Source organism: Streptomyces sp. BBFR51 (assembly GCF_044591655.1).
Taxonomy (GTDB): Bacteria; Actinomycetota; Actinomycetes; order Streptomycetales; family Streptomycetaceae; genus Streptomyces.
Map to the genome: position 1 here is coordinate 8,974,005 of NZ_CP172448.1, position 55,943 is coordinate 9,029,947.

Annotated in this window: 50 protein-coding genes and 2 pseudogenes (2 of these 52 cut by a window edge); 27 read left to right on the plus strand and 25 right to left on the minus strand. The window is 71.3% G+C overall.

Annotation, left to right across the window (positions count from 1 at the left end; all coding sequences use genetic code 11):
* The 3 genes from ACGH7X_RS40450 to ACGH7X_RS40460 form a co-directional block, all read right to left on the minus strand.
* A protein-coding gene (locus ACGH7X_RS40450; protein ID WP_399897794.1) for a hypothetical protein crosses the window boundary here: on the minus strand, positions 1-43 show its start. The gene continues 107 nt to the left of window position 1, outside the view; the window shows 43 of its 150 coding nt (coding positions 1-43); the start codon lies at positions 41-43; the stop codon falls past the left edge of the window.
* Positions 44-159: 116 nt separating this feature from the next.
* The gene (locus ACGH7X_RS40455) at positions 160-753 is read right to left on the minus strand and encodes a flavin reductase family protein (RefSeq protein ID WP_399895975.1); all 594 of its coding nucleotides are present in this window, start codon (positions 751-753) and stop codon (positions 160-162) included.
* A gap of 56 nt (positions 754-809) precedes the next feature.
* Positions 810-2,003, minus strand: a complete 1,194-nt coding sequence (locus ACGH7X_RS40460; protein ID WP_399895978.1) for an acyl-CoA dehydrogenase family protein — start codon at positions 2,001-2,003, stop codon at positions 810-812.
* Between the two features lie 181 nt (positions 2,004-2,184).
* Between ACGH7X_RS40460 and ACGH7X_RS40465 the strand changes: the two genes are divergently transcribed.
* Positions 2,185-2,763 (plus strand): TetR/AcrR family transcriptional regulator, encoded by a 579-nt coding sequence (locus ACGH7X_RS40465; protein ID WP_399895981.1) that lies wholly within the window; start codon positions 2,185-2,187, stop codon positions 2,761-2,763.
* A gap of 47 nt (positions 2,764-2,810) precedes the next feature.
* On the opposite strand, the gene ACGH7X_RS40470 is transcribed toward ACGH7X_RS40465, so the two are convergent.
* A complete protein-coding gene (locus tag ACGH7X_RS40470; RefSeq protein WP_399895984.1) occupies positions 2,811-3,362 on the minus strand; it encodes a GNAT family N-acetyltransferase in 552 nt (183 codons plus the stop codon).
* A gap of 166 nt (positions 3,363-3,528) precedes the next feature.
* A complete protein-coding gene (locus ACGH7X_RS40475; RefSeq protein WP_399895987.1) occupies positions 3,529-4,428 on the minus strand; it encodes a helix-turn-helix transcriptional regulator in 900 nt (299 codons plus the stop codon).
* A 179-nt stretch (positions 4,429-4,607) separates the two neighbouring features.
* Between ACGH7X_RS40475 and ACGH7X_RS40480 the strand changes: the two genes are divergently transcribed.
* Positions 4,608-5,633, plus strand: coding sequence for an alpha/beta hydrolase (locus ACGH7X_RS40480; RefSeq protein WP_399895990.1), 1,026 nt, complete (start codon positions 4,608-4,610; stop codon positions 5,631-5,633).
* An 11-nt stretch (positions 5,634-5,644) separates the two neighbouring features.
* On the opposite strand, the gene ACGH7X_RS40485 is transcribed toward ACGH7X_RS40480, so the two are convergent.
* Positions 5,645-6,322, minus strand: a complete 678-nt coding sequence (locus ACGH7X_RS40485) for an alpha/beta fold hydrolase (protein ID WP_399895993.1) — start codon at positions 6,320-6,322, stop codon at positions 5,645-5,647.
* A gap of 235 nt (positions 6,323-6,557) precedes the next feature.
* On the opposite strand from ACGH7X_RS40485, the pseudogene ACGH7X_RS40490 reads away from it, so the two are divergent.
* Positions 6,558-6,887 (plus strand): annotated as a pseudogene (locus ACGH7X_RS40490) (SGNH/GDSL hydrolase family protein); the annotation flags it as partial.
* On the opposite strand, the gene ACGH7X_RS40495 reads toward ACGH7X_RS40490, so the two are convergent.
* Positions 6,878-7,642 carry an alpha/beta fold hydrolase gene (locus ACGH7X_RS40495; protein ID WP_399895996.1) on the minus strand — a complete coding sequence of 255 codons (765 nt, stop codon included), beginning with the start codon at positions 7,640-7,642 and terminating at the stop codon, positions 6,878-6,880. The pseudogene ACGH7X_RS40490 and the gene ACGH7X_RS40495 overlap by 10 nt on opposite strands.
* Before the next feature lie 281 nt (positions 7,643-7,923).
* Here ACGH7X_RS40495 and ACGH7X_RS40500 point away from each other — a divergent pair, with 281 nt between their 5' ends.
* The 5 genes from ACGH7X_RS40500 (at position 7,924) to ACGH7X_RS40520 (ending at position 11,962) form a co-directional block, all read left to right on the plus strand.
* Positions 7,924-8,349: an organic hydroperoxide resistance protein gene (locus ACGH7X_RS40500; protein ID WP_399895999.1), complete on the plus strand. Its 426-nt coding sequence runs from the start codon at positions 7,924-7,926 to the stop codon at positions 8,347-8,349.
* A gap of 30 nt (positions 8,350-8,379) precedes the next feature.
* Positions 8,380-8,892, plus strand: coding sequence for a peptide-methionine (S)-S-oxide reductase MsrA (gene msrA, locus ACGH7X_RS40505; protein WP_399896002.1), 513 nt, complete (start codon positions 8,380-8,382; stop codon positions 8,890-8,892).
* A 271-nt stretch (positions 8,893-9,163) separates the two neighbouring features.
* Positions 9,164-10,135 (plus strand): NAD(P)-dependent oxidoreductase, encoded by a 972-nt coding sequence (locus tag ACGH7X_RS40510; protein WP_399896004.1) that lies wholly within the window; start codon positions 9,164-9,166, stop codon positions 10,133-10,135.
* Positions 10,119-11,111 (plus strand): hypothetical protein, encoded by a 993-nt coding sequence (locus tag ACGH7X_RS40515; RefSeq protein ID WP_399896007.1) that lies wholly within the window; start codon positions 10,119-10,121, stop codon positions 11,109-11,111. The genes ACGH7X_RS40510 and ACGH7X_RS40515 overlap by 17 nt, the downstream gene beginning before the upstream one ends.
* Positions 11,112-11,116: 5 nt before the next feature.
* Positions 11,117-11,962 (plus strand): prephenate dehydratase, encoded by an 846-nt coding sequence (locus ACGH7X_RS40520; protein WP_399896010.1) that lies wholly within the window; start codon positions 11,117-11,119, stop codon positions 11,960-11,962.
* A gap of 435 nt (positions 11,963-12,397) precedes the next feature.
* On the opposite strand, the gene ACGH7X_RS40525 is transcribed toward ACGH7X_RS40520, so the two are convergent.
* A complete protein-coding gene (locus ACGH7X_RS40525; RefSeq protein ID WP_399895999.1) occupies positions 12,398-12,823 on the minus strand; it encodes an organic hydroperoxide resistance protein in 426 nt (141 codons plus the stop codon).
* A 264-nt stretch (positions 12,824-13,087) separates the two neighbouring features.
* Here ACGH7X_RS40525 and ACGH7X_RS40530 point away from each other — a divergent pair, with 264 nt between their 5' ends.
* Together ACGH7X_RS40530 and ACGH7X_RS40535 are read left to right on the plus strand one after the other, a co-directional pair.
* On the plus strand, positions 13,088-13,717 hold the full coding sequence (locus ACGH7X_RS40530) for an HAD family hydrolase (protein WP_399896012.1): 630 nt from the start codon (positions 13,088-13,090) through the stop codon (positions 13,715-13,717).
* A gap of 380 nt (positions 13,718-14,097) precedes the next feature.
* Complete coding sequence (locus ACGH7X_RS40535) at positions 14,098-15,027, plus strand: TIGR03619 family F420-dependent LLM class oxidoreductase (RefSeq protein WP_399896015.1); 930 nt, start codon at positions 14,098-14,100, stop codon at positions 15,025-15,027.
* A gap of 768 nt (positions 15,028-15,795) precedes the next feature.
* On the opposite strand, the gene ACGH7X_RS40540 is transcribed toward ACGH7X_RS40535, so the two are convergent.
* The 8 genes from ACGH7X_RS40540 to ACGH7X_RS40575 all read right to left on the minus strand — a co-directional run bounded on the left by ACGH7X_RS40540 (position 15,796) and on the right by ACGH7X_RS40575 (position 24,530).
* A complete protein-coding gene (locus tag ACGH7X_RS40540; RefSeq protein WP_399896018.1) occupies positions 15,796-16,215 on the minus strand; it encodes a hypothetical protein in 420 nt (139 codons plus the stop codon).
* Between the two features lie 365 nt (positions 16,216-16,580).
* On the minus strand, positions 16,581-18,104 hold the full coding sequence (locus ACGH7X_RS40545; RefSeq protein ID WP_399896021.1) for a GMC family oxidoreductase: 1,524 nt from the start codon (positions 18,102-18,104) through the stop codon (positions 16,581-16,583).
* 56 nt (positions 18,105-18,160) lie between these two features.
* On the minus strand, positions 18,161-18,766 hold the full coding sequence (locus tag ACGH7X_RS40550; protein WP_399896024.1) for a TetR/AcrR family transcriptional regulator: 606 nt from the start codon (positions 18,764-18,766) through the stop codon (positions 18,161-18,163).
* A gap of 114 nt (positions 18,767-18,880) precedes the next feature.
* Positions 18,881-19,660 carry an SDR family NAD(P)-dependent oxidoreductase gene (locus ACGH7X_RS40555; RefSeq protein WP_399896027.1) on the minus strand — a complete coding sequence of 260 codons (780 nt, stop codon included), beginning with the start codon at positions 19,658-19,660 and terminating at the stop codon, positions 18,881-18,883.
* Positions 19,661-20,021: 361 nt separating this feature from the next.
* Entirely contained in the window at positions 20,022-21,389 is a 1,368-nt protein-coding gene (locus ACGH7X_RS40560; protein ID WP_399896030.1) for an ABC transporter permease, read from the minus strand.
* Positions 21,386-22,126 carry an ABC transporter ATP-binding protein gene (locus tag ACGH7X_RS40565; RefSeq protein WP_399896033.1) on the minus strand — a complete coding sequence of 247 codons (741 nt, stop codon included), beginning with the start codon at positions 22,124-22,126 and terminating at the stop codon, positions 21,386-21,388. The genes ACGH7X_RS40560 and ACGH7X_RS40565 overlap by 4 nt, the downstream gene beginning before the upstream one ends.
* Positions 22,123-23,601 carry a peptidoglycan-binding protein gene (locus ACGH7X_RS40570; RefSeq protein ID WP_399896036.1) on the minus strand — a complete coding sequence of 493 codons (1,479 nt, stop codon included), beginning with the start codon at positions 23,599-23,601 and terminating at the stop codon, positions 22,123-22,125. Before ACGH7X_RS40570 ends, ACGH7X_RS40565 begins: the two co-directional genes overlap by 4 nt.
* Positions 23,598-24,530 carry a hypothetical protein gene (locus ACGH7X_RS40575; protein WP_399896039.1) on the minus strand — a complete coding sequence of 311 codons (933 nt, stop codon included), beginning with the start codon at positions 24,528-24,530 and terminating at the stop codon, positions 23,598-23,600. Before ACGH7X_RS40575 ends, ACGH7X_RS40570 begins: the two co-directional genes overlap by 4 nt.
* A gap of 221 nt (positions 24,531-24,751) precedes the next feature.
* On the opposite strand from ACGH7X_RS40575, the gene ACGH7X_RS40580 reads away from it, so the two are divergent.
* Together ACGH7X_RS40580 and ACGH7X_RS40585 are read left to right on the plus strand one after the other, a co-directional pair.
* Entirely contained in the window at positions 24,752-25,294 is a 543-nt protein-coding gene (locus ACGH7X_RS40580) for a SigE family RNA polymerase sigma factor (RefSeq protein WP_399896042.1), read from the plus strand.
* On the plus strand, positions 25,278-26,012 hold the full coding sequence (locus ACGH7X_RS40585) for a hypothetical protein (protein WP_399896044.1): 735 nt from the start codon (positions 25,278-25,280) through the stop codon (positions 26,010-26,012). The genes ACGH7X_RS40580 and ACGH7X_RS40585 overlap by 17 nt, the downstream gene beginning before the upstream one ends.
* Before the next feature lie 136 nt (positions 26,013-26,148).
* Here the strand turns inward: ACGH7X_RS40585 and ACGH7X_RS40590 are convergent, their stop codons facing one another.
* The 3 genes from ACGH7X_RS40590 to abc-f form a co-directional block, all read right to left on the minus strand.
* A complete protein-coding gene (locus ACGH7X_RS40590; RefSeq protein WP_399896047.1) occupies positions 26,149-26,712 on the minus strand; it encodes a CGNR zinc finger domain-containing protein in 564 nt (187 codons plus the stop codon).
* Between the two features lie 114 nt (positions 26,713-26,826).
* Complete coding sequence (locus ACGH7X_RS40595; RefSeq protein WP_399896050.1) at positions 26,827-28,521, minus strand: ABC-F family ATP-binding cassette domain-containing protein; 1,695 nt, start codon at positions 28,519-28,521, stop codon at positions 26,827-26,829.
* A gap of 78 nt (positions 28,522-28,599) precedes the next feature.
* Positions 28,600-30,234, minus strand: coding sequence for a ribosomal protection-like ABC-F family protein (abc-f, locus tag ACGH7X_RS40600; RefSeq protein WP_399896052.1), 1,635 nt, complete (start codon positions 30,232-30,234; stop codon positions 28,600-28,602).
* 482 nt (positions 30,235-30,716) lie between these two features.
* On the opposite strand from abc-f, the gene ACGH7X_RS40605 reads away from it, so the two are divergent.
* The 5 genes from ACGH7X_RS40605 to poxB all read left to right on the plus strand — a co-directional run bounded on the left by ACGH7X_RS40605 (position 30,717) and on the right by poxB (position 37,082).
* A complete protein-coding gene (locus ACGH7X_RS40605; RefSeq protein WP_399897698.1) occupies positions 30,717-31,439 on the plus strand; it encodes a molybdopterin-dependent oxidoreductase in 723 nt (240 codons plus the stop codon).
* Positions 31,387-32,079 (plus strand): cytochrome b/b6 domain-containing protein, encoded by a 693-nt coding sequence (locus ACGH7X_RS40610; protein ID WP_399897701.1) that lies wholly within the window; start codon positions 31,387-31,389, stop codon positions 32,077-32,079. The genes ACGH7X_RS40605 and ACGH7X_RS40610 overlap by 53 nt, the downstream gene beginning before the upstream one ends.
* Positions 32,080-32,846: 767 nt before the next feature.
* On the plus strand, positions 32,847-34,430 hold the full coding sequence (locus ACGH7X_RS40615; protein WP_399896055.1) for a tannase/feruloyl esterase family alpha/beta hydrolase: 1,584 nt from the start codon (positions 32,847-32,849) through the stop codon (positions 34,428-34,430).
* A 41-nt stretch (positions 34,431-34,471) separates the two neighbouring features.
* Complete coding sequence (locus ACGH7X_RS40620) at positions 34,472-35,062, plus strand: DUF308 domain-containing protein (protein ID WP_399896058.1); 591 nt, start codon at positions 34,472-34,474, stop codon at positions 35,060-35,062.
* Between the two features lie 286 nt (positions 35,063-35,348).
* Positions 35,349-37,082: a ubiquinone-dependent pyruvate dehydrogenase gene (poxB, locus tag ACGH7X_RS40625; RefSeq protein WP_399896061.1), complete on the plus strand. Its 1,734-nt coding sequence runs from the start codon at positions 35,349-35,351 to the stop codon at positions 37,080-37,082.
* 60 nt (positions 37,083-37,142) lie between these two features.
* Here poxB and ACGH7X_RS40630 read toward each other — a convergent pair whose 3' ends face one another.
* Entirely contained in the window at positions 37,143-37,979 is an 837-nt protein-coding gene (locus tag ACGH7X_RS40630; protein WP_399896064.1) for a maleylpyruvate isomerase family mycothiol-dependent enzyme, read from the minus strand.
* A gap of 483 nt (positions 37,980-38,462) precedes the next feature.
* Here ACGH7X_RS40630 and ACGH7X_RS40635 point away from each other — a divergent pair, with 483 nt between their 5' ends.
* From ACGH7X_RS40635 to ACGH7X_RS40650, 4 genes and pseudogenes are all read left to right on the plus strand, one after another.
* Positions 38,463-41,204 (plus strand): AAA family ATPase, encoded by a 2,742-nt coding sequence (locus tag ACGH7X_RS40635; RefSeq protein WP_399897704.1) that lies wholly within the window; start codon positions 38,463-38,465, stop codon positions 41,202-41,204.
* Between the two features lie 87 nt (positions 41,205-41,291).
* A pseudogene (locus tag ACGH7X_RS40640) lies at positions 41,292-41,457 on the plus strand (FAD-dependent monooxygenase); the annotation flags it as partial.
* A 48-nt stretch (positions 41,458-41,505) separates the two neighbouring features.
* On the plus strand, positions 41,506-42,189 hold the full coding sequence (locus tag ACGH7X_RS40645; protein WP_399896067.1) for an FAD-dependent monooxygenase: 684 nt from the start codon (positions 41,506-41,508) through the stop codon (positions 42,187-42,189).
* Positions 42,190-42,223: 34 nt separating this feature from the next.
* On the plus strand, positions 42,224-42,976 hold the full coding sequence (locus tag ACGH7X_RS40650; protein WP_399896070.1) for a TetR/AcrR family transcriptional regulator: 753 nt from the start codon (positions 42,224-42,226) through the stop codon (positions 42,974-42,976).
* A gap of 32 nt (positions 42,977-43,008) precedes the next feature.
* On the opposite strand, the gene ACGH7X_RS40655 is transcribed toward ACGH7X_RS40650, so the two are convergent.
* A complete protein-coding gene (locus ACGH7X_RS40655) occupies positions 43,009-43,767 on the minus strand; it encodes a GNAT family N-acetyltransferase (protein WP_399896072.1) in 759 nt (252 codons plus the stop codon).
* Between the two features lie 128 nt (positions 43,768-43,895).
* A complete protein-coding gene (locus tag ACGH7X_RS40660) occupies positions 43,896-45,359 on the minus strand; it encodes an aldehyde dehydrogenase (RefSeq protein ID WP_399896075.1) in 1,464 nt (487 codons plus the stop codon).
* A 186-nt stretch (positions 45,360-45,545) separates the two neighbouring features.
* On the opposite strand from ACGH7X_RS40660, the gene ACGH7X_RS40665 reads away from it, so the two are divergent.
* The 4 genes from ACGH7X_RS40665 (at position 45,546) to ACGH7X_RS40680 (ending at position 50,644) form a co-directional block, all read left to right on the plus strand.
* Positions 45,546-46,388, plus strand: a complete 843-nt coding sequence (locus ACGH7X_RS40665) for a helix-turn-helix transcriptional regulator (protein WP_399896078.1) — start codon at positions 45,546-45,548, stop codon at positions 46,386-46,388.
* Positions 46,389-46,730: 342 nt separating this feature from the next.
* Positions 46,731-47,024, plus strand: coding sequence for a hypothetical protein (locus tag ACGH7X_RS40670; RefSeq protein ID WP_399896081.1), 294 nt, complete (start codon positions 46,731-46,733; stop codon positions 47,022-47,024).
* Positions 47,025-47,337: 313 nt separating this feature from the next.
* On the plus strand, positions 47,338-48,747 hold the full coding sequence (locus tag ACGH7X_RS40675) for an MFS transporter (protein ID WP_399896084.1): 1,410 nt from the start codon (positions 47,338-47,340) through the stop codon (positions 48,745-48,747).
* A gap of 220 nt (positions 48,748-48,967) precedes the next feature.
* Positions 48,968-50,644, plus strand: coding sequence for a thiamine pyrophosphate-binding protein (locus ACGH7X_RS40680; protein WP_399896087.1), 1,677 nt, complete (start codon positions 48,968-48,970; stop codon positions 50,642-50,644).
* Positions 50,645-50,654: 10 nt separating this feature from the next.
* Here ACGH7X_RS40680 and ACGH7X_RS40685 read toward each other — a convergent pair whose 3' ends face one another.
* Positions 50,655-52,127, minus strand: a complete 1,473-nt coding sequence (locus ACGH7X_RS40685; RefSeq protein ID WP_399896090.1) for an MFS transporter — start codon at positions 52,125-52,127, stop codon at positions 50,655-50,657.
* Between the two features lie 73 nt (positions 52,128-52,200).
* The gene (locus tag ACGH7X_RS40690) at positions 52,201-53,250 is read right to left on the minus strand and encodes an LLM class flavin-dependent oxidoreductase (RefSeq protein ID WP_399896093.1); all 1,050 of its coding nucleotides are present in this window, start codon (positions 53,248-53,250) and stop codon (positions 52,201-52,203) included.
* 269 nt (positions 53,251-53,519) lie between these two features.
* On the opposite strand from ACGH7X_RS40690, the gene ACGH7X_RS40695 reads away from it, so the two are divergent.
* Together ACGH7X_RS40695 and ACGH7X_RS40700 are read left to right on the plus strand one after the other, a co-directional pair.
* Complete coding sequence (locus tag ACGH7X_RS40695) at positions 53,520-54,089, plus strand: TetR/AcrR family transcriptional regulator (protein ID WP_399896096.1); 570 nt, start codon at positions 53,520-53,522, stop codon at positions 54,087-54,089.
* A gap of 194 nt (positions 54,090-54,283) precedes the next feature.
* On the plus strand, positions 54,284-54,538 hold the full coding sequence (locus ACGH7X_RS40700) for a hypothetical protein (RefSeq protein ID WP_399896099.1): 255 nt from the start codon (positions 54,284-54,286) through the stop codon (positions 54,536-54,538).
* 89 nt (positions 54,539-54,627) lie between these two features.
* Here ACGH7X_RS40700 and ACGH7X_RS40705 read toward each other — a convergent pair whose 3' ends face one another.
* Positions 54,628-55,943 carry the 3' portion of a S8 family serine peptidase gene (locus tag ACGH7X_RS40705; RefSeq protein ID WP_399896102.1) on the minus strand. 232 nt of this gene lie beyond the right edge of the window, so 1,316 of the gene's 1,548 nt are visible here — the last part of the coding sequence; the start codon falls outside the window, past its right edge; the stop codon is at positions 54,628-54,630.

Sequence of the window (55,943 nt, forward strand, 5' to 3'; positions counted from 1 at the left end):
AGGGGCCGGCCCAGTCGATCGGCACCGTGACGAACGTTGCCATGTGTGAAGCGGTGAAGTCCGGCCGTCTCAATGTATGGGACAGGTTACTCACTCGGCTGGGGTGTGCGGGGAGGCCGAGACGTGCTGCTGTCGACACATGTGCGACCGCCGAGTCCCTCACAGAAGGAGGGACAGAAAGTTCGGCGGTGGACCCGGTCCGTCCGAGCGCCTCGCGTTCGCCGCGCCCGGCTGCTCCGGTCGTCCGCGCTCGGCGCCGCCGGCGAGGGTGCGGTAGCGCCCACGATGGAAGATCAGGGGTTCCCGCGAAGGTTCCGCACGCAGAGCGGTGACGCGGCCGACGGCGAGGGTGTGATCACCGCCGTCGTATTCGTGGCTCAGGGCGCAGGAGATCCAGGCACAGGCGCCCGCCAGCAGCGGCGCGCCGTCGTGCCCCGTGTCCCACTGGACCCCTCGGAACTTGTCGCCGCCGGACCGGGCGAAGGCGGAGCTGAGATCTTCCTGATCCTCGGCCAGCACGTTGACGCAGAAGACACCCGAGGCACGTATGAGCGGCCAGGTACGGGAGGTCCGCGCGGGTGCGAACGAGACCAGTGGCGGCTCGAGCGAGAGGGATACGAAGGACTGACAGGTGAGCCCGAGAGGGCCGTCGGATCCGGCCGCCGTCACTACGACGACGCCGGACGCGAAGTGCCCGAGCACGTCACGGTGGTCGGCCTCGCGTACGGGCACGGGAGCGGGGAGATCGGTCATGGTGTGCGCCTTGCTCTTGTCGATTGCGGCCGGGACGGCAGGGCGGGTTCGGGGTGTCAGACCATGGGGCTGACGGGCCGTTCGTCGCCCACCAGGGCGCGGCCGTACATCTCGCGGGCGAGGCCGGGATTCAGGGTGGGATGCCGGGCCGCCGTCTCCAGGTCGCGCCAGTGGCGCTGGATGGTCCTGGTCCGGGCGAAGCTGCCCGCCCCGCTCACCGTGAGCAGCAGGTGTACCGCCTGACGCAGACAGGTGGAGGCGTGTCCCACGTCCATGCGCACCCGGGTCCGGTCCAGGAGGGTGGGAGCGGTCCGTGATGCCGCCGCCGCGTCGACGGCCTCGGCGGAGCGCGTGAGGTGGAGGGAGGCGGAGTCGATCAGGGTGGCCGCGTCGGCGAGGGCCGCCTGGACGCTGGGGGAGTCGGCCAGGCGGCGATGGAGGGACATGGCCATCGGCTTCCCGCTCTCGACCGTCTCCAGGGTCAGACGGAAGACGGCGCGGGCCGCCCCGAGCAACGGCGCCATGGCGGTGAGCGTCATGGCCCCCGGCGGGACCCGGTACAGCGGTTCGTCGCCCAGCTCGTCACGGGCCACCACGTCGGAGAAGCTCCGAACACGGTGGTACGGGACGAAGACGCCGTCGGCGACGAGGGTGTCGCTGCCCGTGCCGCGCATGCCCGTCATGTCCCAGGTCTTCTCGATGACCAGATCACGGGTCCGCAGCAGTGCGACCCCCGGGTCGGACCCGTTCCCGTCGGGGCGGGCCAGGGGCACGCCGAGCACACCCCACTCGGCCTGGTGGCAGGCGGATGCCCACGACCACCGGCCGGAGACCAGGAGCCCGCCCTCGACCGGCTCCGCGGTGGCTCCCGCGCTGCTGAACGCGCCGCACATGGGCACGTCAGGGCCGTTGCCCCAGAGGTCGAAGCGGGCCTTGTCGCCGAAGGACGCGGCGATCTGCTGGGCGCCGTAGGAGACCATGGCCACCCAGCTGCTGGACGGACAGGCCAGGCCGATCTCGGCCAGGACGTCCACGCAGGCGGTGAGCGAGAGTTCGTGTCCGCCGAAGCGTTCGGGCGTCGCGAGACGGAACATTCCGGCGGCCAGCAGCGCCTGCGTGGTCTCGGAGGTGAGCCGGCTCTCCCGCTCGGCGTCGTCGGCTTCGCGGCGCAGTAGGGGAGAGATCGCACGAGCGGCCTCGACGAGCGGACGGGTCTTGTCGACGGGCGGGGCGTTCTTCTGAGGATCCAACCGATTCATCATCGCTCCAGCAAAGCCTATTCGGACCCATGGGTCCGTTTACCGTCTCAAGATACACGGATGCGGACAGGCGGAAGGTTCACGGGCCTCGTGCGGGACCAGGTCGGCCTCCGACGGTTGTGTTCGCGTACCGGATGGCGCCGGGGGAGACGCGGGTGGGCACAATGGACGGGTGAAACCCGTGGAGACGAGTCCGAGCACCGCCGAGTCCGGCGCACCCCCGAGGCGGGCCGACGCCCGTCGCAACCACGAGCGCGTCTTCGCGGCGGCGCTCGAGGTCTTCCAGGAGGCCGGCCTCCAGGGCACCGTGCCGCAGATCGCCGAACGGGCCGAGGTGGGCAAGGCCACCGTCTACCGCAGCTACCCCACCAAGGAAGACCTCGTGACCGCCGCGGTGAACCACCGGCTGGCCCGGCTGCGGCTGCACACCGCTCCCGCGCTGGCGCAGGAAGAGCCCTACCAGGCGTTCAGCGACTACGTGCTCCGTCTCTTCGAGAGTCTCGCCGGTGACCGGCTGCTGTCGGAGGTGCTCGCGGACGCCGGGTTCCGGAGCACCTCCGGCCTGCTGACCCAGCTGTCGGACCTGATGGAGGCGGCCAAGCCCACCGGCATGGTCCGCGCCGACGCCACGATCCTCGATCTGCGTGTGGTGCTCTGCGGCATGGCGGTCCAGTTGATCAGGATCGCCGAGCGGGACCCGGCGCTGTGGCGCCGATACGGCGAACTGACGCTTCGGGCCCTGCGCCCCTGAGCCGCGCGGGGGCGGCCGGGCGAGGGCCTCGGTCCGCCCGGTTCGCCTCACCGCCGGCCGCCTGCCGGTCCCGGGACCCGGATGGTCAGGTCGACCGTGCCGGACCCCGTCCGGGGCAGGACGGCGCCGAACCGACGGGCGATGGCGAGCATGGGCGTGTTGGCGACGTCGGTCATCACGGTGACCGTGTGGTCGTCTCCCCGTGCCGCGTGGTTGACGGCACAGTGGGTGAGCAGGGTGCCGACCCCGCGGTACTGCCAGGCGTCCTCGACCAGCAGGCCGAGTTCGGACACGCCCTCAGGGCCGGTGCGCATCAGGTGGGAGACGGCGACGACGGCGTCCGGGTCGTCGTAGGGCACCACGAGCCAGGTCGTGCCCAGCGCGGGATCCGTCAGATTCGCCCACTCGGCGTGCCCGATCCGCTGCCGTGGCGCCTGATAGCGGTGGTACCGGGACGTCGCCGTGCACCGCAGGTGCATGGCATTGACCTGGTCGAGGTCCTCCGGGCGGCCGCGGCGGACGTGAACCATCTCGCCGGTCGCCAGGACATGTACGGAGCCGTCGTCGAGGGCGGGGGCGGAGCGGTGGGCCGGACACATGATGTCACCTGTCGGTCGACGGGGGACAGCCGGCAGGTCCAGCGCGTCCCCTGATATGTGTCCAACGCTCGAATGGGGTGCATGTGTTCCTCCCCCCCATGAAGTCGATGGTGCAGTCACACGTATGTCGATCCGAGGCGCACGTGATGCAGGTCGTTGTGCCTGTTCAGGGGGCGCTTCCTCGTTCCTGGGCGCGGTCGTCCGGTTGGTCGGTGGGGTGTACGGACCACTGGAGGAGGAACCGCAGGGCTTCCTGGGAGGGGGAGTCGGGTGGGGCGGTGTAGGCGACCAGATGCTGGTCGGGCCGGGCGTCGACGGAGAGCTGCTGGACGTCGAGGGTCACGGTGCCGACGACCGGGTGGTGGTAGGTCTTGGTGAGCTGCCGGGGTCCACGGACCTGGTGGCTTCCCCACCAGGCACGGAAGTCCGGGTCGCGGACGGTGAGTTCGTCGACCAGGGCGGCCAGGGCCTGGTCGTCGGGGTTTCGTCCGGCCTCCATCCGCAGGACCGCGACACATTCGCGCGCGGCGCGCGACCAGTCCGCGTACAGGGATCGGTATGCGTCGTCGAGGAAGGTGAGCCGGATCAGGTTGCGCTCGGCCGGGGCCAGCGCGGCGAAGTCGGTCAGCAGGGCGGCCGCCCCTCGGTTCCAGGCCAGAACGTCCATGCGACGGTTGAGAACCATCGCGGGGATGTCGTGCATCGTGTCGAGCAGTTGGAGCAGTTGTCGGTCGACCTGCTGCTTGCCCGGCCGCAGCGCGGGGGCTGCCTGCGTGACGTCGGCCACGGTGAACAGGTACGCGCGTTCGTCGGGGGCGAGCTGGAGCGCGTCGGCGAGCGCGTCGAGGACCGGGCGGGAGACCCGGCGGGTGCGCCCCTGTTCCAGCCGTACGACGTAGTCGATGCTCACGTGCGCGAGCTGGGCCAGTTCCTCCCGGCGCAGTCCCGGTACCCGGCGCAGGCGGCCGTCGTCGGGCAGGCCGGCGCGGTGCGGGTCGAGGACAGCGCGGCGGGCACGTATGAACTCGCCCAGTTCGTTGCGGGAAGGGTTGCCGGAGTTCTCCATGTGTTCCAGTGTCCGCCACACCGCGGACACGTGCCTGGTACTGGCCTGCACAGGCAGGACTCTCCCTGGCACCTCGCACCGGACGGCGCGACCGTGGTGGACGTGGCCGACGGACCGAGGCGGCCACCGAACTCGCCCCAGTGCGCTCTCGCCCCCCTGTGCGAACGGAGAACACCACCATGAGGACAACCGAGAACACCACCGTGAAGACGGACGTCACCTTCCTCAGCGCCGGCCTGAAGCTCGCCGGCCACGTCTACACTCCCGACGGCGAAGACGCAGGCCCCCGTCCCGCCGTCGTCGTGGGACATCCCGGCAGTGGTGTGAAGGAACAGGCCGCGGGTCTGTACGCGCGGCGCCTGGCCGAGCAGGGCTTCGTCGCCCTCGCCTTCGACTCCGCCTTCCAGGGCGAGAGCGAGGGCACCCCGCGCGGTCTGGAGGACCCCGCCCACCGGGTCGAGGACATCAAGGCCGCGGTCTCGTTCCTCACCACCCGCGACGAGGTCGACGCCGACCGCATCGGCGCGCTGGGCATCTGTGCCTCCGGTGGCTACGTGCTTCCCGCCGCCACCGACCACCGCATCAAGGCCGTCGCCACCGTCAGCGCCGTCGACATCGCCCGTCAGTTCCGTCTGGGCGCCGACGGCGCGCAGGACCCGTCCGTCTTCCAGGGCATGCTCGACGCGGCCGCGGCGGCACGCACCGCCGAGGCCCGGGGCGAGGACGTCCAGAGCTTCCAGCTCTTCCCCGACACGGCCGAGCAGGCCCGCGCCCTGGCCGGCCGGCACGGCTTCGAGGGTTTCGAGTACTACCGCACCGACCGTGCTCAGCACCCGCGCTCGGCGAAGTTCCTCACCTGGTCCAGCATCGACCGCATGGCCTTCTTCGACGCCTTCCGATTCGTCGACCTGATCGCACCGCGCCCGCTGCTGATGATCGTCGGAGGCGAGGCGGTGACCTCCTGGATGAGCGTCGAGGCGTTCCAGAGGGCCCGCGGTCCGAAGGAACTGCACTGGATCGACGGCGCGAGCCACGTCGACCTCTACGACAAGGAGCAGTACGTCGGCCCCGCGGTGGCGAAGCTGACCGACTTCTTCGTCCCCGCACTGTCGCCCGGTGTGTCGTCCGAGACTCGGGTGTGTCAGCGATGTGGGTGTGCGTGGCGGCCGTCCACCTCGACGAGGGCGACGACACAAGAGCAGTGAGCGACCGTGCGTCAGACGGAGTCGAGCGGCAATGCGCCGAGAACGGCCGCGAGGCTGTGCGGGTCGCGGCGGGCGATGTTGTGGCCGACGGGGATCTCGTGAACCTGCCAGCCCGAGTCGTTGCGCAACCGTTCGGTCAGGGTCACGAACGGGCTACCCGGCCACGCGCCACCACTGATGAACGTTCGGCCGATCGCGCGGCTGGGGGTGCCTCCGAGCCTGATCGACTGGACGAAGCTCGCCAGTGGGTGCGGTCGCGCGCGAGGGTCGAGTCCTTCGGGAACCGCGACCCATCGACCGTCGGCGCGGGCGCCGGCTATGAACAGTTCCCGGAAGCTGTCGCTGGTCAAAGACCAACATGAATCCCCGTCGTCCGGGACGTAGGCGTCGATGAAGACGAGTTGATCGAGGCAGTCGCTGAGCCGATCCGCGACTCCGGCGATCACCATCCCGCCGTAGCTGTGCCCGCACAGCGCGACGGGCGTTCCGTTGCCACGGTCGATGATCTCGGCTACCTGGTCAATATGGGTGTCGAGGTTCGGCGGACGGTCCACATCGACTGGGCCATCCGACTCCAACCCCGACAGGGTCACCGCCTCGACGTGGTGACCGTCTCGGTGCAGCTCAGCAGCCACCGAGTCGAACACCCATCCCCCTTGCCAGCCACCCGGCACCATCACGAACTTCATCGCGTCATCGTAGGTCAGGCAGAACCGGACGAGTACAACTGGTGATCGCACGCCTCGGCAACGTTCGGGCTGGCGGCGACGAACCGCAAGGCGAATCCGTACGCCGGCAAGAAGCGTCCCCGAGCGACACCGATGACGTCGAGCGCCACCCCTGCCCCCGGTGCCGGGCCGAACCCGGCACCCCGTTCCGCTCGCCCTCGCCCTCGCCCTCGCCAAGCAGGGCATCCCGCGCGACAACGACGTCAAGGCCCACACCGGCGTCACCGCCTCCGACGTGATCGCCGGATACCGGGAGATCGTCCGGCGCGCGCACGCCGCGGGAAGTGCGTGGTCGGTGCCACGGTGGGGCCGTTCAAGAGCTGGCCGGAGTGGGATCCGGCGGCCGAATCCGTCCGGCGTGAGGTCAACGAATTCGTCAGGAGCAGCGGGGAGTTCGACGCCGTGACCCGACGTCGACCACGTGCCGCGCAGTCCCTACGACAAGAGCATGCGGGCGCCGGCCGACGCGGTGGACCTCACCTCGCTCGACTGCGCCACCGGTCCGCGCTCCCGGGCTCAGCCGTGAAGGGTTTCGAGGTGACCGAGCAGCGCGTCCCGGGTCGGCCCCGGGTCCTCGAAGACGGCCGCGTGACCGCCCGAGACCGCGACGAGCCGTGCGTCGGCGATGCCGTCGGCCAGCTCCAGGGAGTGCTCGGGGGCCACGAACCGGTCGCCCGTGGCCGCCACGACCAGGGTGGGCACCGCGATCTCGGCCAGGTCCTCGCGGACGTCGATGCCGAGCGTCAGGGCGATCTGCTCGGCGGTGCCGGGAGCGGGGTGCCCTCCGAACTGGTCGACGACCTGCTGGACGGCCTGAGGAGGAAGCCCGGCCAGGTAGTTCTCGGAGAAGGACAGGGCGGTCAGGTACGTGCCCAGGTTCTCGTCGCCGCGGGCGTACATGGACGCCCACATCTCCAGGTTGAGCCGGAGCGTGGCGCGGGGCCTGGCGAAGCCGACGACGGTGGCCAGACCGCGCACGGACCGCGGATGACGGGTGGCCACCCGGACGGCGAGGGCCGCGCCGAGGGAGGCTCCGGCCACCACGAACTCGCTCAGCCCGGCCTCCCGGGCCGCGGCCACCACCTGGTCGGCGACCGTGTCCACGTCCAGCGGACCGTCCGGCAACGGGCTCTTCCCCGACCCCGGCAGGTCGGGCATGACCACGGTGTGATCGGCCGCCAGCGCGTCGAGCAGCGTCCCCCAGCTTCCCGCTCCCGTGCTGCTGGTGCCGTGCAGGAGCACCAGGCCGGGCCCGCTGCCCTGGATGTCGTAGGCGAGCATGTCCGTAGCCTTTCATCGGTCCTTTGCTACGGGAACGGAGCCGGGCGGTGCTTCGGTTCACCCGGCAGCCCGTGGACGGCCGGACGACACACGTGTACGCCGGTAACACCCATCACCGGCTTGACGGGTGATGCATGCGGGTGTCAGGATGACGTCACCGCCTCAACGGGTGATGCAGGCGGGGTGATTCCACTCCGGGCACACGTCCCCGCCCCAGGCACCCACCAAAGACCCGTACCACCAGACCCGCACCACCGAGAACCAGACCGGGAGAACCAGCCATGGCAGTCACCTACACCGCCGTTGTGAACGTCGACGGAGAAGGCCGCAACGGCGGCCGCGTCCACTCCAGCGACGGCCTGCTCGAGACCAGCCTCTCCCTGCCCAAGGAACTCGGCGGAGCCGGCACCGCCACCAACCCCGAACAACTCCTCGCCGCCGGCTGGGCCGCCTGCTTCCTCGGCGCCCTGCGCCGCGCCGCCACCGAACGCAAGATCAGGCTCACCAGCACCACCATCACCGCCGAAATCACCCTCACCCACGGCGACGACGGCGAATTCAACCTCTCCGCCACCCTCAACCCCACCCTCGGCGGCGTCGACCAGAACACCGCCACCCAACTCGCCCACGCCGCCCACCAGATCTGCCCCTACTCCAAGGCCACCCGCGACAACATCCCCGTCACCATCAACGCCACCGCCGCCTGACCACCCACACTCCGGAGACAGGTGACCGCGATGACCGACGGAGAGAAGAAGGCCCTACTGGCGGGCGGCTGCTTCTGGGGCATGCAGGAGCTGATCCGGACGCTGCCCGGCGTGGTGAGCACACGGGTGGGATACAGCGGCGACGACATGCCCGAGCCGACCTACCGCGACCACGGCAACCACGCCGAGGCGATCGAGATCGTCTACGATCCCGCGCTCACCGACTACCGGGCCCTCCTGGAGTACTTCTTCCAGATCCACGACCCGACCACGAGGAACCGACAGGGCAACGACGTGGGCCTCAGCTACCGGTCCGCCGTCTTCTGCCTGGGCGAGGAGCAGCGGCGGGTCGCCCTCGACACCATCGCCGACGTCGAGGCCTCCGGACTCTGGCCGGGACCGGTGGTCACCGAGGTGGTCCCGGCGGGCGCGTTCTGGGAGGCCGAACCCGACCACCAGGACTACCTCCAGCGCTACCCGGACGGCTACACCTGCCACTTCCCGCGCCCCGGCTGGCGGCTGCCGCACCGCGCGGACGCCTGATCCCCGGGGTCCCGCCTCACGCGGGAGGGACGTTGTGGTTGACCCGAAACACGTTGTCGGGGCCGGTCGCCGTCCCTGTGACACGCTTCACGTGAACCTCGCTCTTCGGTGCGGACGTTCACGTAGTGAGTGCGGAAAGGCGTCGGCCGACGGGGTCCGGATGCCGGGTGCCGCGCGGGCGGGACGTGATCCGCCGCTCTTCCGCAGGACGACAGCGGCACATCGATCGTCGCCGGTCCGCACCGCAAGACCCGGAAGAAGCTGATGCACGATGAAAGACGGCGCGACCGTGTGGCTCCCGTATCAAAGGGAGCAGATCCCCGGCCTGCCGGACGGACCGACCTACCGCTACTGGGACGGTGCCGGGCCCCTGCCCGGTGACCCCGACGAGGTCACGTTCCTCGTCGGCCCCCCGGTGCCGGGCGCGGAGCGCGTCCTGAGCCGGGTGCTGCCGCGGATGCGCGCGCTGCGGGTCCTGCAACTCCTCAGTTCCGGATACGACCACATGATGCCGCTGCTGGGCACGATGCCTGCCGGAACACGGCTGGCGACGGCGCGCGGAGTGCATCGCGAGGCCACCGCCGAACTGGCCGTCACCCTTTTGCTGACCCTGTCCCGCGGGATCGACGGGTTCGTGGGCCGGCAGGCCGAAGCGCGCTGGCGGCCCGAAGTCCGGCCCACCCTGTACGGCAGGCGCGTCCTGGTGGTCGGCCACGGCGCCGTGGGCGCGGCCGTCGCCGCCCGGCTCGGCGCGTTCGGTTGCGAGATCGTCCTGGTGGCCCGGACCGCGCGCACCAGCCCGGCGGGCCGCGTGCACGCGGCGGCGGAGCTGGCCGACCTGCTGCCCACGGCGGACGCGGTGGTGCTGTGCGCTCCGCTCACCGAGCGGACGCGCGGCATGTTCGACGCGGACGCACTGGCACGGCTGAAGGACGGAGCAATGCTGGTGAACGTGGCGCGCGGCGAACTGCTGGACACCGCCGCCGTCGTCCGCGAGGTGCGCGGCGGACGGCTGCGGGTCGCGCTCGATGTCACGGACCCGGAGCCACTGCCCGACGACCACCCGCTCTGGCGCCTGCCCGGTGCGCTCGTCACTCCGCACGTGGGTGCCTTCACCGACGTCTTCCCGAGGATGACCACTGACTTCCTGCGGCGTCAGCTGCACCGTTACGCGCGTGGCGAGGAACTGGACAACGTCGTCGTGACGACGACCGGATACGAGGCTGGTGAGCAAGCTGCCTGAGAACACGACGACCACCGCGCGCGGCGACTACCCGAGGGTGGTCGGGCCCGACACGGCTCTGTCGCGGGTGCTCGACTTCTTCGAACTCGACGGATACTCCGACCCGTCGGCGGCCTGGCGGGTCTTCACACGTACGTGGAACTGGGCCGCGCCGCTCGCCGCGGCCGTTCCCGCCGAAAGCCTCGGTGCCCGTCCCGTCGCCCGGCCGGTTCCCGAGGGCTTCGTGCTGACCGGGCAGTGGCACGTGCCTCCTGGCGCCGCCCCCGGACGCTGGCTGGTCCTGCCGCTCACCGACACCCGGCGGGACGCGAAGACCGAGGCGGCGAACGCTCCGGACCTCTTCGTGACCACCTCCAGGGTGCTGCCGCGAGCACTGCGCACTCGCCGTGCCGTGGACGACGCGGACGGGGCCGGCCCCGCCTTCCGACTGGACGACGTTCAGGTGCCGAGCGGCTTCGCCACGTACTCGGCGGGCACGCCGCTGCGTGGGGACGACGCGGCCTTCGTCTGGACGGCGGTCACGGGGCTGGCGTTCGGGGCGGCGCGGCGCCTGACCGACACCCTGGCCCGCCTCGCCCCGAACGCGGCGGGCCCCGCCGACACGCGTACCCAGAGCAGGCCGTTCGCCGCCACGCCGACCGCCGCGACGCCGACCGCCGACGCGGCGGACGAGCTGGCGGCCGTGCTGCGGGACGAGCGGCTGAACCTGGCGGCGAGGGTGCACGGCGCCCCGCTCGCGGGGCGGGCCGACGCGCTCCGCTCCGCCGAGGCCCTGGCCGCCCAGATCCGGCGGGCCTCACGCACGGTCCACCACGTGGTCGCGGCGGCGTACGAGCGGGCCCTGCCCTGCACGGTGGACGACGGCAGAGAGCCCCTGGTTCGCCTGGTCGAGGAGAGCTCACCGATACTGCAGTACATGCGCTTCGCGGTGGAGCTTCTGCCGCCCGGCGGCCAGAGCTCCACAGTGGAAGGCTGAACACGGTGACCACCGTCGCATATCAGGGTGAACCCGGGTCCAATTCGGCGACCGTCGCCCAGGCCCTGTTCCCGCAAGGACGTGAGTTTCCCTGCACGGGCTTCGAACAGGCGCTGGACGCCGTCACACTCGGCGACGCCGACGTCGCGGTGATCCCGGTGGACAACTCCGCGGCCGGACGCGTCGCGGACGTGCACCATCTCCTGCCGGAGTCGGGGCTGTTCATCGTCGCCGAGTACTTCCTCGCCATCCGCTTCGACCTGATGGGTGTTTCCGGCACGTCCTTCGACCAGGTGGAGTGCGTACGCAGCCACGTGCACGCCCTGGGACAGTGCCGGAAGGTGCTGCGCGAGGGCGGCTGGCGCACCCTGGTCAGTGACGACACGGCCGGGGCGGCGCGTGAGGTGGCGGAGCTGGGCGACCCCCGGCACGCGGCGCTCGCCCCGCCCGCCGCGGCGCGGCTGTACGGGCTGGAGGTGCTGCGGTCGGAGGTCGAGGACGACCCGGACAACACCACACGTTTCGTCGTCCTCTCCAGGGACCCGCGGCTCGCGCCGGACACCGGTGAGCCGACGATGACGAGTCTGTTCTTCTGCGTGCGGAACATCCCCAGCGCGCTCTACAAGGCGCTCGGGGGCTTCGCCAGCAGCGGTGTGAACCTCACCAAGATCGAGAGCTACCAGATGGGCGCCGGGCTGAACCCCAGCCGCTTCTACGTGGAGATCGAGGGACACCCCGACGAGCCCCGGGTCGCCCTCGCCCTGCAGGAACTGCGCTTCTTCTCGTCCGAAGTGCGCGTCCTCGGCACCTACCCGGCGCATCCGCACCGGCTGGAGGGGCGCGCCGGCTGAGCGGCCCCGCCCCGGCCGGGGGTGCCAGGGGGCGGGACCGCGTAGGACCGGGTCTCCGAGGCATGGAGCCGGTCCGGTGCGGCCCGGAAGAGGACAGCTTCTCGGGCCGCTGGACTCACCGACCGCGACCGTTGTGACCAGGTGTGCCGGCGGGACGGGTTCCCGCTGCCGTCGCCTGGGCGGCGGGAACCCCTCACTGGCACAACGCGGCGGATCGCCGCAGGGTTCACATGTGTTCGCGTGGGTCCCGCGCGGGCACCGGCGGCGGTCGGAGAAGATCGGCGGCCGTCGGTCCGTAGCCCGACAACGTGGTGGTTCCGGCCCAGGCCCAGATCTGTGTGGCGTCGGGCCATGGCTCGTGAGGATCACGGAGCAGAGGGAACATGACTCTTCCTGACATGTGAGCGCGCCTCGTGCGAGAGCACAGGTGGGTGGTCAGGCGGCGGTGGCGTTGATGGTGACGGGGATGTTGTCGCGGGTGGCCTTGGAGTAGGGGCAGATCTGGTGGGCGGCGTGGGCGAGTTGGGTGGCGGTGTTCTGGTCGACGCCGCCGAGGGTGGGGTTGAGGGTGGCGGAGAGGTTGAATTCGCCGTCGTCGCCGTGGGTGAGGGTGATTTCGGCGGTGATGGTGGTGCTGGTGAGCCTGATCTTGCGTTCGGTGGCGGCGCGGCGCAGGGCGCCGAGGAAGCAGGCGGCCCAGCCGGCGGCGAGGAGTTGTTCGGGGTTGGTGGCGGTGCCGGCTCCGCCGAGTTCCTTGGGCAGGGAGAGGCTGGTCTCGAGCAGGCCGTCGCTGGAGTGGACGCGGCCGCCGTTGCGGCCTTCTCCGTCGACGTTCACAACGGCGGTGTAGGTGACTGCCATGGCTGGTTCTCCCGGTCTGGTTCTCGGTGGTGCGGGTCTGGTGGTACGGGTCTTTGGTGGGTGCCTGGGGCGGGGACGTGTGCCCGGAATGGAATCACCCCGCCCGCATCACCCGTTGAGGCGGTGACGTCATCCTGACACCCGCATACATCACCCGTCAAGCCGGTGATGAATGACGTTTGTGGACCGACGAATCACCTACCGGTCTACGAACGCACACACACCCGAAAAAAATCCGCGAACGGGTCGTCCTAAGGTGTGGGTATGAATCAGCGCAAGGGCCTCGTGCTCGACTTCGGTGGCGTGCTCACCACCTCCCTGGCCACCGCCGCGCTCGCTTTCGAGCAACGCGAAGGGCTGCCCGAGGGAACCCTGCTCACCGGGCTCTATCTGCACCCCGAGGGCATCCGGCTGACCCAGGAGCTGGAACGTGGCGAACTCACCCAGACCGAGTGGAACACGGCGGCCGGCCGACGTCTCGGAATCTCGCCCGACAACCTCATGGGCCGCATCTTCGCCGACCTGCGTCCCGAGCCGTCGATGATCGCCGCAGGGGCCGCGGCCCGGCGGGCGGGTCTCAAGGTCGGTATCCTCTCGAACTCCGTCGGCCTGCACCCGTGGAACCTCTACGACGGCTACGACGTGCACCGGCACTTTGACGCCGTCGTGCTGTCCGAGAAGGTCGGGATACGCAAACCCGATCCGGAGATCTTCCGGCTCGTGCTCAGGAAGCTCGACCTGTCCGCCCAGGAGTGCGTGTTCGTCGACGACACCGCGCACCATCTGCCTGCCGCCGAGGAGTTGGGATTCGCCGTGATCCACGCGGAGGAACCGACGAAGACGATCGCTGCCCTGGAAGCGCTGCTGGGTGTGCCCCTGTCCGTCGGGGTCTGAACGCGCCGGTCGAGGGAGCGGCTGGTGGCCCGGCTCCGGCTCGGCCGGAGAATCGAACGGGCCGACGCCCGGACGCTCGTGCCCTTCCTGGCCGGTGCGTCGGGCCTGCGCCGCACCGCCGCTTCCTCCTCTCCAGCGCGTTCGCGTCGCTGCTCTGGGGAACCGGCAACGTGCTCCTCGGGTGTCTCGTCGGTGCCTCGGCCGTCCTGGTGTTCGGCGCGGCACGTTTTTGTCGGGGCCGTCACCCACATACGGGGCTCACCGGTCGGCACGGGTGACCAGGAGATACATATAGTTGTTGCGACCATCGAGCCAGGCTCGGCAACAGCCCGCGACATGTGACGAGCAACGCACATGCCGCTCAGTGAGGAAGTACACACATGCGACTAGGACTGGCCCTTCCGACCTTCGGTCCGGACGCGGGGCCGGAAGGCGTCATCGAGGTCAGCCGCACCGCCGAGGACATGGGATACGGCTCCCTGTGGTGCGGTGACCGCGTACTGGCCCCCATCACCCCGAGCGTGCCGTACCCGAGTGGCGACGGCGTGATGCCACGCGCCTTCGAGAACCACATGGACCCCTTGGTGGCGCTGACCTTCGCCGCGGCGCACACGAGCCGGGTCCGGCTGGGAACGAGCACGCTGAACGGTCTGTGGCAGCCGCCGCTCATGCTCGCCCGGTCGCTGACCACCCTCGACCTCGTCTCCCGCGGCCGACTCGACGTCGGTCTCGGGTTCGGCTGGATGCCGGAGGAGTACACCGCGGTCGGTGTGCCCTGGGAAGGCCGGGGCGCGCGGCTCGAGGAGACGCTCGACATCCTGGAGGGCTACTGGGCCGGCGACCTCTACACCCACGAGGGGCCGCTGTTCACCATCCCGGAGACCAAGGTAGGACTCGAGCCGCACCAGCGGCCCGGACCGCCCGTCCTGCTGGCGGCGTTCACGCCCCACGGCTTCGGCCGGATCGGGCGCAGGCTCGACGGCTGGCTGCCGGTGGCCATGCCACTGCCGTACCTCATGGAGATGTGGGCCGCCATCGTCAAGGAGGCCGAGGCGGCGGACCGCGACCCCTCGGCCCTGCGCATGGCGCTGCGCGTGAACGTCGAGCTGACCGACACCAAGGCCCACACCAAGGCCGGCCCCGACGAGGTCCCGCGGCGCGGAACGCTCGACCAGTACCTCGACTACGCGCGGGCCGCCGCCGAGGCCGGTGTGCACGAACTGTTCGTGGACTTCGGACAGCAGGCCACCACACTCGGCGAGAGCGTCGACCTGGCCGGCCGCTTCCTCACCGGCGTCCGCGCCGGCTGATCGAAGCGGCACCGCGGCGGGCGAGGACGCGCTGCTGCCCAGATGAGCCGTTCCGGAGCCGCCCCAACCGGGGACGGACACGTACAACTTGTCGTCCTGGCGGACCGGGGCGTCGCCGTCGGTCAGCCGGGGCCGCTGGACGGGCCCGAACCAGCGGACCCCGCCGACCGTGCCCGGACGGCGGGTGACCGGGGGCGGGTACTGCTGCTGCTCGTAGGGGATCTCGGCGCGTTCCGAGAACGGCTCACCGGCTGTCACCCAGTCCGTCCGTTCTCCCACGGCGGGCGCCCGTGAGGGGTTCAGGGCGCTGCTGCCGGCCCGTGCCACGTCGCCGCGGGACTCCAACGCCCGGCCGGCCCGGAAGTTCCGGAAGGAGACGTCGACGCGGGCGAGTTCACGCTGCCCGGCGCGGCGGGTGAGGTCTGAGGGGACGGCTCCCTCGTAGTCGTGGGTCAGGTCGTGGACGTACTCCGTGACCGGGTGGGACGAGACGTCCAGCCGTGCTCGGCCGGCGGTGGCCCGGGCGATGAGGCGCTCCCCTTCGTCGCGGGTGAGCGTGGCGAGGGTCAGCGGCGGGGGAACGACGGGCGACCAGGTGGCGTCGGGCCAGGGTTGCGGGCGGCCGACCGTGTCGTTGACGACCAGGAGCAGCCGGGCGCCGGCCGCCGCCGCTGCCGCGGCCTGTTCCTCGACGGGCACGGCGTCGTCGCGGCGTACCACGGCCGCCTTGCCCCGCACGTCGCGCAGGCGTACGCGGCCCGTGCCCCGTCACCGGCGAACACCGCGTCGAGGCGGTGGCGCCCCCCGGGGCAGCGGCGTCGCGGCGCGTTCCACGCGTAGGTCGTCGAAGTCCTGGTCGCCCGAATGCACGGTCAGCGCGGGCTGGTTCAGGCGCCAGCGGGTGCCGAACACGAACTCGCCCTCGGTGACCCGTCTGCCGGTGGGCAGTGCCCAGACGCTGTCGGTGGAGGCGTCCGGCCAGCGGGCCGACGCGGACCAGTCGTCGTCGGCGAACCCGCGGTAGAGATCCACCCGCGCGCCGTCGGCCGTGCTCGGCCGTGGCGGCACGGACCTGACCTGACGGGCCTTCCTCGCGTCGAAGACCGCGGTACGGTCCCGGCCGAGGTCGATGCCGGTGACCGCCGGCAGCCCCTGCCCGAGCGAGTGCGGCCCGTGGGCGCCCGTCAACGGGGTGTCCAGCCAGGCGGTGTACGAGCCGCGCGGGAGCCGCAGGTCCAGCGTGCCCGGCGCGTCCAGTTCCAGCGGCAGCCACGGCTTCTTCGCCGTGAGGATGACGGTGCCGCGGAGCGGTTGACCGGCCCGGTCCAGCTCCTTGAGCGTCAGCCGGTGCCGCTCACCCTCCTCGGCGGCGCCGAGGGAGGTGCGGGTGAGGACCGTGCCCTACGGGTCGGTCGCCGTCAGGAGGCCGGCCAGCGCCTGGTCGGCGGGCACCGCGTCGTAGTGCGCGGTCACGGTGACCGATGTGGTGCCTCGTCACCGGTCACCAGGTGACCGTCCGGGCGGCGGGCGTCGCGGACGGTGCGGCCGTGACGTCAGTGGCGGCCCTGCAACAGCGCGGCGGCGCGCTCGGCGATGGCGTAGACCGTGGCGTTGGTGTTGTTGGAGGGGATGGAGGGGATGACGGAGGCGTCGGCGACACGCAGGCCGTCGAGGCCGCGCACGCGCAGCTGGGAGTCGACCACGGAGACCTCGTCCTCGCCCATGGCGCAGGTGCCGACGGGATGGCAGTAGGAGCCGAAGTACTTCCGGGCGTAGTCGCTGATCGACGGCTCGTCCACGGCGTCGAGTCCCGGACTGACCTCCTCGATGCCCCACTCTGCCAGCGCCGAGGACCAGGCGATCCGGCGTGCGGCCGTGATGCCGGCGAACACCGCCCGGACGTCCTGCTCCGCGGCGAAGTAGTTGGGGTCGATCAGGGGAGGCGCGTAGGGGTCGGCCGAGGTGATCCGGAGCGTGCCGCGGCTGAGCGGCCGCATCGGTGAGACGCCGATGGTGAAGCCGTTCGTCACCGGGGCGACCGGGTTGGGAAGCGGGATGTCGATGAAGATGATCTGCAGGTCCGGCCCGTCCGACTCGGGGGCGCTGCGCAGCAGGCCCACGATCTCGCCGTGGTTGTGGCGTGCCGCGGGCACTTCTCGCTGTGCGCGGTAGACGAGGTTGGCGCGGGGGTGGTCGTGGAGGTTGTGTCCCACGCCGGGCAGGGCGTGGAAGACGTCCACCCGGGCTCGCCGGAGGTCCTTCTCGGGGCCGATGCCGGAGCGCAGCAGCAGTTGTGCGGAGCCGATGGTCCCCGCGGTCAGGACGACCTCCCCGGCCGTCGTCGCGGTGTGCGTCCGGCCGTCGACACCGTACTCGACGCCGGTGCAGCGCTCGCCCTCGAAGAGCAGCCGGTGCGCGACCGCGTCCGTGACGACATGCAGGTTGGACCGGTTCAGGACGGGTGCGAGGTAGGCGTCCGCCGCGCTCTGCCGGCGTCCGGCGACGATGTTGAGGTCAACCGGGGCGAAGCCCTCCTCCAGGCCGCCGCTGATGTCGCGGGCCCTGCGGTGTCCGGCTTCCACCGCGCCGTCGAGGCAGGCGAGCAGGACGTCGTTGGGTGTGGTGGCCGGGCCGACGACGAGCGGGCCGTCGGTGCCCCGTCCGGGGGCGCCGCTCACGGCGGTCTCGCTGCGTTGGAAGTAGGGCAGCAGATCGTCGAAGGACCAGCCCTTGGCGCCGTGTTCGCCCCAGCTGTCGTAGCTGGAGCGGTGGCCGCGGGCGAACACCATGGCGTTGATGGCCGACGAGCCGCCGAGGCCCCGGCCGCGGGGCAGGGGTATGGGCCCGCCGGAAGCACGCTGGACGACTGTGCTGTCGCCCCAGCCGGCGGCCGTCGCCGCGAGCGAGGGCCAGGCCGGAGGCTGCGCGACGGCATCCGGCAGACCGGACATCGAGGGCCCCGCCTCCAGCAGGAGCACGCGGACATCAGGGTCCTCGGACAGCCGTGCCGCGAGCACGGAGCCGGCCGTGCCCCCTCCGACGAGGATCACGTCATAGGCGGAATTCTGAGTGTTCACGACTTCCCTCCTCAGCCTGGATCGCTGGTTCGCAGATCAGCGTATCACTGGTCCGATCAGTGATTCGTAAAGTCTGATACCACTGGATCGCGACGGGTCGGGGCAGGGCCGGGGCAGAGGCCGTCCATGACGATGTCCAGGACACGGCAGGCGGTGTGTTCCCGGTCGGAGCCGCCGCCGAGGTTCCAGACATAGGACATGAGCAGGAGAACCTCACCGGCAGTGACGTCACCGCGCAACTGTTTCGCCGCCCTGCACGCGAGCATCAGCTCGGTCAGGACGAGGCGGACCCGCGCGTAGTACGGGTTCTCGGGGTCCGCACGGGTGGCGGCCCGCACGGCCTGGGACGCCGCGCTGCCGGTCCGCCCGTGGGCGGCGAGTCGCTCCAGCCAGCGGCGCAGTGCCGCCCTGGGTTCCTGCCGGGCGCGCAGGGGGGCGGTGTCGAGCAGGGTCTCGATCTCGCTCCGGTACACGGTCAGCAACAGGTGCTCGCGGGTGGGGAAGTGCCGGTAGACGGTCCCCGGGCCGACTCCGGCCAGCTTGGCGATGGGCTTGAGCGTCGCGTCCGGGTCCTGGCCGAGGGCCTCGCGTGCGACCGCGATGATGCGCGCGCGGTTCACCTCCGCGTCGTACCGCATCGGGCGGCGGGCGGGGTGCGTCATCGGCGGTCTCCGATCGGGGCAGTGCTGAGGGCGGCCTTCGCCCCGACGGGCCGGCCGATGCTCTCCGCGGCGAGAACACGTGGGAAGAGCGGACAGTCGGGACGGGCGTGCTCGTCAGACGACGTGGACCGGGCCGGCGCCGCTCCCGCCGTCCGGGGCCTGGGCCTGGGCCGACAGACCCGAGCACACGCCGTCGGGACCGGTGGACGTCGCGGTGAGCAACGGATCCTCGGCCAGGACGAGTCGGACGGGGAGCGCGGCGGCCCGGCGCAGTGCACCGTCCTCCTCGAAGCCGTCCCACGCGGGAGTGCTCGCGTCCACACAGACGGCGTTCACGAGGACGCCGTCCTGGCGTCCGATGTCGGCGTACTGCAGGGTGAGCGCCTCGACGGCGTTGCGGGGGGTGCTGTTGCCGTTGCGCTCGGGTGTGTGGAAGGCACTGGCGATGTTGACGATGTGCCCACCGCCCGAGCGGCGCAGCAGGGGAAACATCGCGTTGGTCACGGTCATGAGGTGGATGGCGTCGAGCAGGTTGGTCTCGAAGACCGCTCTGAAGCCGTCCGTCGCATTCTCACTGGTCCTGTCGAGGGACGAGGTGAGTCCCACCATGTTGACCAGGACGTCCAGGCGTCCACTGGACCGTTCGACCAGTTCGGCGGCGCGAGCCACCGTCGCGACCTCATCGAGGTCCAGCGGCACATGACGGGCGTCGAGACCCGCGGCGCGCAGTTCGCGCTCCGCCTTCCGCCCGGCTTCCTCGCGGCGGGCACCGGCGTACACCGTCATTCCCGCTTCGGCCAGTTGCCGGGCCACGGCACGTCCGAGACCGGCGTCGGCCACGGTGACGAGTGCGACACGTGTGTGTGGCAGGCCGGCAGACGGACGTGATGACATGGCCAACAATTCTGGAAGGAGGGGGATTTGGACTGGTCACGGTAGCAGAACGGTATGTCGTCAACGGACACATGTGAACACCTGGAGAGCCGTACCCGGAGGACCGGCCTTTTCTGGTCTACCCCTGGATTGGCCAGTCAAGGCCGTGTACCGCCCGTTTTCCCACGAGCCCGGGGCGTTTGCAGTGCCGATTTTCCTTCGGTTCCGTGAGTGCGGGGCACTCGCGTCCGTTGTCCGTGTGGACGTTTCCGTCCGATGTCTTCAACGTACGGAAGTCACCGGGACCGCGGCATCCGTCAGCCGACTGGGATGCACTACTGAAGCACTGACGCCATGACGTACGTCACGCCGCCGACGGTGGTCAGGACGGCGCGCGCAGGGCGTCCACGGGTTCCATTCGGGCAGCCCGCAGCGACGGGTAGAGGCCTGCCACCAGCCCCACGAGCGCGCCGGTCACCGGGGCGCCCAGGGCCAGCCGCGGGTCGAGTACGGGGGTCCACTGCCTCACGCCCGCCACGCCGACGACGACCGCCACACCGAGGGCGGCCCCCACGACACCACCGAGCAGCCCGATGGTGGTGGACTCCGCGAGGAACTGCGCGGCCACCTGGCGGCGGGAGGCGCCGAGGGCACGCCGCAGCCCGATCTCGCCGACCCGTTCCATGACCGTGACGAGGGTGACGTTGGCGATGCCGATGGCGCCCACGACCAGCGAGACCAGTCCGAGCACCAGGAACAGACCGTCGACGTCTCCCTCCACCCCCTTCCTGGCCCTGGACAGGTCCGGTGGGGCGAGCACGGTGAGGGATTCCCCGTGGCCTGGCGCCAGCGCGATCGGAGCCTGCCGTGCGACCTGGGCCGCTGCCCCGAGGGAGGTGTTGACCAGCACCCGGGTCACCTCCTTGAGGCCCACCCGGTCCGCCGCGGTGGTCGGCGGCAGGATCACGGAGGCGGAGAGCCGCTGCTCGCGCCTGAAGCCGCCGAGGACGCCGACCACGGTGAAGGACTGGCCGTTGAAGAAGACGGCGGGGGCGTCGCGTACGTCGCCGATGCCCAGCAGCCGGGCCGCCTGGTCGCCGAGGACGGCCACGCGTTCGTGCCGCTCGATGTCCCCGGCGTCGAAGAAGCGGCCCGTGGTCATGGTGCCGCGGACCGCGGCGGGCAGCGTCGCTTCCGCCGCGACGATCGACAGGGTCTGTCCGCTCACGGTCCCGGGCGCGACCACGTCGTTCGCCTTCACCTGGATGTTGGAGGTGTTCTCGGAGTCGGAGAGCGCGGCGACCGACTCGACGCCCGCGAGGCGCCGGACCGCGTCCACGCCCCTCCACCGCACCAGCGGGGGGTCGAGCGAGCCCGGCGGCGGAGTGGGCACCACCACGGACACCGAGGTGGCGGTGAGGGCGTCGAAACGGCCGACGATCTGGTTGGCCGCCGTCGCGGCGACACCGATCGTGACGACCAGCGTGCCGATGCCCAGCACCGTGCCGAGGGTGGTGAGCACCGAGCGCACCGGCCGGGCGAGCACTCCCGCCAGCGACTCCGACCACAGGTCCCGTGGATCCGTCCACGGACGGTCCGGCCGCCTCCGCCGGCCGAGGCGGCCGAGGCGGCCGAGGGGACCGAGGCGACCGGGACGGCCTCGGCGGCCTCCGCCACCCCGCCGCCGGGTGGACGACACCTCCCCGTCGACCGGACGGGACGGGGAGGTGCCGCGGGCACGGACCGTCATGCGCACTCCTGACTGAGCCGGCCGTCGTGAATGCGTACTCGCCTGCTCGCACACGCGCTCACGGCGTCGTCGTGCGTGATCACGAGCAGGGTCATGCCCTGTGCCCGCAACCGGTCGAAGAGCGCGAGCACCGACTCGGTGTTCTCGCTGTCCAGATTGCCGGTGGGTTCGTCGCACAGCAGCAGCGCGGGATCGCCCATCAGCGCGCGGGCGATGGCCACCCGCTGCCGCTCACCGCCGGACAGCCTGCCCGGCAGGAAGCCGAAGCGGTGGCCGAGGCCCACCCGGGCCAGGGCCTGACGGGCCCGCCCGGCCCGGGTCGCGCGCTCGCGGCCCGGACGGGGGGCCCGGTAGACCTCGGAGAGCATGACGTTCTCCTCCACCGTCCGGTAGGGCAGCAGATGGAAGGACTGGAACACGAAGCCGATACGGCTGCCGCGCAGCGCGGTGCGTTCCAGGTCGCCGAGGGTGTTGGTGAGCACCCCGTCGAGCCAGTAGCTGCCCGAGGTCGGCCGGTCGAGCAGGCCGAGGGTGTTGAGCAGCGTGGACTTCCCCGACCCGGAGGGGCCGATGATCGACAGGTGTTCCCCGCGCCGGACCGTCAGGTCGACGTCCCGCAGGGCGTGCACCGGTGGGTCGGACGGGAAGATCCGGTTGAGGGAGCCGAGCCGGATCACGGTGTCCGGGTCCGGCGCCTGCCCCGGGTCCGCCGACTGCGGTACCGCCTTCCTCCTCACTGCCCGACCACCACCTGATCGCCCTCGCGCAGCGCGTCGCCGCGCGGGGACACCTCGACCTGACCGGCGGCGGAGAGACCCGCCTCGACCGGCACGCCGACGACCTTGCCGTCGCGCTCCACCCGCACACGTGCCTCGCCGTCGGACGTGGTGTGCAGCGCCGCCACCGGCACCACCAGGACGGCACCCTTGGAGGAACTCACACCGATGGTGACCGTGACCGCGCTGCCCGACTGGTCCTTCAGGACGCCGGGGTGGGGCACCGAGACGACCACGGGCACCGGGGCCGACGGGTCACCGGAGCCCGTGCCGCCCTCCACGTCAGCGCCGCCCTCCGCGTCGGAGCCGCCATCCGCCCCGTCCGCGTCCGCCTCGCCGCCCTCGCCGTCGGCCTTCTTGCCGCCGCCCGGCTTCGCGGCGGAGCCTGCGATCTCCGTCACGACGCCCGTCACGTGCCCGCCGTCGGCCGTGTCGATCCGTGCCGACATGCCCTTGCGCACCTGCTCGCTGTCCGACCCCGGTACGACGGCGCGCACCACGACGTCCGAGCTGGTCACCGTGGCGACCGGACCGTCCGGGGTGTCCCCGAGACGCACCTTGGCCTTGTCGACACGGGCCGGCAGGTCCGGCAGGAACACGACCTCGCCGGCCGGCAGTTTCGTCCCGTAGCCCGACGTGAACGAGCTGAGTGCCTTGTTCGCCTGGTCCAGTCGGCCCTGGGCGGACTTCAGCTCCAGCGTGTGAGCGGCGCCGGAGTCGGGCGACGTCGAAGGGGCGTCGCCGCCCTTCCCACCCGATTCCGCGTCGTCGCCTTCGCCGCTCCGCACCTGGAGCAGCGCGAGTTGGGCGTCCGTCACGGCCTGCTGCAGATCACCGAGCTGCTTCTCGTCGTCGGCGCCGGGCGACTCCGGCTCGAAGCCCTTGCTCTTGTACCACTGGGTCACCGCCGCAGCGGTGCCCTGGCCGTAGTGTCCGCCGACGCCGCCCGGATCATGGCCGAGCCTGCGCAGCGCGCTCTGCAACTGGCGGACGTCGTCCCCCGACACGCCGGGGCTCAGCGTGCGGTACATCGGTACCGTCCCGTGCAGCACGAACACCGGGCGCCCGCTGACCTGCATCAGGACACTGCCCTCGGCCAACGTGGCGCCCGCCTCGGGGAGACTGGTGACCAACTGGGCGGCGGCCTCGCCCTCGGACCCGACGGTCGCGCCGACGGGGCCGGAGAGCGAGACGGACCGTGCCGCGCCGAACTCCACACTGCCCTGCGCCACGACGGAGGCGGTCAGGCGCTGACGCTGTACGGCGACGGTGACCGGTCCGGCATCCGGCGGCCGGTGTCCGGCGGCCGCGTCGGCGGGCGACTGCATCCGGCTGCCGGCGAGCCAGCCGCCGGCACCGACGAGGGCGACGACGCCGACGATCAGGGCGACCTGCCGGCTGCGGCGCTTCGGGCCGCTCAGAAGGCGCCGGGTCATCCGGTGACGCTCTCGAACGGGTGCTTGGCGTGCTTGGGGAAATACGCGGCCCGGAACTTCTTGCCGCATTCCAGGTCCTTCTTGGCGACACCGATCTCGTGCGTCAGCTTGGCGAGGGCCTCGTCCTTGTCCAGGCTCAGGATGCCGTCCGCCGGAATCGTGTCGCCCACCTGGAACTTCACCATGTCACCCATGGACGTCGGCTGCGTGGTCGTCACGGGGATCCCCGCCTTGGTCAGGCAACCGGCGTACTCCTGCGCCAGGGAGACGAGCTGCGGATCACCGTTGAGCGCCTGCTGGTCGGCGAGGGCGCGCTGCGACTCCTCGGCGCTCTCCTGCTCGCTCTGCGCCAGGGACTTCTCCGGCCCGTACGCCTTCTCCCGTGAGTCCCGCAGACACCCCGGGCCGAGATCCTTCTTGCCGTTCCTGAGTTTCTCACCCGTCGCCTTCTTGTACGCCTCCTTCTGGGCCGGGGTGAGGCTGTCGAGGTAGGCGGCGTCCGGGTTGTGGTCCTGCCGCTTGTTGCTCGCGGCACTGCCGAACACGTTCGGATCGTCCCGGTAGACGGCTCCCGCGTAGAGACCGAATCCGTACTTCTCCCGGTACTTCTTCGCCGCGTCGTAGTCCTCCCCGTCGACCGGGGTGAAGGCGACTTCGTCGCTCCTGACGTGCGGCGTGTAGGTGAAGCCCTTGGCACGCATGCACGCGGCCATCGCGTTCTCCTGCACGTACGCCTTCTTCGTCTCCTCGTCGGCGTCCGCCGGGACGGCCAGCTCGCCGCTCGCAGCGGCCGTCCGGGACGGCTTGCCACCGTCGGAGGCCGCGGGCGGGGCGGAGTCGCCGTCACCCTGTGAACACCCGGAGAGCGCGAGCACACCTATTGTCGCCACCGCCGGCCACGCGCCGCGTGTCCTGAAAATGAGAGCCATGTCGGTCCGCCATGTCGGTCGAAGAATGTTCAGTCACGGGTCGATCCACCCCGCCGACCCTCCCAACCGGCGGGGGCGGCCCAGGGGCTGCCTGACCGCAGCCAAATGTGATCCGGGTCATGTTTCGCGGTACCGAGACAAGGAATCTCGCGGTGACGGGCAACCAAAGGGGGGTTCCAACCGGTGGAAGCACATGTGAGAACTGCGCCAGGAACAAGGGCATGAGGAGCGGCAGGGGATGTGAGGAGGCGGACTTCGAGGCGTTCGTGGCGGCCCGTGGGCCCCGGTTGCTCCGGGTCGCCTGGCTGCTGACCGGAGACACACACCTCGCGGAGGACCTCCTGCAGACCGTGCTGGCCAAGGTCTGGCCCAAGTGGCGCCGGATCTGCGCGGAGAACCCGGAGGCGTACATCCGCAAAGCCCTGGTCAACACCCACGCCTCGTGGTGGCAGCGGCGCTGGCGGGGCGAGATACCGCACGAGCGGATGCCCGAGAAGGCCGAGCCCGCCGACCCGTTCGCCGCGGTCGACCTGGAGCGGTCGCTGGCGCACGTCGTGCGCGGACTGCCGCCACGGCAGCGGGCCGTGGTGGTGCTCCGGTACTTCGAGGGCCTGAGCGTGGAGGAGACGGCCCAGACGCTGGGCTGCCGGCCCGGCACCGTCAAGAGCCAGGCGTCCAAGGCGCTGAACACGCTCCGCTCGGCGTTGATGACGGCACAGCCCGGCCTGACGGAGGGGAGTGACGGCTATGCGTGGCACGTCTGAGGAACGGTCCCGCGAGACGGTGCGTGCGGTGCGCCTGCTCCTGGAGGAGGCGGTGCCCTCGCCCGCGGCACCCGCCGACCGAATGGCGCGCATCGGATGGCGCGTACGGCGGCGTCGGCGACAGCGGCGTGCGGCGGCCGGAGCGGTGGTCTCGGTGGCCGCCGTCGTGGCCGCGGTCACCGCGGTGCCCGGGCAGGCGCCGGGCACTACAACACCCGCCCAGCCCGCGGCATCCCCGCCCCCCGCCACCACTGTGCGCCTGCTGGACCCGTCCCGGCCGGTGTGGACCGAGGTGCCCGGCGGGTGGCACGGCCTGTCCGTCAGGGACGCGAACGGCGGCTTCGTGGGGTTCGTCTCCTCCCAGCCGCTGCACGCTCCGCAGCCCGAGGGCTGTTACCGCGTTCCGGCGGCGGCGCTGGGCGAATGCCGGCCGCTGGACCAGCTGGCGGCGGGCGGCGCACTCGTGATTTTCCGCTATGGGTACGGGCACCATGTCACGGACGGTGCGCAGCGGAGCGAACCGATGACGGTGCGGCCGCTGAAGACCTGCACGGGTACCGGGGCGGACGGAGAGAGGGTCCACTGGGAAGTCGTCGACTCCGCCGGTGACGTGCCTTTCGAGGTGGAGGTGTCCGTGTGTCTGCGAGAGCCCACGAAGACGGCGAGTGCCATCGTCGAAAGGATCGTGGACACCGCGTTCCCGCGCGCCATGGACTGATCACGGTTTGCGTCCTTGACACATGTGTGCGGTGGGCCAGGACGCCGCTGGCGAGGAGCTTTCGCAGGACTCTGAAAGCGCTCGACGTGCACGGCTGAGACCGTGCGCCGACGCCCGGCCGAGCACGAGACGGCGATCAGTGAGTGGCCGCGGCCGGCGCGGTCCTCTTGCGGGCACGGTAGGCGGCCGCCTTGATCTTGTTGCCGCACGAGTCCATGCCGCACCACTGCCGCCGCATGCCGCGTGAACGGTCGATGTAGACGCGGGTGCACTCGGGATTGCCGCACTCCTTCATCAAGGGCACGTCCGGCCCGCTGAGGAGCTCGACGGCGTGCCGGGCGACGGTGGACAGAGCCTGCTCCGGTGTCGCCTCGGTGCGGCGCCCCGACGGGGTGAGCTGTGGCGTCGCCGGGGCCTTGCGCGCGGCGTCGTTGAGCGCGCCGAGCGCCGCCTCGTCGAACTCCTCCCCGAGGCGGCGGGCGGTGACCAGCTCGTAGATGGCCTCCCGCACGAACGTCGCCTGCTGAACGTCGGCCTCCTCACCGGGGAGGATCGTGTCGACGATGCCGGACTCCAGATACCAGGCGTCCAGTCGGTCGGGGGTCACGAACATCTCGAAGCGCGCCGAACGGCGCGCGCGCAGGGTGGCGGCGAAGTCGAGGGCGGGGTTTCCGCAAACGAAGACATGGTTAAGGTTCACATCACCATCTTGACAGGTGATGGTGACGAGCCGCAAGAACCGTCACTGGCTCAGGGGGTGCCTTGCCGGGTGCCGTCCCTCTCCGTGACTGCCGGGCAACCGCGCACGCGCAGGTCAGGGGCGGACCGCGGCGCCGGTGACGGAACTCGGTGTCCCCTGCGGGTCCAGTCGCAATTCCCGGCCCTGCCAGCGCTCCCGGAGCCAGCGGTCGTGGCTCGCGACCACGATCGCGCCGGGACCCGAGCCCATGGCGTCCTCCAGTTCGTCGCACAGGCGTGGGGACAGGTGGTTCGTCGGCTCGTCGAGCAGCAGCAGGTGCGGCGGGCGGGCCACCAGGAGGGCCAGCGCCAGCCGTCGCCGCTGGCCGACCGAGAGGTGACCGACCGGCTTGCCCAGGTCCGCCGCGTGCATCAGACCCAGCGAGCCCAACGGGACCGCTTCGGCCCGCTCGGATCCCAGAGACAGCTCGTAGGTGTCCCGCACCGTACGGTCCGGCCGGTCGAACACCGTGTCCTGGGCGAGCAGCCCCACCGTCAGCCCGAGCCGCCTGCGGATCTCGCCCTCGACCGTGAGGTGTCCGGCGAGCACGGCCAGCAGGGTCGATTTGCCGGCCCCGTTGCCCCCCGTGACCAGCAGACGATCCGTCGGCGACACCTCCACGCCGTCCAGCGCGAGCCGGCCCGGCACCCGCACGCCGCGCAGGGACACCAAGGGGTCGTCCCGGCCTTCCGCACCCCCTGTGCCCTCCACCGCTTCCGCTTCCGCTTCCGCGGAGAGGACCGTGCCGGCGAACCGCAGCGGGCGTGGGGGCTCACCGACCTGGGCGCGCTCCAGCTCCTCCAGCCTTCGGGTGGCGTTGCGCACCCGGCGGGAGATCTGGCTCTGCACCCGGCCGGCCCGGTGGCCGTACCCCATCTTCTCGTTGTCGCGCCGCCCCCGGTCCGGCGCGACGGCGTGCGCGGTCACACCGGCCGAGTGACGCAGCGACTCCAGTTCCTCCTGTTCCTCGGCGTACCGCCGTTCCCAGCGCTCCCGCTCCGCCCGCTTCTCGGCCAGGTAGGCGCTGTAGTTGCCGCCGTAGCGGACCGGGCCGTCCACGGCCGGGTCGAGGTCGATCAGGTCCGTGCAGACGGCGTCGAGGAAGGCCCGGTCGTGGCTCGCCAGCACCACGGCCCCGGGCAGGCCGCGCACCTGCTCCTCGACGAAGGCGGCGGCGCCGTCGTCGAGGTGGTTGGTCGGCTCGTCCAGCAGCAGCGCCGACGGCCGCCGGACCAGCAGCGCGGCCAGTGCGAGACGTCCGCGCTGCCCGCCGGACAGGGAACCGAGGGTCCGGTCGTGTGCGAACGCGCCGAGCCCGAGGCCCTCCAGTACGACGGCCGCGCGCCGGTCGGCGTCCCAGGCCTCCCGGTCCTGGGCCTCTTCCAGTCGCCTGCCGTAGGTGTCGAGCAACTCGGCGTATCCGGGGTCGTCGTCCGCGGTGCGGGCGAGTTCCTCGGTGAGTCGTTCGAGATCCGCGAGGACCTCGCGGGCCTCGCGCAGTGCCTCGTCCAGCACCGTGGCGATGGTCGACGCGGCGTCGAACGGCATCTCCTGTTGCAGGAATCCCAGGTCGGACGGGCGCGTGACGCCGCCCGCGTCGGGCTCGTCCGCCCCGGCGAGCAGGCGCAGCAGGGTGGACTTGCCGACGCCGTTCTCCCCGATCAGGCCGATGCGGTGGCCGGGGGAGGCGGTCAGGGAGACGCCGTCGAGCACCCGTCGGCCGCCCAGGTTGCGGACGAGTTCGTGGGCGATCAGGGCGGGCTGGGGCATGGGAACCGTCCAACGTGGTCGGGAGGGGCCCGCCGGGCGCGATGCCTCGGACGCGGGTCACGTCGACACGCCGTCGGCTCACACCTCGGGAGCTCCCGTCTCCTTCAGCGTGCCGTCGGCCAGGCGCAGCCACCGGTTCACACCGATCTCGGTGAGGAACCGCTCGTCGTGGCTGACCACCACGAACGCGCCCTGGTAGGAGTTCAGGGCGCTCTCCAGCTGGCCCGCGCTCACCAGGTCGAGGTTGTTGGTCGGCTCGTCGAGGAGGAGCAGCTGAGGTGCCGGTTCGGCGCACAGGATGCAGGCCAGGGTGGCGCGCAGCCGCTCACCGCCGGACAGCACCCGGACGGGGAGGTGCGCGCGGGCGCCGCGGAAGAGGAAGCGCGCGAGCAGGTTCATCCGCTCGGCCTCGGGCCGCTCCGGGGCGAACGCGGTGAAGTTCTCGAGGACGGTGCGGTCCACGTCCAGCAGGTCCAGCCGCTGCGACAGGTAGGCGATGCGTCCCTCGGCCCGCTTGATCTGCCCGCGCTCCGGGTCGAGGTCGCCGGTTACCAGGCGCAGCAGGGTGCTCTTGCCGGCACCGTTGGGCCCGGTCAGCGCGATGCGCTCGGGGCCCCGGATGGACAGCTCGACGCCCTGGTCGGCGAAGACGGCCCGGTCGTCGTGCCGGACCTGCATCTCCTCGCCGATGAACAGGTTGCGCCCGGCGGGCACGTTGGTGTCGGGCAGGTCCAGGGAGATGCGCTGCTCGTCGCGCAGCGCACGCCCGGCCTCGTCGAGCCGGGCCTTCGCCTCGCCGACCCGGGACGCGTGCATCTGGCCGGCCCGGCCGGCGGACTCCTGGGCACCGCGCTTCATGTTGCCGGCGAAGATGCGGGGCAGGCCGGCGTTCTTGAGGTTCTTGGCGGCGTTGCTCGCGCGGCGGTCGGCGCGCTCGCGGGCCTGCTGGAGCTCGCGCTTCTCCCGCTTCAGCTCCTGCTCGGCGTTGCGGACGTTCTTCTCGGCGACCTCCTGCTCGGCCCGCACGGCCTCCTCGTACTCGGTGAAGTTGCCGCCGTACAGTCGCAGTTCGTCGCTGCCGAGTTCGGCGATGCGGTCCATGCGGTCGAGCAGGGCCCGGTCGTGGCTGACGAGCAGCAGGCAGCCGCCGAAGTCCTCCAGCACGTCGTAGAGCTTGTGACGGGCTTCGAGGTCGAGGTTGTTGGTGGGCTCGTCGAGCAGCAGCACGTCGGGCCGCTTCAGCAACTGGGCCGCCAGACCGAGCGAGACGACCTGACCGCCGCTGAGCGTGTTCAGGCTGCGGTCCAGGGTGAGGTCCGTCAGACCGAGGCGGTCGAGCTGGGCGCGCGTGCGTTCCTCGATGTCCCAGTCGTCGCTGATGGTGGTGAAGTGCTTCTCGTCCACGTCCCCGGACTCGACGGCGTCCAGGGCCCGGATCACCGCGGCGATCCCGAGCACCTCGGCGACCGTGAGGTCGCGCGCCAGCGGCAGACTCTGCGGCAGGTAACCCAGGGTGCCGCCCACGGACACCGACCCGGTGGCGGGCTTGAGTTCGCCGGCGATCAGCTTGAGCAGCGTGCTCTTGCCGGAGCCGTTGGGGGCGACGAGGCCGGTGCGGCCGGAGTTCACGTTGAAGGACAGGTCGTGGAAGACCGGGGTGTCGTCGGGCCAGACGAAGGACAGGTTCGAACAGACAATGGAGGCATCGGACATGGAGGTGACCTCGGGGTGCTGAGGGCAGAGCGACTACTGCCCTGGACAGGCATGGGAAAAGGGGACGACAGTGAGGCCACTACGGCAGCGGTCTTGGCGCCGGCCGGTGGCCATCGGGTCCGGGTATCACCCCGAGATGTCGTCGTCACCCACCATGTCTGCTTCTCCCTCTGTGCGCGGTCAAGTCTGTCCCAGTCTAGCAGGTAACGGGCCCCGTTCTCGAGGAATGCGAACGCCTGCCGCACACGTGTGACTCGCTCGTGCGGGTGATGTGTGAACTTGGCAATGTGCCCCCTTCGTCGCTTTCTTGACACCCGAGAGGAGGGCATGTCATCATCGTCACCACCTAGACAGGTGACGATCTCGAGAGCGCGAGCCCGCCCGGGCGCCGAGACACATACAGCGCACGTGCTTCGGGCGAGCAGCGGCGCCGGAGGCCCCGGCGAGTCCGTCGCCCCATCGAAGGAGCACTGAACATGGCAATGGCACAAGAGCCGAAGCGGAACGGCGACGGCGCACCGGTCGGGCGGCGCGCGCTGCTCGGCATGCTCGGTGTCGGGGCCGCGGGGCTCGCCGCCGCGCCCTACCTGCAGCGTGGCTGGGAAGGCGTGCTCGGCTCCGCCTCGCAGCTCGATCCGACGGGCCTGACCGGTCTGCTGCCGAACCCCGGCGGCTTCCGCTACTACAGCGTCGTCGGCTCGGTGCCGCACAAGGACGAGACCAACTACGAGCTGCGGCTTGACGGCCTGGTCGACCGGCCGAAGACCTACACGTTGTCCGACCTGCGCGCGCTGCCGCAGACCCGGGTCGTCCACGACGTTCTGTGCACCGACGGCTGGCGGGTGGACAAGACACCCTTCGAAGGCGTGAAGCTCGCCGACCTCCTGGACGACGCCGGGGTCCGCTCCAAGGGAGCGGCGATCCGGTTCACCTGTTTCGACGGCGCCTACAGCGAGAGCCTCACGCTGGAGCAGGCGCGCCGCGCGGACGTGCTGGTGGCGCTGAACATGCAGGACAAGCCGATCACCCACGAGCACGGCGGCCCGGTTCGCCTCTACGTGGCCCCGATGTACTTCTACAAGTCGGCCAAGTGGCTGTCCGGCATCTCGGTCACCCGCAAGGTCGTACCCGGCTACTGGGAGGAGCGCGGCTATCCGGTCGACGGCTGGCTCGACGGGGAGGACCGGCACAGTGACGCTGCCTGAGCGGGGCGGCCGGGTACGCCGGTTCAGTACCGCGGAACGCATGGTCCACCGCGCCACCGGGTGGCTGATGCTGCTGTGCCTGGTCACCGCGGCCTGCCTCTATCTGGGGCCGATCGCCCAACTGGTCGGCCGGCGCCATCTGATGGTGACGGTCCACGAGTGGTCGGGCATCCTGCTGCCGGTGCCGCTCCTGCTGGGGCTCCTGTCCCCGGCGTTCCGCGCGGATCTGCGCAGGCTGAACCGTTTCGCGGTCTACGACAAGCGGTGGCTCCGGTCCGCCCGCAGGCGTCTGACGTCTCCGGAGGCACGTCCGGCCGGAAAGTTCAACGCCGGTCAGAAGCTGTACGCGGGCTGGATCGCCGGGGCCGTGCTGGTGATGATGGCCACCGGGCTGCTCATGTGGTTCATGGGGTTGCTGCCCGCCGTCTCCCGCACCAGCGCGATCTTCGTCCACGACTGCCTCGCCTGGGCCATCACCATCGTCCTGATCGGGCACATGCGCAAGGCGTACGAGGACCCGGAGGCGAGGCTCGGGATGCGCACCGGATACGTCAGCCGGTCGTGGGCGGCGCGTTACCACGCTCACTGGCTGCGGGACGATGCCGCGAAGGATGAAAGCCTCGAAGTAGACAAGAAGTGACATATTCCCTGAGGGGCGTCCGGCTTTCACAGACTTCTTTCGAGGACAGGGGCCAACTCCGTGTATCTGCTGACCCCGGACGGCACCGAACTGAGGGCCACCATGATCGGCGGGGCCCTCCCGCCGTCCACACCCTCCCCGGCCGCATGGCGCCGGGCTCCTTCTACGCCTCCGCCCGGGGAACGGGGAGACGGCCCACCCGTACCCGTACGAACTCTGTACCTCGGAGGTCGTGACCAACGCGCTCATCGTGGACGCGCTGGCGAGTACGTGGAACACCTCCCCGAGCGGCCGCGGGAAGACCGTGTGGCTGGAGATGGACATCCCCGATGCCGGGTCCCGCACGTCCTGAAGGCAGAACACGCCGCACGGCAGGTGTGAGTGCCTGCGGCACCTGTCCGCGGGCACTGACCGTCAACTGACTGATGTGCCGAATCCGCCGCAGGGGCAGAGTGACCGGTGTCGGCCCCGGCCTCCCGGAACGGCGCAGGTCATGCGTGCGATCCGGTCATTCCGGCAGTCGGGGACGTTTCATTCCAGGTATATGCCGCGATCACTAGGAATACGGTCGTCACCTGCTTGACCGGTGACTGTAGTTCGTGTCAGTCTCTTTTCGCCCCCAGCGGGCGGCGGAGCGATTCGGTGAGAACGGCGCATCGCCAACAGCATTCACCTGCGGCGGACCGGGCGGCCGAGCCACCTGTCATGCTCGCGGTACCCAGCACATGTGTCTCACGGCAGACACACACTTCTCGGATAGGAAAGTCATGAGACGACTTCTGACCGTCCTCGCGGCCGGTGTGCCGCTGGCGGCGGCGGTGTACCTGCCGACCGCATCGGCGGACACCGGGAGCTCCGCCTCCGCCTCCGCGCCCCTCAAGTGCTCGTCCGTCCCCGTGAAGGCTCCCGCCGGCACCAGGGTGGAGTCCGTGACGGCGGTCAGCCGGCCCGGCGGGACCGTGAAGGGGACCGGGGTCCTCGGCGGCAGCGTCGACAACGTCCCGTCCTACTGCGAGGTGACGGTCACCCTCACCCACCCGGGGCAGGGCGACCACGCCAAGGTGCGGACCTGGCTGCCCGAAAAGGCCGGCTGGAGCGGACGCTTCCAGGCCTTCGGCGGCGCCGCCTGGGCCGCCGGGGACAACAACCCCGGTCTGGCCAACGCGGTCAAGCAGGGCTACGCCGCCGCGACCACCGACGCCGGCGTCGGCGACGCCATCGACAGCTCCTGGGCGCTGAACAGCAAGGGCAAGGTCAACACCGCGCTCCTGAAGAACTTCGCCGACCGCTCCCAGCACGAGACAGCGATCGTCGGCAAGGCGGTCGTCGACGCCATCTACGGCAAGGCCCCCTCCTACTCCTACTTCAACGGCTGCTCGACCGGCGGACGCCAGGGCTACGTCGAGGCCCAGCGTCACCCCGACGACTACGACGGCATCCTCGCCAACTCGCCCGCCATCAACTGGGACGACTACGTGCCCGCCACGCTGTGGCCGCAGGTGGTGATGAACGAGGAGAAGACCCGTCCCACCGACTGCGAGTTCACAGCCTTCAACCAGGCCGCGCTCAGGGCCTGTGACACGCTCGACGGCGCCAAGGACGGCCTGATCTCCGACGCCACGCGCTGCGACTTCGACCCGCGCCGACTGATCGGCACGAAGGTCGAGTGCGAAGGCAAGACGGATACCATCACGGCGGCCGACGCGAACGTGGTCCGCAAGATCTGGGACGGCCCGCGCACCACGTCCGGCAAGAAGCTGTGGTATGGCCTGCCGATCGGCGCCGACTTCAAGGGCCTCGCCGGTGCCACGTCGTTCCAGGTGCCCGACGACTGGACCAAGAAGTGGGTGGCCAAGCAGCCCGACCTCGACACCACGAAGCTGACGTACGAGCAGTTCACCAAGCTGTTCAAGAAGTCCCAGGCCGAGTACGACAGGGTCATCGGCTCCGACGACCCGGACCTGTCGGCCTTCCGCAAGTCCGGTGGCAAGCTCCTCACCTACCACGGCCAGTCCGACCAGTACATCCCCACCGCGGGCACCGTGGACTACCGCGAGCGCGTCGAACACAGGCTCGGCGGATCGCACCGCGTCGACGACTTCTACCGTCTCTTCGTCGTCCCGGGCCTGGTCCACTGCGGACTCGCGGGCCAGGGCAACGACCTGACGGCCCTGACCAAGTGGGTCGAGCAGGGCAAGGCTCCTCAGACCCTCCCCGCCACTCTCACCAACGCCTCCGGCCAGCAGCTCGACCGCGACCTGTGCCGCTACCCCCTGGTGTCCCGCTACAACGGCCACGGTGACATCGCCGACGCCGACAGCTTCCGCTGCGTCTCGCCGCACCGGCACTGAGCGGTCCCAACCCAACCCACCAATTCGAAAGTCGGCTCCTGATGACCACGAACACCCTGACGACCGCGACACCCACGGCGAACGGCGAACGTTCCTCCCTGATGAGGCTGTACCTGAGCCGTGGCATCCTGGCCGTGATCTGGGCCGTGGTCTTCGCCGGAGCCCATGACAGCCTGGACGCCGTGGCGATCACCCTGCTGGTGGTCTACCCGCTGATCGACGCGGTGTCCTCGCTGATCGACTACCGGGCCCTCCCGGACGGCTCCGAGCGCCGGGTCACGGCGTTCAACGGAGTACTCAGCACGCTGGCCGCCGTCGCGGTCGGCATCGCCGGGGCCGGCTCGTTCGCCACGGTGCTCAGTGTGTTCGGCGTCTGGGCCGTCATCTCCGGTGCGGCCCAGGTGATCGTCGGCCTGCGGCGGCGCGGACCCGAACTGGGCAAGCAGTGGCCGGTGCTGATCGCGGGCGGGCTGTCCTTCCTCGTCGGCATCTTCTACAACATCCAGGCCGCCGGTGACGATCCCTCGCTGGACGTCCTGTCGACCTACGCCACGGGCGGCGGCGTGTTCTTCGTCGTCCAGGCCATCCTGCTGGCATGGAAGGCCCGTCAGCAGCGGAGCCGTACCGTCTGACCGACCCGCAGGACCCGTCTCGACCCGCGCCCCCCGAGGACGCGGGTCGAGGCGTTCCAGGACCTCGCGTGATCGCCACGGAGCCTGCCGGTGATCGCCACGGAGCCCGCCGGCAAAGGGGGCAGACCGACCGTCATCCGACACAGGGGCGGACCGTCATCCGACGGATACACCGACCGCGGGACCCGGTGAAGATTCGTCGGTGCCGCGGAGTCCGCGCCCACTCGGACGGACCGGCACACGTGCCCGTCGGACACACCGACGCACAGCGAAGGGAAGCCCCAGCATGCCCACGATCGCCGCCCACATCATCGCCTCGCTCAAGGCCAGCGGCGTACAGCGCCTCTACGGGCTGCCCGGCGACTCCCTCAACGGGCTGACGGACGCGCTGCGCAGGGACGGCGAGGTGGACTGGGTGCACGTCCGGCACGAGGAGAGCGCCGCGCTCGCGGCGGCCGCCGAGGCGGGCCTGACCGGCGAACTGGCCGTCTGTGTCGGCAGCTGCGGTCCGGGCAACCTGCACCTGATCAACGGACTGTTCGACGCCCAGCGCAGCCGCGTACCCGTCCTCGCCATCGCCGCCCAGATCCCCGGAGCGGAGATCGGCTCCGGCTATTTCCAGGAGACGCGCCCGCAGGAGCTGTTCCGCGAGTGCAGCGTCTACGCGGAGGTGGCGGACACCGCCGAGTCCACGCCCCGCATCCTCGAACTGGCCATGCGCGCGGCCGTCGAACGCAAGGGGGTCGCCGTCGTGGTGGTGCCCGGTGAGGTCTTCCTCGCCAGGGCCGAACGCGTGCTGCCTCCCACCGTCGTCCGCCCGACCCGTACTCTCGCCCGGCCCGACGACGCGGCCCTGCGCGAGGCCGCGGACCTGCTGGACGCCGGCAAGCGGGTGACCATTCTGGCGGGCGCGGGCGCGGCGGGCGCCCACGACGACCTGGTCCGGCTGGCCGAAACCCTCAAGGCACCCGTCGTGCACGCCCTGCGCGGCAAGGAGTACGTCGAGTACGACAATCCGTACGACGTCGGCATGACGGGTCTGCTCGGCTACGCCTCCGGCTACAAGGCGATCGAGGAGGCCGACACGCTGCTCATGCTCGGCACGGACTTCCCCTACCGCCAGTTCTACCCGCGGGACGCGAAGATCCTCCAGCTCGACATCCGCGGTGAACAACTCGGCCGACGGACCCGTGTCGACCTGCCGTTGACCGGCAGTGTGCGGGACACGCTGCCCGCGCTGCTGCCCCTGCTGAAGGTGAAGACCGCCCGTGCCCATCTCGACCGGGCCCTCGCGCACTACGCCCGCACCCGCAAGGCACTGGACGGACTCGCGGTCAACGACCACGAGCGCACCCCCATCCACCCGCAGTTCGTGGCGAGCACCGTCAACCGCCTCGCGGAGAACGACGCGGTCTTCACCACCGACGTCGGTTCCCCCGTGGTGTGGGCGGCCCGCTACCTGACGTTCAACGGACGGCGGCGCCTGCTCGGTTCGTTCAACCACGGCACCATGGCCTGCGCCCTGCCGCACGCGGTGGGTGCACAGGCCGCGTACCCGGGACGCCAGGTGGTGGCCTTCGCGGGTGACGGGGGGCTCACCATGCTCCTCGGGGAGCTGTTCACCCTCCGGCAGAACGGGCTGCCCGCCAAGATCGTCCTGTTCAACAACGGCTCGCTGAACTTCGTCGAGCTGGAGATGAAGGCGGCGGGTGTCGTCAACTTCGCCACGGAACTGGACAACCCCCGGCTCGCCGACGTCGCCGCCGCCGTAGGCCTGTGGTCCCGCCGCGTGGAGCGGCCCGGTGAGCTGGAAGACGCGCTGAAGGCAGCCTTCGCGCACGACGGTCCGGCAGTGGTCGAGGTCATGACGGCCCGTCAGGAGCTGTCGGTGCCGCCGGCGATCACGGTGGAGCAGGCCAAGGGGTTCACCCTCTACGCGATCCGGACGATCCTCTCCGGCCGCGGCGAGGAGCTGCTCGACCTGGCGACCACCAACGTCGCCCGCCGGATCCTGCGCTGACCGGCGCGGGGCGTCGCCACCAGGGGGGTTGTCGTTCGGACGGGGGCCGAACGACACCCCCTAGGTCACGATCTTGCGCAGCAGCGCGAGTCGCGCGAGCGCGGGGGAGGGGCCGTCCAGGACGTCCTCCAGCTCCGGACCGCGCCCCGCGAGGCCGTCCAGCGTCGCGCCCACCTCACCCGTCAGCCGGTCCGCCCCGTCGACGGGCGCCGCCAGGACACGGATGACGCCGTCGACGGACGTCACGACGTAGGAACCGTCGACGCTGCCCTCCAGCAGCAGGCCGGCGTGCACGAAGTCGCCGTTCCAGCTTGCCGGGGCTGCCGCGCACAGCAGCCCGTACATCGTGGCCAGACGCGCCTCGTTGTCCGGATACTCCGGGGTCTCGCCGCGGGGCAGCATGATGTCGCGTTCGTGCATCCACGCGTCCCAGAACGTGTGGACGGACTGCACCGACCAGTCGAGGGTGCGGCCCAGCGCACCCGTGATCGTCTCGTCCGGGTTCGTCTCCGCCTTGGCCCGCAGGAGACGCTCCTCCTCCTCGACGAGCCGGGACAGCCCCCGCACCGTGTCCTGCGGGCTCTCCCCGGACGACGCCGCCAGCCACTCGGTCGGCGTCACCACCGGATCGAAATCCCGCGTGAGACGGAATCCGGGGAAGGGGCCGCCGAGCTGGAACACGTGCAGCGCGGTCACGTCGCGGACGTGACGCACCACGTCGTGGACGTTCCACTCGGAGCACCGGGTGGGGGTCCTCCACGTCTCCTCGTCGAGGCCCGCCACATACCGCAGGAACCGGGCGCGCTGGGTGACGTACGCGTCCACGACGGCGAACGGCCCGTCGCTGTAACCGCTCAGCTCGTCAAGAACCCTGCCCTGTGCCGCACCGGGCGCCATGTGGGAAACCTCCTGCCGTTGAGGGGCGCGAGTGCCGCGCCGCTCGCGTTCGAGTCTACGTCGTCGTAGATACGTGTGAGTTTGCGGTTCAGGCGCAGGACGTTTCGCTCAAGGGTGGCGATGAGGCAGTATCACTGCCGTGACGTGCTCCGCGGCAGACCCACCCGCCACAGAAAGCATGTGTTCCGTCGTCGACGTCGGCCCGATACATGGTTGACCGGACATACAGCTCCGTTTACTCTGGCCGCACATGGAGACCTTTCGACCACAATGGGCGAAAAGGTGCATCGGCCGGACACATGTATTGCCTGGTGAGGCAAGGCCCAGCAGACGCACCGCCGGGCACATCCAGCGAACGGAACCGCCCTCCGGCATGCACCACCCCCCGATGTCCCGGTGGCGGGACTCGGGGTTCCGCGATGACCGGGCCGGGCCGGCCGGCGGTGAAAGGAGTGGGGGACCGTGGAGTCGCTCGTCAGGACAATGGTCGGTCGGGACGGGGAACAGGCGGCACTGTCCGCCTTCGTGTCCGCACTCGGGGGACAGTCGCTCGTCCTGAGGGGCGAGACGGGAGTGGGCAAGAGCGCTCTGCTGGACCATGTCACGGACCTGGCGCAGAACGAGTACCGGGTGATCCGGGCCGCCGGAGTCGAGGCGGAGTCCGACCTTCCGTTCGCCGGTCTGCACCAGGTCCTGTATCCGTTGCTCCCCTTCATCGACGGCCTCGACGCCGGCCACGGAGCCGTGTTCGACGCCGTCTTCGGGCGCACCGCCGGACGGCCCCCGTCGGTCATGGCGCTCGGCATCGCGGTACTCGACCTGCTGTCCGTGGCGGCATCGCACAAGCCGCTCCTGCTGGTGCTCGACGACGGCCAGTGGCTGGACTCCTCCAGCGCCGAGGTGTGCGGTTTCGTGGGGCGCCGGCTCACGGGCAGCTCCGTGAAACTCATGGTGGGCCTGCGCTCCGAGGTCCCCTCGCGGTTCGACACGGCGGCCCTGCCGGAACTGCCGGTGACGGCGTTGTCGGACGCGGCCGCGCAACAGATGCTGGACCTGCACCACCCCGGGCTGGACGGGCACACTAGGCGTCTGGTCCTGGAGGAGGCCCTGGGCAACCCGCTGGCGCTGCTGGAGCTTCCTCCGTATGTGAGCGGCGGTCATCTGGGGCACAGCGCCGAGGAATTGTTCGGATACCACGGGGTTCCGCTGCCCCGTCGGCTCCAGCACGTGTACGGCACCCGCATCGAGCGGCTCGGCGACGCGGTACGCGGGGAACTGCTGCGAGGCGCCCTGGACGGCGTCGGCGCGGGGCCGGGAGCCGGGAGCACGGGCGGCCCGCGCTACCGCATGAGGAATGCCGACGAGGCGGTGGCCGCCGCCCTGCTGGACATCGACCGGGTCAGCGGTGACTTCGTCTTCCGGCATCCACTGATACGTTCGACCGTCGTCCAGATGGCCACTCCCAACCAGCGGCGCGCGGCGCACTCGCACCTGGCCGGGGTGCACCGGGAGGACGTGGAGCGGTACGCGACCCACCTGGCCGCCGCGACGATCGACCCCGACGAGCAGGTGGCGGCCGCGCTGGAGAAGGCGGCGGACTCGGCGACCAGGCGCGGTGGCGCCATGGCGGCCGTGGGCTGGCTGACCCGCGCCGCGGAGCTGAGCGAGAGTCACGAGGGCCGCTCCAGACGGCTGGGCGACGCGGCGTTCATCGCCGGGCACGCCGCCCTCCTGGACCAGGCGCAGCAACTCGTCCACTCCGACGTGACGCCGGGCAGACAGGAATCCCCGGCCTCCGTGCTCACCTCGGCCTACGTGGCGCTCTACGAGGACGGTGACGTGCGCTCCTCGCCACGCCAGGTCATGGCGGCGATCGAGAACATGCGCGACGAGGGGTTCAAGGAGCCGCCGGAGGTCCGCAATCGGCTGGTGAACCTCCTGCTCGCCATCAACCAGTACGCCAGCGACCACACGGTGTGGCAGCGCACCCATGAGCTGCTCGGTGCGATGGGCGACCTGATCCCGCCGAGCTCGCTGATCTACCAGGACGCCTGGAGCGACGTCGTGCGCCGCGGGGCCGGACTGCACACACGGGTGGAGAACGCCTTCGCCGATCTCCCGGCCATGGAACCGTGGGACGTCACACGCCTGGCCGTCGCCGCATATCACGTCGACACGCTGAGCCACTACCGCCCCTTTCTGCAGCGCACCGTGGACCGCGAGGTGGAGACGGGGGCCGTGGCCAACGGCATGACCATGCTGCATCTGATCATGCTCGACCAGATGGCGGTCGGGGAGTGGGACGAGGCGGAGCGCACGGGACAGCGCGGGCTCGACCTGACGACGTCCCACGGCCACGTCCTGTTCGCCTACCACAGCCGCGCCTATCTGGCCCTTCTGGCCGCCATGCGCGGCCAGTTGGACCGTGCGCGGGAGTTGCAGGCCGCCGTCGACTCCTGGGCCCGCCCGCGCGGCGTGGGATTCCTGACCCAGATCGCCGACGCGGTCGGCACGGCGGCGTCCCTGAGCGAGGGGGACTACGAGGCCGCCTACCTGTACGCGATCGGCATCACGGCCCCCGGGTCCTTCGCGCCCAGTGCGCACCAGGCATCGCGTACGCTGCTCGACCTCGTCGAGGCGGCCGTCCACACGGGGCGCTCCGAACAGGCCCGCCGGCACGCGCTGGCCGCGCAGGAGGCCGGACTCCCCGACATCTCGCCCCGGCTGGCGCTGATCACGTACGGGGCACTGGCGATGACGGCCTCCGACGAGAAGGAGGCCGTCGAGATGTACACGCGGGCCGAGACCCACCCGGGCGGCGCGACCTTCCCCTTCGAGCTGGCCCGGATCCGCCTGGCCCACGGCGTCCGGCTGCGCCACACCCAGGGGCCCAAGGCGGCACGGCAGTTGCTGAGCCGGGCCGCCGACTCCTTCGAACGGCTCGGCGCCGCGGCCTGGACCGAACGCGCCCAGGCCGAACTGCGGGCCTCGGGTGTCTCCGCGCGTGCCTCGTCGGCGCACCTGGACTCGCTGACCTGGCAGGAGCGCCGGATCGCCGAGCTCGCCGCCGGCGGCCTGACCAACAAGGAGATCGGCGAACGGATGCACCTGTCGCCGCGCACGGTCAGCTCCCATCTGTACCGCGTCTTCCCGAAACTGGGCATCACCACCCGCGCCGCGTTGCGTGACGCGCTGGGCAAGGCGCCCGAGGGCCAGGACGTGTGACGCGATGACGTATCCGATGGTTGTGGCTGATGGGCGTGAGTGAGAAGGCGGGGCGCACGGCAGGTGTGCGGGGGCCGGGTGCTGGTGGTGGGGGCCGGACCGGTGGGGCTGGTCGCCGCGTTGGAACTGGCCCGCACGGGCACGGCGGTTCGCCTCGTGGACGCGGCCGGGGGGCCTTCCGGCGGTTCCCGGGGGAAGGGGCTGCAGCCTCGGAGCCTGGAAGTGCTCGACGACCTCGGGGTGGCCGGCCGGATCCTGGCCACGGGACGGTCGCGGCTGGCGATCCGGCGATTGCGCCCATGTGCACTCACCGGCCGGCGGTCTCGGAATGAACACCGGAATCCAGGACGCCCACAACCTCGGCTGGAAGATCGCGCACGTCCTGGACGGTGCCCCCGGGACACTGCTCGACACCTACGAACAGGAACGGCTCCCGATCGCCGCCGACGTCCTGAACCTGTCCTCCGAACTCCCCGCCGGACGCGTCAGGGGAGTCGTACCGGGGGAGGGGCAGGGGCCCGACACCCGGCAGCTCGGGGTGCGCTACGCCGTCAGCGCGCTCAACGGCGCCGGTGGGGACGGACACGCGGGGGTTCAGGCGGGTGACCGCGCGCCGGGCTCACTGCTGCGGGCGGCGGACGGAAGCGACGTCCGGCTCTTCGACCTGCTGCGCGGGCCGCACACGAGTGTGATCGCCTTCGGGCCCCGCGGCTCCCGGGCCGCCGACGCGCTCGTCGAGCGCTTCCCCCGGTGTCTGAGGGCGTTCACCGTCCTGCCGGACAGAACCCCCACCTCCGCGGCGGGGCCGGACTCGTTCACCGACAGCGAGGGCCACGCCCGCCGGGACTACGCCGTGGACGGTGACACCCTGTTCGTCGTCCGGCCCGACGGGTACGTCGGGCTGCGGGCCGACGACCCGGACGAGGCGCGGGTCCTGCGGTACCTGCGCCGGCTGCTGCCCGGGGAACCGGCGGGCCGCTGGTGAACCATCGATCCGCTCCCTTTGATACCGTCGGAACATGGCCACTGACGCGGACGCGGAGGAGACTCCGACGACACTCCGGCACAGGATCGTTCTGGCCGCCGCCGATCTTCTGGAGAAGGACGGCCTCGACGCGATGTCGACCCGCGCCGTAGCGGCACGCGCCGGTGTCCCGCCGCCGACGATCTTCCGCGTCTTCGGTGACAAGGACGGCCTCCTCGAGGCCCTGGGCGAGTACGGGTTCGAGACCTATCTGCGGGCCAAGAGCCGGCTGCCCCGCAGCGACGATCCGGTGCAGGACCTGCGCGACGCGTGGGACCTGCACGTCCGGTTCGGGCTCGGCCAACCGGCGTACTACACCCTGGTGTACGGCCTGCCGCGCCCCGGCCACCTGTCCCGGGCCGGCCAGGAGGCCGTCACCGAACTGCGGGCCATGGTCACCCGGGTCGCCGCGGCCGGCCGGCTGCGCATGAGCGTCGAGCGGGCCGCGGCCCTCATGCACTCGGCGGGCATGGGCACGATCTTCACGATGATCAGTACGCCACCGCAGCTGCGGGACCCCGAAGCGGCGGACGTGGCACGCGACGTGGTCATCGCCGCCATCACCACGCCCCCCGGCGACGCACCCGCGCCAGAGGCGAGCCCGGGCACGGCGGGTGCGGCCATGGCGTTGCGCGCGGCGCTGGGCCGAGAGGACACCAGCGCTCTCAGCACCTCGGAGAGGCACCTCCTGTTGGACTGGCTCAACCGCATGGCGGACGCCCGGCCAGGCCCGCCCGCCCAGGGCTGAGAGGCGCCGAGGCGCGGCACCGGCCTCCGTGCTCAGTCGGACGGTTCCCGCTGCTTCGGCACCGGCGGCACGAGGTAGCCGGTCCCGGGCCCCCTGCGCGGGAGACGCGCGCCTCCCGACGGAGCCGCTATCTCCCGCAGGGAGAGGTCCGAGCGAGGCTCGAAGCCCAGCGATCCGTACAGCCGCGTGACCACTTCCCGGCCGGCCTCGGCGTGCAGGAAAGGGGTGTTCCCCTGGTCCGCGACCACGGAGGAGAGATGCCCGACCAGGCGCCGGGCCAGGCCCCGCCGCCGGTACTCGGGCAGCGTGCAGACGGTGCTGATCTCGGTGTGACCCGCGGGACGCATCCGCAGGCCTCCCATGGCGACCAGCGACCCGGACCTGCGTACACCGAAGTAGGTGGTGCAGCGGTAGCTGCCGGGATGGAACGGCCCCGGTCGGGTCGCCTGGATCAGCGCCGCCATCTCCGGGATGTCAACGGGAGTCAGTTCCCGTACCTCGTCGTCGTGCGTCGTCACCGGGCGCCGTACGACGAGTTGGACGCCACGGACGTGGGAGACCGTCCGCCAGCCCTCCGGGAGCTCCGGGTCCTGGCCCACCAGAGACAGCACGCCGCCCGGCCCGGCCAGCACGGCCGCGTCCGCCCAGTCCTCCGGTTCCGGGCGATCCGGCAGCGCGGCGAAGGCGGCGAGATCGGGCGCGTATCGCAGGACGCGGCCCCGTTGACGCGCGAAGCGGGCGTGGCCCGCGGTGAGGGAGGCGCGTACGGGAAGGTCGAGCAGGTGAGGCATCAGCGGCTTCCATCGGTCGTGTGGTCCCCCCGTTCCGCGAAGGCGGAGCCACCGCCGCCGACGGCTGGTCGGCGGCTTTCGGTGAACAGATGACGATCCGCGCCGGAGCGCCGGCCCGCCGTCGGCGGTCAGGAGGCCGGCATGAAGACCGCCTTGGTCTCGAGGAAGCCCTCCAGGCCCTCGGGTCCTCCCTCGCGACCGTGGCCCGACAGCTTCCTGCCGCCGAACGGGACGTTCGGCGAGATCTCGAAGCCGTTGACCGCGAGGTGACCGGTGTTCACCCGGAGAGCCACGTCGAAGGCACGCTCGACGTCCGCGCCGAACACACTGCCGCTCAGGCCGAAGTCCGTGTCGTTGGCCAGACGGACGGCCTCGTCGACGTCCCGGTAGCCCTGCACGGTCACCACGGGACCGAAGATCTCCTCGCGGGCGATCGTCATCCGGGGCGTGACATCGGTGAACACGGTGGGGTCGATGTAGTACCCCCGGTCGAAGTCGGCACTCCTTCCCCCACCGGTCAGCAGCCGGGCACCCTCCCGGCGGCCCGATTCGATGTACCCGAGAACGCGTTGGTACTGGCGTGCGTTGAGGACGGGCCCCATGTCGGTCGCCGGGTCCCAGGGGTCGCCCACCCGCAGCGCCCTCACGGCGGCGGTGTACGCCTCCGCCACCTCCGCAAGGCGGTGGTGGGGGGCGAGGACGCGCGTCTGGGAGAAGCAGATCTGACCGGAGAACGGCATGGTGAACGGGGTGAGGGCGGGCAGTGCCGTCGACAGGTCGGCGTCCTCCAGGAGGATCGCGGCCGACTTGCCGCCGAGTTCGAGTGTCGTGCGGGCCATCCGCTGAGCGGCCACCTCGGCGATCCGCCGGCCGGTGGGCACGCTGCCGGTGAAACTGATCTTGTCCACCGCTTCGGACGCCACCAGCTGGGCCGACTCCCGGGTGTCGGCCGTGATGACGTTGAGGACCCCCGGCGGGATGCCGGCGGCCTCGGCGGCATGCGCGATCACCAGTGCGTCCAGGGGACTCTCGACCGGGGACTTGAGCACCACGGTGCAGCCGGCGGCGAGGGCCGCGGGGATCTTGTGGGAGAAGATGTTGAACGTGGCGTTCCAGGGCGCGATCAGCGCCGCGACTCCCACCGGCTCCCGCACGACCCGTGCGTGGCCGCGTGGGGTGGGCCGCCGCTCACTGAACGCGTACCCGTCGAGGAGTTCGGCGAAATGGTCGAAACGGCTCTCACCGGCGTGAATGAGGCCCTGGGCGAAGCTGATCGGAGCCCCCACCTGAGCGGTCCACAGGCGCGCGAGGAGCGGCAGCCGCTCACGTATCTCGTCGGCGAAGCGCCGGAGATACCCGGCCCGCTCCGAGGCGGGCATACGAGGCCACGGCCCGGTGTCGAAGGCGATGCGGGCGGCGGCCACGGCACGGTCCACCTCGGTACTGTTCGCCAGCGGCAGGCTCAGCATCTCCTCCTCCGAGGAGGGGGAGACGAGTGTGACGCGGCGGGTGGAGTCGCCGGGTATCCAGCGGCCCCCCGTGTAGAAGCAGTGGAGCAGTTCGTCGGGGAGATCAACAGTGAACGCAGACATGGTGCCCATCAGGTCGTCGGGGCAGTGAGACCACCGGCGCCCGGTGTCCCTGCCGTTTGCTCAGGCCGTCTCTCCCATCGAAACACCTGAGGCACTCACACGTGTGCGGCGCATGCGCCCTGCTGTACCTAGGTTTGTCAGTGCTACCCTTGCGGTAGCGCGTTGGCATAGGTGAGGAATGACCGGATGGCATCGAATGCCCCCTTGGGTGAGTTCCTGCGATCCCGACGGCTGGCAAGCGATCCGAGTCTGGCGCCCCTGCCGACCAAGGGTGTGCGCAGGGTACCGGGCCTGCGGCGTGAGGAGATCGCCCAACTCGCAGGTGTCAGCCCGGATTACTACGCCCGTTTGGAGCAGGGCCGTCAGGCTACCCCGTCGGACACCGTCCTGGCGTCCCTCGCGGTGGCGCTCAACCTGGACGCGGCGGAACGGGTCCACCTGTTCAACCTCGCCCACTTCCCGGTGACCGGCCGCGGCGGTCCGGCGGCCCGGTCGGCGCGACCGGGCCTGATACACCTCATGGAGGCGGTCGGTGACAGTCCCGCCGTGCTGCACGGCCGGGGCACGGACGTCCTCGCCCTCAACGAGGCCGCGCGCGCGGTGATAGCGGACTTCTACGCGAAACCCGCCGGGGAGCGCAACGTCGCCCGCTGGTTCTTCCTCGACGAGAGTTCACGCCGGTTCGACGACTGGGACGCCGTCGCCGGGGACGTCATAGGGCTGCTGCGGCTCGACGTGGGCCGGTACCCCGACGACCCGCGGCTGCGGGCGCTGGTCGACGACATGAGAACGAGGAGTCCGCTCTTCGCGGCGTTCTGGGAGGAGCAACGGGTCGCGGTCGACGTCCCGGTGCGCAAGGTGATCAGGCATCCCACGGCGGGGGCGCTCACGTTCGACGTGGTGGGAGTGTCGCCGCCGTCGGAGGCGGATCAGACCCTCTTCGTCTTCACGATGAAGTCCGGTTCCTCCACGGAGAAGGCGGTCGCCCGGCTGATGACCGAGTGGAGGTCCGGCGGGGCCCTCACGTGACGATCGTGCGGGCGGCGGGGACGGCCGCCCGCTGACCGTCAGATGACGGATGTGTCGGGTATTGCCTTCCAGCGACGATGGAATCGCGTCGCGCGGCGCCAGTTGCCCGTCCCGTCCCGTCCGGAGTTGAGCCTGATGACATTCCACAGCAACGGGCGGGGGCACGCCGATCGTCCGGCCGGGTCCGTGCGGCCCCTCCCGAGGCGTCGGCCCAGGACCGTCAGTGTCGGCCCGCCCCCGCCACCGCTCACGCTGGTCGGGGGACGCGCCCCCGGCCGGACCCCGATCGCACTGAGCGGCGTCGCCCGATCACCCATGCCGTCCGGCGTGCGAGGCGCGCTCGTGACGACGGTGGACAACACCCCGAACCGCACGTTCCAGGTCGCCTGGTCGTCCCATGCGGCGCCGTCCCGCATCCCACCGGGTCGTATCCGGCTGTCCTGGTCGTCGGCGGGCGAGGACCTCATGGACGTCGAGGCCCGCCTGGGCCTGCCGGGCGCCGAGGTCCTGCTGGCGCGATGGCCCGGGCTGCGCGGAGACTGGTCGGACATCGTGCGTCCCACGGTCGCCGAGGTGATGGAACTGCACTCCGCCCTCAGACTGGCGACCGTGGTTCTGAACCGCCTGACTCACTGATCGCCGCAGGGCGAGTCGATGTCCGTGTCCGGCTCACACGTCGCTCGGTGAGCCCACGGGCAGTGAACCTTTCGGGACCCGCGACACGTTGCCATGGTGTGGGCTCCTGCTGGTGCGTGGTGCGACAGCAGGGCGAAGGACGGCCACCCAACCATCCCCCGGCGCGGGTGGCCGACCGCGAACGTCGGCACCCCGGGTTCTGCGTCCGGGGTGCCGACGGTCACGCGCCATGTGGACGCCGAGGACTGGTTGCGTTTCCGAACATGTTGCCCCTAGCGTCCCTGCCATGGAAGTTGGCAATCCAAACTCACATGTGAACGGCCGGGCAACCTCCTGGATCGTCTCGGCCGGTGTCTTCGTCGTGAACCTGGACCTGTTCATCGTCAACGTGGCGGTGCCCGCCATCGGCACCGATCTGGGCGACGTCCCCCTCACCTCGCTGTCCTGGGTGCTCAACGCGTACGCGATCGTCTTCGCCGCCCTGCTCGTGGTGGCGGGCCGGCTCGCCGACCGGTACGGACACCGCCGTACGTTCCTGCTGGGGCTGACCCTGTTCAGCGTGGCCTCCGTACTGTGCGCCGTCGCGCCCTCCGTCGGATGGCTGATCGCGGCCCGCGCCCTCCAGGCGGCCGGCGCCGCGGCTCTGCTGCCGACCTCGCTCGCGCTGCTCCTCGTCGTCACTCCGGCGGAACGCCGCCCCGGCGCCATCCGCTGGTGGGCGGCCATCGGCGGCGTCGCGGCGGGTCTGGGCCCGGTCGTCGGAGGACTGCTGGTGGAAGCAGACTGGCGCTGGACCTTCCTCGTCAACGTGCCCGTGGGCGTGGCCGGTCTGCTGACCGGGGTACGGCTGCTGCCCGCCGACAGTCCGGACCGCGACGGCCCGCTGCCGGACCTGACCGGTGCCGTGCTGCTCACCCTGACGATCGGCTCACTGGCTCTCGGCCTCGTCGAGGCCGACGACTGGGGCTGGGCCTCGCCCGGCGTCGTCGGATCCCTGGCCGCGGCCGTCGTGCTGGGCGTGGGCTTCTGGTGGCGTTCGGCCCGCCATCCGGTGCCGATCGTCGAGATACCCATGCTGCGCGTGCGGACGTTCGGCGTAGCCACGCTGTCCGCACTGCTCTTCACGGTCGCCTTCGCCGCGGTGCTGCTCAGCTCGGTCCTGTGGTGCCAGCAGGTCTGGGGCTACTCGGCGATCCGCACCGGCCTGGCCATCGCTCCCGGTCCGCTCGTGGTCCCGGTCGTCACCATCCTGTCGGGGCCGGTCGTCCGCAGGTTCGGCCCCGGCGTGACGTCCATGACCGGGTGCCTGCTGATCGCCGCCGGTCTCGGCTGGTGGGCCGCCGCGCTGGGCACCGAACCGCACTACCTCACACAGTTCTTCCCCGGCATGCTCATCACGGGGGTCGGCGTCGGCTTCGCCCTGCCCACGCTGATCGGCGCGGCCGCGACCGCCCTCCCGGCGGCACGGTTCGCCACCGGATCGGCCGTGACCACGATGGCCCGTCAGACCGGTTCCGTGCTCGGCGTGGCCCTCACGGCCACGCTGCTGGGCACGCCCCGCACCGCGCACGCAGCGCTGACGGCCTTCCACCACGGCTGGACCGCGGCAGGGGTCGCGGCCGTGGTAGCCGCCGCCGCGGCGCTCGGCATGCGCGTTCCCGCCCGGCAGCCCAGCACGCCCGCCGGACTCGCCACCGACGGTCAGCCGGCTTCGCTGCCGTGAACCTTTCCCGCACGTTGATACGTGTCCGGTACAGGTAGCTCGTCGAAACCGCCGGGCCCGCCGACCCCGCCCCGGGGCCGTGTCGGTGAGCGGTGGCACAGCACAGGGGAAGGTGGCCATGAAACGCCCCTCCAAGGACATCCCGGCCGCCGGCTTTCGACAGCCCGCGACGGAATGCGAACGCTCCGCGAAGGGCGATGGGTTCGGGCGGGGGAGACCGATGACCACCACCTTCGCGGAGGCGATCGGCCGTACGCTCGCGGGGGACGGAGTCGCACATGCCTTCGGAGTGGTGGCCAACGGCAACGTCCTCGCCGTCGCCGGGCTCACGTCGCACGGTGTGCGCTACCTGTCCGCCCGCCACGAAGGCGGAGCCGTCACCATGGCGGACGCGTACTACCGGACCACGGGCGAGGTCGCGGTCTGCACCACCGGCAGTGGGCCCGCCCTGACCAACACGGCGACCGGCCTGACCGACGCGGTCAAGCACCGCAGTGGCGTACTGCTGCTCTGCGGGGACACACCTGTGGCCGGACCGCGCAGGATCGACATCGACCAGACCGCGTTCCTGGCCGCCCTCGACGTGCCCGTGATCCGGCTGACCGACCCGGCCACCGTGCGCGGCGACACCCTCAGGGCGCTGCGGCTGGCGCGCACCGAACAGCGGCCGGTGGCACTGTGCCTGCCACCGGACCTCATCACCGCCGAGGTCACCGAGCCCGAGCCCGGGTCCTGGCCCGAGGCGCGCCCCGAGGCATCGCGCGGTCGGTCCGCGCCGGCCGTCGCGGAGGGTGTGCTGGAACTCCTGGCCGGCGCCCGCAGACCACTGGTCCTCGGCGGGCTGGGAGCCTGGCGGGCGGGAGCGGCCAAGGCCGTCACCGAACTGGGCGAGCGGCTCGGGGCGCTCTGCGCGACGAGTGCCATGGCAGCGGGACTCTTCACCGGCAACCCCTGGTCGCTGGGCGTGTGCGGCGGATTCGCCTCGCCGCGCGCCGCCGCCCTGATCGGGGAGGCCGACCTGGTCCTCGCCTTCGGGGCGAGCCTGGACCGGTGGACCCTGGCCGACGGAGGACTCCTCGCACCCGGCGCGGTGCTGGTGCAGGTGGACACCCGGACGACACCGACCAGCGACCGGGTCGACCTCCTGATCAGCGGTGACGCCGCCGAGATGGCCTCGGCACTCCTCGACGGCGTCGAGGCGCGCGGCCTTGTGGGGTCCGGCTGGCGTGCCGACGTCGCCGACCGGCTCGCCAACCCGGGATGGGACCAGGAGCCCTTCGAGGACGCCGGCACCGGTGACCGGATCGACCCCCGCACGCTCACCCTCACCCTGGCCGGGCTGCTGCCCGCCGAACGCACCCTGGTCACCGACGGGGGCCACTTCGTCGGCTGGCCCGCCATGTACTGGACGGTCCCCGACCCGGCGGCCTACGTGTTCACCGGTGCCGCCTTCCAGAGCATCGGCCTCGGCTTCGCCGGCGCCGTCGGCGCGGCCGTGGGCCGCACCGACCGGACCACCGTCGTGGCGCTCGGCGACGGCGGAGCGCTGATGGGCCTGTCCGAACTCGAGACCCTCGTGCGCTCCGGGCACTCGACGCTGGTGGTGGTCTACGACGACGGCGGCTACGGCATGGAGGTCGTCCTCTACGGCGAACTGGGCGCCGACCGGGACACCATGGTCTTCGGCGACACCGACTTCGCGGCCACGGCCCGCGGGCTCGGCGCCCACGGTGCCACCGTGCGCTCCGTGGAGGACCTCGCGGTCGTCCGCGACTGGCAGGCAGCGGGAGCCGAGGGAGTCCTCCTCCTCGACTGCAAGGTCGTCCCCGGTGTGGTGGCCGACTGCCTTGCCGGCCTGACCTCGGTCATCAGCGGCAGGACGACGGGCGCCTCGTAGTTCCGGTGCCTCATGAGGTCCGTGCGCAACGGCGCCCGACGTGGCCGAAGACCGCCGCGGCCACCGACACCGCGGCGACGGTGTACGCCGTGACGCTCAACGCGTGTCCGGAAGCCGCCGCCGGGGCGGGAAGTACGACCTGACTCAGGAACAGCGTGCCGATCGCGGATACGCCCAGTACCTGGCCGAGCTGGATGACGGTGTTCATCACACCGCTGGCGTCGGCGGCGTCGGCGGGGGCGACGCGGCTGAGGGCCAGGCCGAACAGCGGTCCGTACGCGACCCCGGAGCTGACCCCGACCACGCCCAGGGCCGTCTCGGCCGCCACGCCGACCTGTGCGCCGTCGCGCTGCACGAACCCGAGCCAGACATAGCCGGCCGCGGACACCAGCAGCCCGGTCAGCGGCAGGGAGGGCTGCATCCGGGCCGGCAGCCGCCGCCAGTACAGGCCGCCGAGGCCGAAGCCGACGACCAGGGGCAGGAAGAGCAGTCCGGCGTGCTCGGGGCTGTAGCCCAGGGCGCCCTGAAGGTGGAGCGCGGCGGTGAACAGGCTGCCCGAGAAGGCGACCAGGACCAGGCATATGGAGAGGGCCGCAGGTGCCAGTGCCGGGGAGCGCAGGACACGTGTCTCGATCAGCGGATCGCCGCCCGCGGCCGTCACCCGGCGCTCGCACACGACGAACGCGGCGAACGCGACCACCGACGCGGCCAGCATGATCCACGTCCAGGAGGGCCAGCCGGTCTCGTGACCCAGCACGAGCGGCATGACGAACAGGCCGAGCGCCGCGGCGAGCAGCAGCAGACCGGGCACGTCCGGCTTCCGGCCGCGTGTCCCTTCGATGCCGGGCAGCAGGCTCCGCCCCGCCAGCAGCACCGCGCCGACGGGCACGTTGACGAGGAAGACCGCGCGCCAGCCGATGCCGAAGAGGTCGGCGCCCACCAGCACACCGCCGAGGATCTGTCCCACCACGGCGCCCGCGGCGAGCACGGCGGTGTAGACGCCGAGCGCCCTGACCCGGGAGGGGCCCGTGAGCGAGTGCTGGATGAGGGACATGACCTGCGGCACCAGCAGCGCCGCCCCCGCCCCCTGGAGCAGCCGGAAGCCGGTCAGCCATCCCGCGCCGGGGGCCAGTCCGCAGGCGAGCGACGCCACGGTGAACACGGCCGTGCCGAGCATGAACAGCCGGCTGTAGCCGTACCGGCTGCCCAGCCGGGCACTGGTGATCAGCAGCACGGCGTAGACGACGGTGTAGCCGGCGACGATCACCTGCAGTGCCGGTCCCGACGCGTGCAGGTCGCTCTGGATGGTCCGTGCGGCTACGTTCACGATGGAGACGTCGAGGGTGGCCATGAACTGACCGGTCAGGATCAGGGCGAGCAGCCACTTGGTGCCCGCCCCGGTCCGCCCCGCTTCCGCGGCCGTGGCGGGAGCGTCCCCCCGGCCGCCGGAGCCCGCGGACACGCGGGGAGCGGCGTTCGTCATGGTGTCGCTTCCTTTCGGGGGCGTGCCCCCACGCGCGGTGCGGGTGGGGGCACGGGGGAGTGGTGCGGGGAGGTCAGCCCTGGCGCGAGGACAGGCCGAACTCCTTCGCCACGAGAGCGTACGAACGCTCGCGCGCCTCGTAGTCGTGGATCATCGTGGTCAGCATCAACTCATCGGCGTCCGTGCGCTTGTGGAGGTCGTTCAGGCCGGTGCGGACCGTTTCCGGCGTTCCGTGGACGACTGCGCCCAGCCATCCGTCGACGAACTCCCGCTCGTCCGGCGTGTACGGGTACTTCTCCGCGGTGCCGGCGGCCGGTACGGCGGACTGCTTGCCCTGCCGCGCGCGCATCATCATCAGCGCGCCGGGCCGGGCCAGGCGCAGGGCCTCCGCTTCGGACGGGGCGCAGGTGACGTTCACGGACACCATGACGTGCGGCGCCGACAGGGTCTCGGAGGGGCGGAAGTTGTCCCGGTACAGGTCGATCGCACGCAGCGCCTGTGCGGAGTTGATGTGGAAGGCGGCCGCGAAGGGCAGCCCCAGCCGCGCCGCGGTCTGCGCGCCGGTCGTGCCCGAGCCGAGCGTCCACACGGGAAGCTCGGGCGCCCGCGGCACCACGTGCACGTGATCGCGGTGGTAGGGGTGGTCGTCCGGGAACCCGTCCCGGCAGAAGCCCAGCACCTCTTCCACCAGGGCCCGGAAGTCCTCGCTCTGCGTGTCGTCGCCGGCGCGGCGCAGTGCCTGGGCGACGGCGGGCAGGCCGCCCGGGTTCCGGCCGACGCCGAGGTCGATGCGTCCGGGGTGGAGGGCGTTGAGCACACCGAACTGCTCGGCCACGACCAGCGGTACGTGGTTGGTCAGCATCACCCCGCCCGAACCGAGCCGGATCGTGCTGGTGGCGTTGCCGAGGTGGGCGAGCAGCACCGCGGGGGCGGGGCTGCCCGAGGCGGGGAAGCTGTGGTGTTCCGCGACCCAGAAACGCCGGTAGCCCCAGCGTTCCGCGGCCTGCGCCAGCGCGGTGGTCTGACGCAGTGCGACCGCCGGCTCGGTTCCCTCTCCCACCACGGTCAGGTCGAGCACCGACAGGGGGGCGGGGCTGCTGCCGGACGGTGTCGTGCGGTCCATGTTTCCACTCCTCGGTACTGCGGGAGACTAATCGGACCCATGAGTCCGCTTACTGGAGAGAATAAACGGACCCGATGGTCCGGTCAAATGGGAGGCCGGTTGCCCGGGCCGTACCGGCCGGAGGGTGTTTGCCGCCGAAAGTAAACGGACCGTATAGTCCGATTAAAGCCGCCGTACCCGCCCAGCCCTCCGGACGGTCGGGTCTTCGCACGTCGCGGCCCCCGGCCACGTCCCGGCCGGGGCAAGCGAGTCAGGAAGGGGCGATCTCCGTGACCACCAGCCCGTCGTCGGCCGGGTCCGAGACGTCGTCCCGGCGGGCCGACGCACGCCGGAACCACGAGCGGGTCTTCGAGGCGGCGCTGGAGATCTTCCAGGAGTTCGGTCTGCAGGGCACCGTGCCCCAGATCGCCGCGCGCGCCGGGGTCGGCAAGGCGACGATCTACCGCAGCTACCCCTCGAAGGACGATCTCGTGGAGGCGGTCGTGCAGCATCGCCTGGCGGTACTGCGCCGCGGGCTCGCCTCCGCCGTGACCGGCGTCGAGACCCAGGACGCCTTCGGCACGTACGCCCTTCGCCTCTTCGAGCACCTCGCCCACGACCGGTTGCTGTCCGAGGCGCTGGCCGGGTCCCGATCCGCGGACGCGTCCGGCCTGTTGGAGTGGCTCGCGGAGCTGCTGGAAGAGGCCAAGGCCGCCGCACTGGTCCGCCCCGACGCCACCGTGCTGGACCTGCGCGTGGTCCTGTGCGGCGTCGTCCTCCAACTGGCGAACATCGCCGAGCGGGACTCCGCCCTGTGGCGCCGGTACGCCGGGCTGACCCTTCAGGCCTTGCGTCCCTGACCTCCGCCCCCTTCTCCGGCCGCTGCCCGCAAGGGTGAACGCACCGACAGACCTGTCGTCATGTGACGTATGCCCCGGCGTCGAGCCGTCCGCACACTGGACGTACAAGAGCAGTTGGCACGCATTGGCCGACGGTCGCCTCCACCACAGAACAAGGATCACCAGGCCGTCAACCCACCTGGAAAGGCACGCTCATGGTCACCGAAAGCTCCTGGCTCGTAGGTTTCGAGTTCCATACGGCAAGCGGTCGGGTCATGCACCACTTCTACGTCGTCTTCGGCACCGCCGATCCCGCGCAGGCCCGCGACATCGCGCTCGCGAGGGCCGACACACCCGGTGAACGCGCCGCGCGCGGCGGGCTCCACGCCGACGGCGAGCATGCCGACACGCGCCGGCTCGTCTCCGACCCCCTGGGTGTCCGGTACCTGGCCGCTCCGTGCCGACCGTGATCGTCACCGACCCGATGGGCCGGCTCCGGCTCACGGTCCCGGCGCAACAGCAACCGCCGTGCACACAGGTCGTGTTCGGAGCGCGTATCTCACTCCGAGGTGGCACAGGACCCGAGCCGTCGGCGGAGGCTCTCCAGCAGCGCGGTGCCGTCGGGTGTGCCCAGGCCGGTGTTCGCGTCCCACCCGGGAGACGAGGCGTACGCCCCGTTGTTGCCCGCGACGACATCGCGGAACCCGACGGTCACCTTGTCGGTGGTCGGGCCCTCGTACAGCAGGGGAGCCAGGAGGCCGAGCGGGCGGCCGAGACCCTCGGCAAGCCTGCACACCAGTGCCGCCCACAGGGGAGTGGCGGCGCTGGTACCGCCGATGAAGCCGGACTGGCCGTTGAAGAGGATCTGGTAGCCCGTGGCGGGATCGGCGTTGGCCGCCACGTCCGGCACACCCCGCCCCGGGGCGTCCGAGCCCGTCCGGTTGGGCACACCGGCGGAAACCTGCCAGTCGGGCAGGCCGAAGGCGCTGCTCACCCCGCCGCCCGTCGCACCGTCCGCTCCCGTGTTCCACACCGTCTCGGACTCGATCGTGCCGCTGGTGGGATCGCCGACCAGGGTCGTTCCGCCGCAGGCGAGGACATGCGGGCTGGACGCCGGGAAGTTCACATGGGAACCGCCGTCGTACACGCCGTCGCTGCTGCCCTCGTTGCCGATGGCGGCGCACACGGTGATGCCCAGGGCCGCCGCCTCGGCGAACAGGTCGTCCATGGCGGTGAGCACCTGGGGGGTGGACTGCGCCTCCGGGGCGCCCCAGCTCAGGCTGATGGCGGTCGGTGTCGGGGTGGCGTGGACGGCCGCCTGGAGTGCGTCGATCGCCCCCTGGTCGGAGTTGGGCGCGAAGTACACGACCAGGTCGGCACCCGGAGCGAGCGCACCGGCCACCTGCACGTCCAAGACCACCTCCAGGTCGCCGGGGCCTCCCGGCTCGTTCTTCACTCCGCCGACGCTCACCGTCCGGATGGCGGGGACCGGAAGGCCGAGACCGGTGAAGTAGGCCTCCATGTCCTCCATCCGGAAGCCGCCGCCCGTGACGACGATGGCCAGTGTCCGGCCCGATCCGTCGGTTTTGGCCGGGAAGCGGTACAGAGCGCCCAGCTCCGGCGGTGTGTAGAGGATCCGCTGCTGCCCCGGGAAGGTCCGGAACTCCGGGCGCAGTCGCGGACGCGTGTCGAGGCCCACCACCGAGACCACGACGTCCACCAGCTCCGGTGGGACGACCGGCTCGCCCTCCCACGTCCGGTACGTGCCGGTCTGCTCGGTGAAGGCGTCTACGGCCGAGGTCTGTCCGGCCCGGCCGCCGAACACCCGCATCACCTCGGACGCGGGCGCGGCCACGTCGACCCGCCGTGCCGCGG

What these genes read in the sequence shown, in the direction of transcription:
- ACGH7X_RS40455 (WP_399895975.1), bottom strand. Translation starts at nt 753, where the DNA reads ATGACCGATCTCCCCGCTCCCGTGCCCGTACGCGAGGCCGACCACCGT.
- ACGH7X_RS40470 (WP_399895984.1), bottom strand. Translation starts at nt 3,362, where the DNA reads ATGTGTCCGGCCCACCGCTCCGCCCCCGCCCTCGACGACGGCTCCGTA.
- ACGH7X_RS40475 (WP_399895987.1), bottom strand. Translation starts at nt 4,428, where the DNA reads ATGGAGAACTCCGGCAACCCTTCCCGCAACGAACTGGGCGAGTTCATA.
- ACGH7X_RS40480 (WP_399895990.1), top strand. Translation starts at nt 4,608, where the DNA reads ATGAGGACAACCGAGAACACCACCGTGAAGACGGACGTCACCTTCCTC.
- ACGH7X_RS40485 (WP_399895993.1), bottom strand. Translation starts at nt 6,322, where the DNA reads ATGAAGTTCGTGATGGTGCCGGGTGGCTGGCAAGGGGGATGGGTGTTC.
- ACGH7X_RS40495 (WP_399895996.1), bottom strand. Translation starts at nt 7,642, where the DNA reads ATGCTCGCCTACGACATCCAGGGCAGCGGGCCCGGCCTGGTGCTCCTG.
- ACGH7X_RS40500 (WP_399895999.1), top strand. Translation starts at nt 7,924, where the DNA reads ATGGCAGTCACCTACACCGCCGTTGTGAACGTCGACGGAGAAGGCCGC.
- msrA (WP_399896002.1), top strand. Translation starts at nt 8,380, where the DNA reads ATGACCGACGGAGAGAAGAAGGCCCTACTGGCGGGCGGCTGCTTCTGG.
- ACGH7X_RS40510 (WP_399896004.1), top strand. Translation starts at nt 9,164, where the DNA reads ATGAAAGACGGCGCGACCGTGTGGCTCCCGTATCAAAGGGAGCAGATC.
- ACGH7X_RS40525 (WP_399895999.1), bottom strand. Translation starts at nt 12,823, where the DNA reads ATGGCAGTCACCTACACCGCCGTTGTGAACGTCGACGGAGAAGGCCGC.
- ACGH7X_RS40530 (WP_399896012.1), top strand. Translation starts at nt 13,088, where the DNA reads ATGAATCAGCGCAAGGGCCTCGTGCTCGACTTCGGTGGCGTGCTCACC.
- ACGH7X_RS40535 (WP_399896015.1), top strand. Translation starts at nt 14,098, where the DNA reads ATGCGACTAGGACTGGCCCTTCCGACCTTCGGTCCGGACGCGGGGCCG.
- ACGH7X_RS40550 (WP_399896024.1), bottom strand. Translation starts at nt 18,766, where the DNA reads ATGACGCACCCCGCCCGCCGCCCGATGCGGTACGACGCGGAGGTGAAC.
- ACGH7X_RS40555 (WP_399896027.1), bottom strand. Translation starts at nt 19,660, where the DNA reads ATGTCATCACGTCCGTCTGCCGGCCTGCCACACACACGTGTCGCACTC.
- ACGH7X_RS40560 (WP_399896030.1), bottom strand. Translation starts at nt 21,389, where the DNA reads ATGACGGTCCGTGCCCGCGGCACCTCCCCGTCCCGTCCGGTCGACGGG.
- ACGH7X_RS40570 (WP_399896036.1), bottom strand. Translation starts at nt 23,601, where the DNA reads ATGACCCGGCGCCTTCTGAGCGGCCCGAAGCGCCGCAGCCGGCAGGTC.
- ACGH7X_RS40575 (WP_399896039.1), bottom strand. Translation starts at nt 24,530, where the DNA reads ATGGCTCTCATTTTCAGGACACGCGGCGCGTGGCCGGCGGTGGCGACA.
- ACGH7X_RS40580 (WP_399896042.1), top strand. Translation starts at nt 24,752, where the DNA reads ATGAGGAGCGGCAGGGGATGTGAGGAGGCGGACTTCGAGGCGTTCGTG.
- ACGH7X_RS40585 (WP_399896044.1), top strand. Translation starts at nt 25,278, where the DNA reads ATGCGTGGCACGTCTGAGGAACGGTCCCGCGAGACGGTGCGTGCGGTG.
- ACGH7X_RS40595 (WP_399896050.1), bottom strand. Translation starts at nt 28,521, where the DNA reads ATGCCCCAGCCCGCCCTGATCGCCCACGAACTCGTCCGCAACCTGGGC.
- abc-f (WP_399896052.1), bottom strand. Translation starts at nt 30,234, where the DNA reads ATGTCCGATGCCTCCATTGTCTGTTCGAACCTGTCCTTCGTCTGGCCC.
- ACGH7X_RS40605 (WP_399897698.1), top strand. Translation starts at nt 30,717, where the DNA reads ATGGCACAAGAGCCGAAGCGGAACGGCGACGGCGCACCGGTCGGGCGG.
- ACGH7X_RS40615 (WP_399896055.1), top strand. Translation starts at nt 32,847, where the DNA reads ATGAGACGACTTCTGACCGTCCTCGCGGCCGGTGTGCCGCTGGCGGCG.
- ACGH7X_RS40620 (WP_399896058.1), top strand. Translation starts at nt 34,472, where the DNA reads ATGACCACGAACACCCTGACGACCGCGACACCCACGGCGAACGGCGAA.
- poxB (WP_399896061.1), top strand. Translation starts at nt 35,349, where the DNA reads ATGCCCACGATCGCCGCCCACATCATCGCCTCGCTCAAGGCCAGCGGC.
- ACGH7X_RS40630 (WP_399896064.1), bottom strand. Translation starts at nt 37,979, where the DNA reads ATGGCGCCCGGTGCGGCACAGGGCAGGGTTCTTGACGAGCTGAGCGGT.
- ACGH7X_RS40635 (WP_399897704.1), top strand. Translation starts at nt 38,463, where the DNA reads ATGGTCGGTCGGGACGGGGAACAGGCGGCACTGTCCGCCTTCGTGTCC.
- ACGH7X_RS40650 (WP_399896070.1), top strand. Translation starts at nt 42,224, where the DNA reads ATGGCCACTGACGCGGACGCGGAGGAGACTCCGACGACACTCCGGCAC.
- ACGH7X_RS40655 (WP_399896072.1), bottom strand. Translation starts at nt 43,767, where the DNA reads ATGCCTCACCTGCTCGACCTTCCCGTACGCGCCTCCCTCACCGCGGGC.
- ACGH7X_RS40660 (WP_399896075.1), bottom strand. Translation starts at nt 45,359, where the DNA reads ATGTCTGCGTTCACTGTTGATCTCCCCGACGAACTGCTCCACTGCTTC.
- ACGH7X_RS40665 (WP_399896078.1), top strand. Translation starts at nt 45,546, where the DNA reads ATGGCATCGAATGCCCCCTTGGGTGAGTTCCTGCGATCCCGACGGCTG.
- ACGH7X_RS40680 (WP_399896087.1), top strand. Translation starts at nt 48,968, where the DNA reads ATGACCACCACCTTCGCGGAGGCGATCGGCCGTACGCTCGCGGGGGAC.
- ACGH7X_RS40685 (WP_399896090.1), bottom strand. Translation starts at nt 52,127, where the DNA reads ATGACGAACGCCGCTCCCCGCGTGTCCGCGGGCTCCGGCGGCCGGGGG.
- ACGH7X_RS40690 (WP_399896093.1), bottom strand. Translation starts at nt 53,250, where the DNA reads ATGGACCGCACGACACCGTCCGGCAGCAGCCCCGCCCCCCTGTCGGTG.
- ACGH7X_RS40700 (WP_399896099.1), top strand. Translation starts at nt 54,284, where the DNA reads ATGGTCACCGAAAGCTCCTGGCTCGTAGGTTTCGAGTTCCATACGGCA.